The 42,645-nt window shown below is 43.6% G+C and carries 40 protein-coding genes, 9 tRNA genes and 1 pseudogene; 40 read left to right on the top strand and 10 right to left on the bottom strand.

What is annotated here, in order from left to right; translation table 11 throughout:
* Window positions 1-191 precede the first annotated feature (191 nt).
* The 3 genes from ED652_RS17005 to ED652_RS16995 form a co-directional block, all read right to left on the bottom strand.
* Window positions 192-509 (bottom strand): cytochrome c, encoded by a 318-nt coding sequence (locus ED652_RS17005; protein ID WP_122055569.1) that lies wholly within the window; start codon window positions 507-509, stop codon window positions 192-194.
* 89 nt (window positions 510-598) lie between these two features.
* On the bottom strand, window positions 599-1,603 hold the full coding sequence (ltaE, locus tag ED652_RS17000) for a low-specificity L-threonine aldolase (RefSeq protein ID WP_122055568.1): 1,005 nt from the start codon (window positions 1,601-1,603) through the stop codon (window positions 599-601).
* Between the two features lie 39 nt (window positions 1,604-1,642).
* Window positions 1,643-2,158: an NUDIX hydrolase gene (locus ED652_RS16995; RefSeq protein WP_122055567.1), complete on the bottom strand. Its 516-nt coding sequence runs from the start codon at window positions 2,156-2,158 to the stop codon at window positions 1,643-1,645.
* A gap of 287 nt (window positions 2,159-2,445) precedes the next feature.
* Here ED652_RS16995 and ED652_RS16990 point away from each other — a divergent pair, with 287 nt between their 5' ends.
* The 7 genes from ED652_RS16990 to ED652_RS16960 all read left to right on the top strand — a co-directional run bounded on the left by ED652_RS16990 (window position 2,446) and on the right by ED652_RS16960 (window position 8,576).
* Complete coding sequence (locus tag ED652_RS16990) at window positions 2,446-4,101, top strand: ATPase RavA domain-containing protein (protein WP_122055566.1); 1,656 nt, start codon at window positions 2,446-2,448, stop codon at window positions 4,099-4,101.
* Window positions 4,102-4,112: 11 nt separating this feature from the next.
* Window positions 4,113-5,558, top strand: a complete 1,446-nt coding sequence (gene viaA, locus ED652_RS16985) for an ATPase RavA stimulator ViaA (RefSeq protein WP_122055565.1) — start codon at window positions 4,113-4,115, stop codon at window positions 5,556-5,558.
* Window positions 5,559-5,754: 196 nt separating this feature from the next.
* Window positions 5,755-5,828 (top strand) — tRNA-Cys (locus ED652_RS16980).
* A gap of 44 nt (window positions 5,829-5,872) precedes the next feature.
* Window positions 5,873-5,948: transfer RNA gene (locus ED652_RS16975), tRNA-Gly, on the top strand.
* An 80-nt stretch (window positions 5,949-6,028) separates the two neighbouring features.
* Window positions 6,029-6,115 (top strand) — tRNA-Leu (locus ED652_RS16970).
* Between the two features lie 64 nt (window positions 6,116-6,179).
* A tRNA-Cys gene (locus tag ED652_RS16965) sits at window positions 6,180-6,253 on the top strand.
* A 457-nt stretch (window positions 6,254-6,710) separates the two neighbouring features.
* On the top strand, window positions 6,711-8,576 hold the full coding sequence (locus ED652_RS16960) for a methyl-accepting chemotaxis protein (protein WP_122055564.1): 1,866 nt from the start codon (window positions 6,711-6,713) through the stop codon (window positions 8,574-8,576).
* Window positions 8,577-8,660: 84 nt separating this feature from the next.
* On the opposite strand, the gene ED652_RS16955 is transcribed toward ED652_RS16960, so the two are convergent.
* The gene (locus ED652_RS16955; protein WP_122055563.1) at window positions 8,661-9,449 is read right to left on the bottom strand and encodes a lipase; all 789 of its coding nucleotides are present in this window, start codon (window positions 9,447-9,449) and stop codon (window positions 8,661-8,663) included.
* Window positions 9,450-9,797: 348 nt separating this feature from the next.
* Here ED652_RS16955 and ED652_RS16950 point away from each other — a divergent pair.
* From ED652_RS16950 to cobA, 9 genes are all read left to right on the top strand, one after another.
* Window positions 9,798-9,884: transfer RNA gene (locus ED652_RS16950), tRNA-Leu, on the top strand.
* Between the two features lie 83 nt (window positions 9,885-9,967).
* Window positions 9,968-10,041 (top strand) — tRNA-Cys (locus ED652_RS16945).
* A 50-nt stretch (window positions 10,042-10,091) separates the two neighbouring features.
* A tRNA-Gly gene (locus ED652_RS16940) sits at window positions 10,092-10,167 on the top strand.
* An 80-nt stretch (window positions 10,168-10,247) separates the two neighbouring features.
* Window positions 10,248-10,334, top strand: a tRNA-Leu gene (locus ED652_RS16935).
* A 64-nt stretch (window positions 10,335-10,398) separates the two neighbouring features.
* Window positions 10,399-10,472: transfer RNA gene (locus ED652_RS16930), tRNA-Cys, on the top strand.
* Between the two features lie 683 nt (window positions 10,473-11,155).
* Window positions 11,156-13,714 carry a nitrite reductase large subunit NirB gene (nirB, locus tag ED652_RS16925; RefSeq protein WP_122055562.1) on the top strand — a complete coding sequence of 853 codons (2,559 nt, stop codon included), beginning with the start codon at window positions 11,156-11,158 and terminating at the stop codon, window positions 13,712-13,714.
* Window positions 13,715-13,729: 15 nt separating this feature from the next.
* Window positions 13,730-14,053 (top strand): nitrite reductase small subunit NirD, encoded by a 324-nt coding sequence (nirD, locus tag ED652_RS16920; protein WP_122055561.1) that lies wholly within the window; start codon window positions 13,730-13,732, stop codon window positions 14,051-14,053.
* 136 nt (window positions 14,054-14,189) lie between these two features.
* Window positions 14,190-15,005: a formate/nitrite transporter family protein gene (locus tag ED652_RS16915; RefSeq protein WP_017109568.1), complete on the top strand. Its 816-nt coding sequence runs from the start codon at window positions 14,190-14,192 to the stop codon at window positions 15,003-15,005.
* Window positions 15,006-15,282: 277 nt separating this feature from the next.
* Window positions 15,283-16,059: a uroporphyrinogen-III C-methyltransferase gene (gene cobA, locus ED652_RS16910; RefSeq protein ID WP_102312041.1), complete on the top strand. Its 777-nt coding sequence runs from the start codon at window positions 15,283-15,285 to the stop codon at window positions 16,057-16,059.
* 68 nt (window positions 16,060-16,127) lie between these two features.
* Here the strand turns inward: cobA and ED652_RS16905 are convergent, their stop codons facing one another.
* A complete protein-coding gene (locus ED652_RS16905) occupies window positions 16,128-16,679 on the bottom strand; it encodes a DUF4174 domain-containing protein (RefSeq protein WP_122055560.1) in 552 nt (183 codons plus the stop codon).
* Between the two features lie 155 nt (window positions 16,680-16,834).
* On the opposite strand from ED652_RS16905, the gene ED652_RS16900 reads away from it, so the two are divergent.
* The 3 genes from ED652_RS16900 to ED652_RS16890 all read left to right on the top strand — a co-directional run bounded on the left by ED652_RS16900 (window position 16,835) and on the right by ED652_RS16890 (window position 19,436).
* A complete protein-coding gene (locus ED652_RS16900) occupies window positions 16,835-17,308 on the top strand; it encodes an NYN domain-containing protein (RefSeq protein WP_009845414.1) in 474 nt (157 codons plus the stop codon).
* An 80-nt stretch (window positions 17,309-17,388) separates the two neighbouring features.
* Complete coding sequence (locus tag ED652_RS16895; RefSeq protein ID WP_017104767.1) at window positions 17,389-18,054, top strand: response regulator transcription factor; 666 nt, start codon at window positions 17,389-17,391, stop codon at window positions 18,052-18,054.
* Window positions 18,051-19,436 (top strand): sensor histidine kinase, encoded by a 1,386-nt coding sequence (locus tag ED652_RS16890; RefSeq protein WP_122055559.1) that lies wholly within the window; start codon window positions 18,051-18,053, stop codon window positions 19,434-19,436. Before ED652_RS16895 ends, ED652_RS16890 begins: the two co-directional genes overlap by 4 nt.
* Window positions 19,437-19,624: 188 nt before the next feature.
* Here ED652_RS16890 and ED652_RS16885 read toward each other — a convergent pair whose 3' ends face one another.
* Entirely contained in the window at window positions 19,625-20,929 is a 1,305-nt protein-coding gene (locus tag ED652_RS16885) for a dicarboxylate/amino acid:cation symporter (protein WP_065105812.1), read from the bottom strand.
* 554 nt (window positions 20,930-21,483) lie between these two features.
* Between ED652_RS16885 and ED652_RS16880 the strand changes: the two genes are divergently transcribed.
* From ED652_RS16880 to ED652_RS16850, 7 genes are all read left to right on the top strand, one after another.
* Window positions 21,484-23,580: a TonB-dependent siderophore receptor gene (locus ED652_RS16880; RefSeq protein ID WP_122055558.1), complete on the top strand. Its 2,097-nt coding sequence runs from the start codon at window positions 21,484-21,486 to the stop codon at window positions 23,578-23,580.
* 177 nt (window positions 23,581-23,757) lie between these two features.
* Complete coding sequence (locus ED652_RS16875) at window positions 23,758-24,525, top strand: DUF3450 domain-containing protein (RefSeq protein ID WP_122055557.1); 768 nt, start codon at window positions 23,758-23,760, stop codon at window positions 24,523-24,525.
* Complete coding sequence (locus ED652_RS16870) at window positions 24,525-25,901, top strand: MotA/TolQ/ExbB proton channel family protein (RefSeq protein WP_122055556.1); 1,377 nt, start codon at window positions 24,525-24,527, stop codon at window positions 25,899-25,901. Before ED652_RS16875 ends, ED652_RS16870 begins: the two co-directional genes overlap by 1 nt.
* Window positions 25,901-26,461, top strand: a complete 561-nt coding sequence (locus ED652_RS16865; protein ID WP_010429842.1) for a MotA/TolQ/ExbB proton channel family protein — start codon at window positions 25,901-25,903, stop codon at window positions 26,459-26,461. Before ED652_RS16870 ends, ED652_RS16865 begins: the two co-directional genes overlap by 1 nt.
* The gene (locus ED652_RS16860) at window positions 26,458-26,862 is read left to right on the top strand and encodes a biopolymer transporter ExbD (RefSeq protein ID WP_004731145.1); all 405 of its coding nucleotides are present in this window, start codon (window positions 26,458-26,460) and stop codon (window positions 26,860-26,862) included. The genes ED652_RS16865 and ED652_RS16860 overlap by 4 nt, the downstream gene beginning before the upstream one ends.
* A 19-nt stretch (window positions 26,863-26,881) precedes the next feature.
* Window positions 26,882-27,502, top strand: a complete 621-nt coding sequence (locus ED652_RS16855; RefSeq protein WP_122055555.1) for an energy transducer TonB — start codon at window positions 26,882-26,884, stop codon at window positions 27,500-27,502.
* Window positions 27,499-28,677: a lipopolysaccharide assembly protein LapB gene (locus ED652_RS16850; RefSeq protein WP_076670796.1), complete on the top strand. Its 1,179-nt coding sequence runs from the start codon at window positions 27,499-27,501 to the stop codon at window positions 28,675-28,677. Before ED652_RS16855 ends, ED652_RS16850 begins: the two co-directional genes overlap by 4 nt.
* 151 nt (window positions 28,678-28,828) lie before the next feature.
* On the opposite strand, the gene ED652_RS16845 is transcribed toward ED652_RS16850, so the two are convergent.
* On the bottom strand, window positions 28,829-29,152 hold the full coding sequence (locus ED652_RS16845; protein ID WP_122055554.1) for a hypothetical protein: 324 nt from the start codon (window positions 29,150-29,152) through the stop codon (window positions 28,829-28,831).
* A gap of 416 nt (window positions 29,153-29,568) precedes the next feature.
* On the opposite strand from ED652_RS16845, the gene ED652_RS16840 reads away from it, so the two are divergent.
* The 9 genes from ED652_RS16840 to ED652_RS16800 all read left to right on the top strand — a co-directional run bounded on the left by ED652_RS16840 (window position 29,569) and on the right by ED652_RS16800 (window position 36,317).
* Window positions 29,569-30,198 carry a PepSY-associated TM helix domain-containing protein gene (locus ED652_RS16840; protein WP_122055553.1) on the top strand — a complete coding sequence of 210 codons (630 nt, stop codon included), beginning with the start codon at window positions 29,569-29,571 and terminating at the stop codon, window positions 30,196-30,198.
* A gap of 84 nt (window positions 30,199-30,282) precedes the next feature.
* A complete protein-coding gene (locus tag ED652_RS16835; RefSeq protein ID WP_102578774.1) occupies window positions 30,283-30,801 on the top strand; it encodes a DUF2271 domain-containing protein in 519 nt (172 codons plus the stop codon).
* 118 nt (window positions 30,802-30,919) lie between these two features.
* A complete protein-coding gene (locus tag ED652_RS16830) occupies window positions 30,920-31,756 on the top strand; it encodes a DUF4198 domain-containing protein (protein ID WP_017109579.1) in 837 nt (278 codons plus the stop codon).
* 115 nt (window positions 31,757-31,871) lie between these two features.
* Window positions 31,872-32,207 (top strand): hypothetical protein, encoded by a 336-nt coding sequence (locus ED652_RS16825; RefSeq protein WP_065677077.1) that lies wholly within the window; start codon window positions 31,872-31,874, stop codon window positions 32,205-32,207.
* Window positions 32,204-32,800, top strand: a complete 597-nt coding sequence (locus ED652_RS16820) for a hypothetical protein (RefSeq protein WP_122055552.1) — start codon at window positions 32,204-32,206, stop codon at window positions 32,798-32,800. Before ED652_RS16825 ends, ED652_RS16820 begins: the two co-directional genes overlap by 4 nt.
* 49 nt (window positions 32,801-32,849) lie before the next feature.
* Window positions 32,850-33,785 carry a metal ABC transporter solute-binding protein, Zn/Mn family gene (locus ED652_RS16815; RefSeq protein WP_122055551.1) on the top strand — a complete coding sequence of 312 codons (936 nt, stop codon included), beginning with the start codon at window positions 32,850-32,852 and terminating at the stop codon, window positions 33,783-33,785.
* Window positions 33,785-34,519 carry a metal ABC transporter ATP-binding protein gene (locus tag ED652_RS16810; protein WP_017104781.1) on the top strand — a complete coding sequence of 245 codons (735 nt, stop codon included), beginning with the start codon at window positions 33,785-33,787 and terminating at the stop codon, window positions 34,517-34,519. Before ED652_RS16815 ends, ED652_RS16810 begins: the two co-directional genes overlap by 1 nt.
* Window positions 34,519-35,394 (top strand): metal ABC transporter permease, encoded by an 876-nt coding sequence (locus ED652_RS16805; RefSeq protein ID WP_122055550.1) that lies wholly within the window; start codon window positions 34,519-34,521, stop codon window positions 35,392-35,394. The genes ED652_RS16810 and ED652_RS16805 overlap by 1 nt, the downstream gene beginning before the upstream one ends.
* Before the next feature lie 2 nt (window positions 35,395-35,396).
* Window positions 35,397-36,317, top strand: coding sequence for an ABC transporter substrate-binding protein (locus ED652_RS16800; protein ID WP_122055549.1), 921 nt, complete (start codon window positions 35,397-35,399; stop codon window positions 36,315-36,317).
* Between the two features lie 127 nt (window positions 36,318-36,444).
* Here ED652_RS16800 and ED652_RS16795 read toward each other — a convergent pair whose 3' ends face one another.
* Window positions 36,445-36,675 (bottom strand): DUF2986 domain-containing protein, encoded by a 231-nt coding sequence (locus ED652_RS16795; RefSeq protein WP_065105800.1) that lies wholly within the window; start codon window positions 36,673-36,675, stop codon window positions 36,445-36,447.
* Window positions 36,676-36,772: 97 nt separating this feature from the next.
* Here ED652_RS16795 and ED652_RS16790 point away from each other — a divergent pair, with 97 nt between their 5' ends.
* On the top strand, window positions 36,773-37,288 hold the full coding sequence (locus ED652_RS16790) for a GNAT family N-acetyltransferase (RefSeq protein WP_102383122.1): 516 nt from the start codon (window positions 36,773-36,775) through the stop codon (window positions 37,286-37,288).
* Window positions 37,289-37,290: 2 nt separating this feature from the next.
* Window positions 37,291-37,686 (top strand): nitrous oxide-stimulated promoter family protein, encoded by a 396-nt coding sequence (locus ED652_RS16785; protein WP_019822759.1) that lies wholly within the window; start codon window positions 37,291-37,293, stop codon window positions 37,684-37,686.
* A 118-nt stretch (window positions 37,687-37,804) separates the two neighbouring features.
* Here ED652_RS16785 and ED652_RS16780 read toward each other — a convergent pair whose 3' ends face one another.
* Complete coding sequence (locus ED652_RS16780) at window positions 37,805-39,202, bottom strand: MATE family efflux transporter (RefSeq protein ID WP_122055548.1); 1,398 nt, start codon at window positions 39,200-39,202, stop codon at window positions 37,805-37,807.
* A 50-nt stretch (window positions 39,203-39,252) separates the two neighbouring features.
* Between ED652_RS16780 and ED652_RS16775 the strand changes: the two genes are divergently transcribed.
* The 3 genes and pseudogenes from ED652_RS16775 (at window position 39,253) to ED652_RS16765 (ending at window position 41,136) form a co-directional block, all read left to right on the top strand.
* Window positions 39,253-40,146, top strand: a complete 894-nt coding sequence (locus ED652_RS16775) for an AraC family transcriptional regulator (protein WP_122055547.1) — start codon at window positions 39,253-39,255, stop codon at window positions 40,144-40,146.
* 120 nt (window positions 40,147-40,266) lie between these two features.
* Window positions 40,267-40,653: pseudogene (locus ED652_RS16770) on the top strand (transcriptional regulator).
* Window positions 40,654-40,800: 147 nt separating this feature from the next.
* The gene (locus ED652_RS16765) at window positions 40,801-41,136 is read left to right on the top strand and encodes a winged helix-turn-helix domain-containing protein (protein ID WP_017104789.1); all 336 of its coding nucleotides are present in this window, start codon (window positions 40,801-40,803) and stop codon (window positions 41,134-41,136) included.
* A 118-nt stretch (window positions 41,137-41,254) separates the two neighbouring features.
* Here ED652_RS16765 and ED652_RS16760 read toward each other — a convergent pair whose 3' ends face one another.
* Window positions 41,255-42,406, bottom strand: a complete 1,152-nt coding sequence (locus ED652_RS16760; RefSeq protein ID WP_017109590.1) for an MFS transporter — start codon at window positions 42,404-42,406, stop codon at window positions 41,255-41,257.
* Between the last annotated feature and the right edge of the window lie 239 nt (window positions 42,407-42,645).

The raw sequence follows: 42,645 nt of genomic DNA, 5'->3' as shown, positions 1-42,645 counted from the left end.
ATAGCTAAAGCTGACCGACTAAAGTCGGTGGTTTTAACCTTTTAGGAGACTAATAAATGATTGGTTGTATTGTAACGAGGTTTAGGCACAGAGCCCCGAGAGGGGGTGGGCGTAGCTGAACAGGTCGTAGGTTCTAGGTTTAGTTCGATTGAATTACACAACAAAGCCAACTCTCGATATGGAATAGAACGCTATCTAGATAATGAAGAATAATAAGCAGCAATATCTTTTAAATCTTGTTCATAAAGTCGACTTAATTGAGCCTTCATCATGTCAGCGTAGGCACCTTTACGTTGGTCGTTCTTATACATTTTCATAGTATTGAACAAATAGAGCTGGTCTTGCCCTTTAAGGTCTGGGTAGTTTTGATTCGTGTTGTCGCCAGCAACTGAATGGCAAAAAACACAACTCGGGGATTTCAGTTTACCGAGTTCTGGATCACCAAAGTCGTCTGCGTGAAGCGTGAAAGAGAGGGAAGCCGTTAGTAAGATTAGATACTTGTTGTACACATATATACTCCTGTGAAAACAAAAGTATAAAGCTTCCCCTTAGGGGAAGCTCAAGTATTAATAGCGATAGATGAGAACTTTGCTGAGAGTTACAGCGCTTTTTCTAATTCCGTTAGGAATCGAGCAATGTCTTCTGCACTAATATCACGGTGAGTAACAAAGCGAACAGGATTACCTGGTGACATCGTAATACCTTGTTCACCTAACTCTCGTGCGATGCGGTTTATATCTACGGACTCATCTAATTTAGCAAACACAATGTTAGTTTGGATGTAATCAGGGTTAACAGAAAAGCCTTCTAACTTGTCTAAACCAATCGCTAGATTTTTTGCATTGTCGTGGTCAGCTTTAAGTTGAGCCACGTTCTCCGTGAGCGCCATTTTCCCTGCTGCGGCAAGAATACCTGCCTGACGCATACCGCCACCCACCATTTTACGTAGGCGGCGTGCTTTGGCGATGTACTCTTTACTACCAAGAAGTAGAGAGCCAATCGGCGCGCCTAAGCCTTTTGATAAACAGATCGTCATTGAATCGAAGTGTTGTGCGATCTCTTTAATGTGAACATCCAGTGCCACTGCCGCATTGTATACGCGCGCGCCATCTAGGTGCATTTGCAGGCCGTGCTGGCTTACGAACTCGCGAGCTTCCGCCAAGTAAGACATCGGAAGTACTTTACCGTTAATGGTGTTCTCTAGGCTTAAAAGCTTAGTACGAGCGAAATGGCTGTCATCGGGTTTAATCGCAGCGGCCAGCTTTTTAAAATCTAACGTGCCGTCTGGGTTGTTCTCAATTGGCTGAGGTTGAATCGAGCCAAGTACTGCAGCGCCACCGGCTTCGTACTTATAGTTGTGTGCTTGTTGGCCACAAAGGTATTCGTCACCACGCTCACAGTGTGCCATTAAACCCAGTAGGTTGGCTTGTGTACCAGAAGAAATGAACATAGCCGCTTCAAAGCCGGTCTCATTCGCTGCCCATTGCTCTAGTTCGTTTACGGTTGGGTCATCTCCATAAACATCATCACCCACTTCTGCATTTGCCATTGCATCACGCATAGCTCGTGAGGGTTTAGTTACGGTATCAGAACGAAAGTCCATGTTTCTCTCCTAGAGTACTTTAGGTAGTCATATAATTGGCTATAGATAGCCGCATAGTTGGGCTTTGCTTAAACAAGCGATAGTTTTGGTATCGGTAATTTGATCGTGTCGTATTTTGTCGTGCAGTTCTTCTAGGCTTAGTTCGATCACCTCTATGACTTCATCTTCGTCGCATTTAAAGCGGGTAGTGAGGCTTAAGTCTTTGGCGACGAACAAATGCTGAATCTCATCACAGAATCCAGCTAAAGGGGTAACTTGTCCTAAGCTTTGAAAAGAAGTTGCACTGTAACCTGTTTCTTCTTCCAACTCTCGCTGGGCACATTCAAGAGGTGTCTCACCAATTTCCATGGTGCCAGCCGGTAATTCTAAAAGCCATTTTTTAAGAGAAGGGCGAAACTGGTTAATGAGGATGATGTTTCCAGACGAAGTGATAGGAAGAATAACGGCCGCGCCGGGGTGGTTTATTGTTGTATGTTTTACCACGACGTTCGTAGGGAGCGTCACGTTCTCTTCGATGAGAGAAATACTTTTCCATTGATGGATAACTTTACTCATGCAGTCTGGCCACATTCCTTGCCAATTTTTCGGATAACTGAAGACGTGCACCACCATAACGTCTATGGTGTCGAAAATAAAAGAAAAATTAGGCTTAGCAATAGATTTAATTTCACGCCATTCGTGATGCTACTCTCATAATTGGAATCTATGATTACGCAAAAATTGCAGCGTAACCATCTGATATAAAGGCAACTCAATAATAAAAGATGCTTGTAACAAAGTGCTAACAAATGTATAAAAACGTATCTACACTCTCAACTGTTCAAAGATTTTCGGAGTAACGCATGAACCCTTCTATTTCCTCACATGCTGACAAGGCGCTACTCTCTGAAAGAATCAATAAATTAGCGCATGCTCTCTCTGATGGCGTTTATGAAAGAGAAGACACCATCAAGCTTTGTTTACTGGCGGCTCTTGCCGGTGAAAGTGTGTTTCTATTAGGCCCTCCGGGCATCGCAAAAAGCCTTATCGCTAAACGCCTCATCCAGGCTTTTGACAACAGTAGCTATTTCGAATATTTGATGACACGTTTCTCTACACCAGAGGAAGTGTTTGGCCCGCTAAGTATCCAAGAATTAAAAGACAACGGTCGTTACGTAAGACTGACCGAGGGTTACCTACCAACCGCACAAGTCGTATTTCTTGATGAGATTTGGAAAGCAGGTCCTGCAATCCTAAATACGCTTCTTACTGTAGTGAATGAAAAAACATTTAAAAATGGCGCAGACATCGAGCGCGTGCCTATGCGTTTGTTGGTTTCAGCCTCTAACGAACTTCCAGACGAAGACAGCGGCTTAGAAGCTCTTTACGACCGAATGTTGGTTCGCGTGTTCGTAAACCGTATTCAAAACAAACAAAACTTCAAATCGATGCTGACGACTGGCACATCTCAAGAAGCTGTGATTCCAAAGGGTTTGGCAATTACGGATATTGAATACCATCAATGGCAGAAAGAACTCGATAAGCTTGAACTGACGGACAACTCGTTTAACAAGTTGTTTGAACTGAAAACTATGCTGGAAGAGACCGTTAAGAATCAGGGCTCATCATCAGAGTCTGAATTGTATGTCTCAGACAGACGTTGGAAGAAAGCGGTTAAACTATTGAAAGCGAGTGCATTCTTTAGTGGCCGTGATAGTGTGAATCCGCTGGACATTATGCTTCTACAGGATTGCTTGTGGCATAGCCCAGAATCACGCGATGTGGTTCGTAGCGTGGTAAAAGACTTTGCATTAAACCGAGCGTTTGATCAGCAGGAGTCGAAATCTCAAATCGAAATGTCACGTGAAGAGCTAGAAGAAATTCAAGATGATGTTGAATCAACGTTGTCGGTGTCTCTCTCTATGGAGTCAACCAGCGGCTTACTGCGTAAAGACGTTTACCAAAATGATATCAAGAACGCGAAAATGTACAGCGTCGGCAGCGCTTACAACCTAGTTAAACTGGTTATGCTGCAAAGCAACATGTCAGTTTCTGAATCTGAGAAAGGCGATAGCCGCTGGGTATACGTAGCCAAGGATGATTTTGATCGTGCGCTAAAAGAAGGCCACGGTGATATTTACGGTTACGTAAATGAAAATAAAAACCTATGCCGTTTAAAACTCGACTTGGATGCATCGAACCAATTAGTGATTAAAGACATTGCCAATCGCTCTGTATTGGTGAGCGTGGTTACCACCGATGGTTTGGACCAAGAACTGTATAACAAGTGGTTGAGTGGCGCTGATAAAGCCTTAGAACAGTTAACTGAAGCTGAATTCAAGTTAAAGAGAGTTCGAACTGAATTCCATGATGCGTTGCCTCATAACTATATTGATCCTGATTTACCGAAGGCAATGGAAGCAAGCTTGCAAGCGGTAACGCAAGATCTTGAAACCACAAAAGTGAAGAGCAGTAAGATCGCACAGCGTATTAAGTTCATGAGTCAGTACTTCGAGTAAGGGGAGAGCATATGTTAGGAGCAGACGGCTTAAACCTCGCTTTGATGGTGGCTGATTCAGGTATCATTGATACCGCGATGAATGATCTCATTGCTCGTTCTCAAGTCATGATGGCTGCTGAGAACAAAGGCGTTAAAACATCAGTGAAAAACCACTTAGTTAAATGGCGCGGTAAAGTGAAGAAACGTGTCACTAAGGTGTGTGAAACTGATCGTTTCCAAGAAGAAATTGCATTGTACCAAGAGGTTATCTACTGGGATGAACCCCAGTTTTTTGATGAGATTGACAGTGTCATCAAAAAATTGGAGTGGCACTCAGCGTTCTACCTTCAAGCAAGACGTTTAATGGAAAACAACAAAGGCGTTTATAACGCAATGTTTCCACACTACTTTTGCGACCAGTGGTATCAATCGCTTTCAGATGCGATTAAGCAAGCTCAAGTAACCGAACTTGAAACAAGCAAAGAAAAAGTCTTAGCTGACCTTTATCAACGCATGGAAACCATGAAAAACATGGATAAAGTGACGGAGTCTGGTGATGAAGGCAGTGTAGGGCGCTTGTGGGACATGGCTTCGGCTAAGTTGAGTAAAACCGACCTAACAGTAATGAAGCGTCATGCGGAGTTTCTAAATAAGCACAAAGGCCTTCAAGAAATTGCTGAAAAACTAGGTCGCATGGCTGGCTTAGAAGATGACCCTTCTTTGCACAAAGCCCCTGTAGAAGAACTACAGATGGTTGAAGAGAAGACCGATGAGGCAGTCGATGATATTGTTGGGATCCACGAAAGTGATGACCTCAACAAGATGCTGCCGAACGAAACCATGTTCTTAGCGTACCCAGAGTTAGAAGTCATTTTCTACAAACACTTGGCCGACAAGCGTTTGCTTAGCTATCGTTCGCAAGGTAAATCTCGAACCCTACGTAAAGTCAAAGCTCAAAAGCCAGACAGCAAATCGGTGGACATTGAAAAAGGTCCATTTATTGTTTGTGTTGATGCGTCCGGTTCAATGAGCGGTTTCCCTGAACAGTCGGCGAAAGCGGTGGCTTATGCCTTGATGCAAATAGCCTTAGCTGAAGAGCGCGATTGTTATGTGATTTTGTTCTCTTCAGAACACATAACTTATGAATTGACTCGACAAGACGGGCTACGTGAAGCCAGTGACTTCCTAAGTTACTCATTCCACGGCGGGACAGACCTTGAGCCAGTGCTAATGAAGTCGATAGATTTGATGATGGGCGACAAGTACAAGAATGCTGATTTAATCGTGCTTTCTGACTTTATCGCGCCAAAGCAGTCTGATGAAATGATTGCTCAAGTCGAGAAACTTAAAACGCACAAAAACCGTTTCCATGCAGTTAGTCTTTCTAAGTATGGTAACCCTCAACTTATGACCATGTTTGATCACTGTTGGTCGTATCATCCAAGCCTCGTTGGCCGCTTCATGAAAAAGTGGTAGTGCGCAAACACCTTAAATGAATCGACTTGCTGTATGCTTTTTGATTAAAAAGATCGAACATGCAGCAATTTGATTTAAATGTCAGCAAACAGAATTTAAATTCACATTTTTGTTTGACTATCTTCACTCAATCCGTAAAGTAGGCACCCGAACACAGCGGGGCTAACGTTTGGTCGGTTCTAACGTGTTGAAAAATGGCGCCTTGGCAGAGTGGCTATGCAGCGGATTGCAAATCCGTGGACCTCGGTTCGACTCCGGGAGGCGCCTCCATTCTCTTTCTTATTTAGTTAATTAGAGATTAGACGAATGAAATTGCGATACTAGCTCAGTTGGTAGAGCGCAACCTTGCCAAGGTTGAGGTCATCGGTTCGAACCCGATGTATCGCTCCAAATTTTGTAATGTTGATTCATTTTGACATTAAGATGGTGTTTTACTTTTCAGTAATCGGCATCGCAATAAAGAATTGCGTGCCCTGGTGGTGGAATTGGTAGACACAAGGGATTTAAAATCCCTCGGCGTTCGCGCTGTGCCGGTTCAAGTCCGGCCCGGGGCACCATCTATTTGATTGTTATCTTGTTTGGTAGTAATCAAAAGAGTTGTTCTCTTTAAACACTATTGAAGGCGCCTTGGCAGAGTGGCTATGCAGCGGATTGCAAATCCGTGGACCTCGGTTCGACTCCGGGAGGCGCCTCCATCATTTAGAAGAAACCAGTCCTTGTGGCTGGTTTTTCGTTTCTGGCTTCTTTGTTTCTTGTTTCTTCATCCTTACCTCTTCATTTCTCCCCTTTACCTTTCATAGACCCACTCTATTTTGATGAGATCCTAAGTTGAACCTTTGTTGATAGACAGGTAAATAAATCAAAGTCACAATTAACCATAATGCTCAATTTGTTTCATTGTTTTATGGGATAACCCAAATTAAAACATGTGTATGAGTGATAGTGTCCCTCTTTTATTCTGTGAATACAGAAAACCACGGGTTTACCCGTGGATGAATGCCAATTCCAAAATTACAGCGTAAGCTGTTTGTAATTTTGGTCAACGCTTTAGCGTTGTCACGGTAAGTACCCCGGGCATGCCCGGGGGAATCTTCATTTCTTTAATTGTTCTATAAGAGGTTCTTAAATATGCAATTTAGTCTAAAGAGGAAAATGGTTTTCTCTGTAGTTTTGGCGATTGCTGTTACATCTGCCATTCTTCTTTTCATGGGTTATAAGACGTTTCAAACAAACAGCTGGCAAGCAATAGAAAGTGAAAGTCGTAATACACTTCAAGCTCATGCAAAGGGCATCAGTGACTGGTTTTATGATAAGAAACAAGCAGTACACGGACTTAAGCAACAAGTGCAGCTTAACCCTTCAATAGATATCGTTCCTCATTTACGTCAAACCTTGGTATCTGGTGGGTTTGGATTGAGTTATTACGGTAACAAAGAAGGTGAGATGTTCCGTCATGATCCTTCATTGAATAAAGCGGGCTATGACCCAAGAGTCCGAGGTTGGTACAAACAAACCTTAGCTGAGAACCGCGCAGTGACAACCAAGCCGTATGTGAGTGTGACGATGCAAACCTTGGTGGTGACACTGACAGACCCTGTGACCGAGAATGGATCGATCATCGGTGTTGTTGCATCAAACTTGGCATTAGACAAATTGATTGAAGACGTATTAGCCATTCAGGTTCCGGGGAATGGGCGTGCGATTCTGATTGATAAACAAGGAACGGTCGTTGCTCATCAAAATAAAGATTTCATTCTGAAACAAGTCAATGATATTGCGCCAGAGCTGAGTGTGTCTGGCTTGAACAGTGCTGCGCAAAACTTGACGACGATCTTTACTCAAGTGGATGGTGCTGAGCGAGTCATCATGGCTGAGCCAATTAAAGGCACTGACTGGTTACTTGTGATTGAAATGGATAAAGAGGTACTAGAGCAGCCCCTGTTCGATATGTTGATTAGCCAAATCACCACAGGTTTGATTGTATTGATCGTTATGGCTGTAGCAACCTCATGGTTTGTGGCTCGTCAATTAGTTGAACTGGGGCGAGTGAGTGAAGCATTGGCTGATATTGCGGAAGGGGAAGGCGACCTTACCCAAAGACTACAAGTGTCGAGCCAAGATGAGGTGGGTCAACTTGCCGATAAATTTAATGTCTTCGTTGATCGGCTCCATCAAATGATGCAAAACGTCACTCAAGTTTCTACCGCGATGAATAGTGGTGCCGAGCATGCTAATACCAGTGCGATGAAGCGCAGTGATAGTGTAAGCAGGCAACAAGATGAGATCACGATGGTGGCAACGGCTGTGACAGAAATGGCGACAGCAACAGCCGAAATCGCCACGAATGCAGAGAGTACGGCGAAAAGTGCGACTCACTCGGTGGAGTTGAGCGAGCAAGGCTTCCAACAGATGGCTAAAAGCCAATCATCGATTAATGACCTCGCTACTGAGCTAACAAGTGCTGTGTCTATCATCAGTGAGCTTGAAGAGCATGGTCAGCAAATCGCGTCTATCTTGGCGACGATTCGTGAAATAGCGGAGCAAACGAACTTACTCGCGCTTAATGCGGCTATTGAAGCTGCAAGGGCAGGTGAACAAGGGAGAGGTTTTGCTGTGGTGGCTGATGAGGTCCGTGTGCTTTCTCAACGTACTCATGCTTCAACAGAAGAGATCGAAGACAAGATAAAACGCCTACAGCAAGCGACTAATGGTGCGGTTAAAGTGATGACACAAAGTCACGATATGGCGAAAACAAGCGTGCACGATGTGGATATGGCCGGAGAGAGCTTGGCTCAAATCCGTGAAGCGATTCAGATGATCAGTGATATGGCGACTCAGATTGCCTCAGCTGCTGAAGAACAGTCTTTAGTCACCGCGGAAATCAATGCGAATACGGAATCTGTCCGTGAAGTCAGTGATGTAATGGCACTTGATGCAACAGATGCAGTCTCGCAAGCCGATCAACTCAGCCATTTAGCTAACGACCTTAAACAAGAACTCTCAAGATTTAAACTTTAAGTTCAGTCAAAACCATACAGAGCACAAGTCACTCACAGGCTTGTGCTCTTTTTTATGCAGCCAGCGTCAACTTGATTTACTGTCTCAGTGCTTATCAAAGAAATCTTTGTTACGGATATACTTGCTCATTAAGTGGTAAGAGAAAGGCCTTATCAACCAGCTAAAGATAGAGCGACCAAGGCGGATTAATGTCGGTGTGTTTTCGTAGATCCTACCATTATAGAGCCAAAGCACTTTCCCTACATGCCAATACAATAGGGGCACGGGCGGCATGAAGGTGACAATATCGATGTCGCAACAGATACGGTAGGTTTTCTTACTCAAACGGTAGTTCTTTTTGAAACTCCAATCACCCACAGCGGGTTGGCCAAAAGTGACAATGCGTTTAATACAGCCTGGGTACTTTTGATCTAAGTAGTCAGCAAACACACAACCAATAGCGCCGCCAGAAGAGTGCCCGGTGATAGAAATCCTTTTTCCTTGTTCTAACAATGGTATGAGCGTGGCCTCTAAGCGTTCGATAACGGTTTGCCCAAGCTTGTCTTCGTTACGACTCGGTTGGCTTTCTTGAAACATGAGATGATAGAAACCAGCATGAACACGATAGTTGAGCCCAATTTTTTTACAGCTTCTTGTCCATAGAGCAAAGGTAAGCAACCAATCTGAGATACTATGCGATCCTTTGATAACCACAACCACTTCATCTTTATCGTTGCTCCACAACACTCGAATCATGGTTTTGCCAAACTTATTCTTGATGATGCGCTGTCCATTAGGGTCAAAACCGTAACGAGTTTGCTTAAAGACTCTAGGGTAGGCGAGGTTACAGAGCACGGCGTAGCGTTCATATTGGTATCGTTTAAGTGGTTTCACGTTTTTATTTCGTAATAGTCGTTACTTAAAACTTTAGTCTTTGAATGTGAAAAGCACATGAAAACGAGGGAGTGTTTTGTTCATTCAATGGAATCAACAGTATTTAGTGAATCTCCAAACTGGATTTCGGCTTATGAGTTCCTGTTAAAATTAAAACCTACGTATAAGAACCGTACAAGCTGCACTAAATTCATTCGTTTGAGTTCGATAATTAATCACTTGAATTGAAAGATAAAATTTACTGTTGACGAATTTTTTCTATCCGTTAAAGTACACCTCGTTCTCACGGCTTAGGTCGCAGAGAGATGGTGTTTTACTCTTCAGTAATCAGCATCGCATGATTGCGTTGCCCTGGTGGTGGAATTGGTAGACACAAGGGATTTAAAATCCCTCGGCGTTCGCGCTGTGCCGGTTCAAGTCCGGCCCGGGGCACCATCTATCTAGTTTCTACTTTAAGTAGAGTGTTGAACAAAGAGTGGTTCTCTTTAAACACTTCAATATATTTATATTTTGATTAAGGCGCCTTGGCAGAGTGGCTATGCAGCGGATTGCAAATCCGTGGACCTCGGTTCGACTCCGGGAGGCGCCTCCATTCTCTTTCTCTTACGTTTTGATAAGGTAAGAAATTAGAAGAATGAAATTGCGATACTAGCTCAGTTGGTAGAGCGCAACCTTGCCAAGGTTGAGGTCATCGGTTCGAACCCGATGTATCGCTCCAAATTTTGTAATGTTGATTCATTTTGACATTAAGATGGTGTTTTACTTTTCAGTAATCGGCATCGCAATAAAGAATTGCGTGCCCTGGTGGTGGAATTGGTAGACACAAGGGATTTAAAATCCCTCGACGTTCGCGTTGTGCCGGTTCAAGTCCGGCCCGGGGCACCATCTATTTGATTGTTACCTTGTTTGGTAGTAATCAACAGAGTTGTTCTCTTTAAACACTATTGAAGGCGCCTTGGCAGAGTGGCTATGCAGCGGATTGCAAATCCGTGGACCTCGGTTCGACTCCGGGAGGCGCCTCCACTATTCAACGTTGAAAGGCCAGCAGAAATGCTGGCCTTTTTGCTATCTGAAATTTCATATCCTCGCGATTCCTCGAAACTGCTGACGTTTACTATCTGTTATTGCATTTTAAGTTTCTTAATTTCTTAATTCTGAACTGGTCTAGTGGCTTCGTTACTCTATTAGCCGTTTAAATACTTTAGATATGTGGCCGGAGTAGGGGCTGGTGTTGAGATAAAACTTAAATCAAACTTTTCCATTTACGTGTTTGCCAAACTAACTGTTAATCGGGTGTGGTGTTTGTGAGTAAAATAGACAGTTCGACGAGTATGCCGTCTGAGGTTTTAGGCATTAAGTTCTTCACATTTATACATAGTTACTCATGAACCTGTAACGCTTTCATGAGTTCTTACACTTCTCAAGTCTTTAAATGAAAATGATTGTCATTTACTTACGTTATTGCTAACCTATTGTGAAAGTTTACAACCTACTTCTTAATGCGTTGAAGTGTATATAAAATCCCTCTAAACCCTACCAAACCTACGGTTATTCGTTTGCTTTGACTGATAATTAAGCAGATCTACCTCTTTTGTTCTACCCCTTTTGGGTAGTTCGATTTCGTAATTGATTTACATCATATTTTCATTTTCTTTCATAATTCATTATTCGTGTAGTTAAGAAATATATAACCTTCAGGAATTCTTATGAGCAAGATGAAGCTAGTCGTAATCGGTAACGGGATGGTAGGCCATCGCTATATCGAAGATTTAGTCGAGAAGACAGATGTCGCTAACATGGACATCACGGTGTTCTGTGAAGAGCCTCGCGTAGCCTATGATCGTGTACACCTTTCTTCTTATTTTTCACACCATACTGCGGACGAACTTTCTTTAGTTAAAGAAGGCTTCTACGAGAAACACGGCATCAATATGCTGATCGGCGAACGTGCTATCAACGTTAACCGTGAGAAAAAGACTGTTTACTCAAGCACAGGTCGTGAAATTCAATACGACAAGCTTGTTCTTGCAACCGGTTCTTTCCCATTCGTTCCGCCAATCAAAGGTCACGAAGGTAAAGACTGTTTCGTTTACCGCACAATCGAAGATTTGAAAGCGATTGAAGCAACCGCTAAGAACTCAAAATCTGGTGTTGTTGTTGGTGGTGGTCTACTTGGCCTTGAAGCGGCAGGTGCACTGAAAGCACTTGGCGTAACCACACATGTTGTTGAGTTCGCTCCTAAGCTAATGGCTGAGCAACTTGACCAAGCGGGCGGTAACCAACTTCGTCAAAAAATCGAACGTATGGGCGTAAACGTTCATACAAGCAAAAACACGCTAGAAATTGCTCCTGAAGGCACTGAAGCTCGTAACGTGATGCGTTTTGCAGACGGAACTGAGCTAGAAACTGATTTCATCGTATTCTCTGCTGGTATTCGCCCACAAGACAAACTTGCTCGTCAAATGGGCTTAGGTATTGCACCTCGTGGCGGCATTGAGATTAACGATCACTGTCAAACGACAGACAAAGATGTTTACGCAATCGGTGAGTGTGCGTCTTGGAACCAAACGTTCTACGGCCTTGTTGCTCCTGGTTACAAAATGGCGACCGTTGCTGTTGACCACGTTGTTGGTAACGAAAGTACATTTGAAGGTGCTGACATGTCAGCGAAGCTGAAGCTTCTTGGCGTGAAAGTGGGTTCTATCGGTGACGCAAACGGTCGTACTCCGGGTTGTAAGAGCTACGTTTACCAAAACGAAGAGTCTGAAGTTTACAAACGCATCATCGTTTCTGAAGATAACAAGAAGTTGCTTGGCGCCGTAATGGTCGGTGACACATCTGATTATGGCGATCTTCTACAGCTAATGCTGAATGAAATCGAGCTACCAGAACACCCAGATGCATTGATTCTTCCTGCTCACGCGGGTGCTGAGAAGCCAACACTTGGCGCGGATTCTTTACCGGAAACTGCTGTTATCTGTTCTTGTTTTGATGTAACGAAAGGCAAGATTGCTCAAGCGGTTGCTGAAGGTCACCACACCATTGGTGATATCAAAGCAGTCACTGGCGCAGGCACAGGTTGTGGAGGTTGTATTCCTCTTGTGACTTCAGTGCTAAATGCTGAACTTGCTAAAGCGGGTGTGGAAGTGAAGAACGACGTTTGTGAGCACTTTGCTTACTCTCGCCAAGAGCTTTTCCACCTAATCCGCATCGAAGAAATCAAAACATTCGATGAGCTACTAGAGAAGTACGGCAAAGGCTACGGTTGTGAAATCTGTAAGCCACTAGCGGGTTCTATTCTTGCTTCTTGCTGGGGTGAACACATCCTTAAGCCTGAACTAGTAAAACTGCACGATACCAACGATAACTTCCTAGGTAACATCCAAAAAGATGGCACTTACTCAGTTATCCCTCGTATGGCGGGTGGTGAAGTAACGCCTCAAGCACTTAGCGTTCTTGCGGATGTTGCGGCTGAATACAACCTGTACACCAAAATCACAGGTGCACAACGTATTGGTCTATTTGGTGCACAAAAAGATGACTTACCAGCAATCTGGAAGAAGTTAATCGCTGCAGGTTACGAAACGGGTCAAGCCTACGCAAAAGCACTTCGTATGGCTAAGACATGTGTTGGTTCAACTTGGTGTCGTTACGGCGTTCAAGATTCAGTTGGCCTAGGCGTGATGATCGAGAACCGTTACAAAGGCATTCGTACTCCTCATAAGATGAAGTTTGGTGTGTCGGGTTGTACTCGTGAGTGTGCTGAAGCTCAAGGTAAAGATTTAGGTATCATCGCAACAGACGCTGGTTGGAACATGTACGTGTGTGGTAACGGTGGTATGAAGCCTCGTCACGCAGACCTACTGGCAAGCGACCTAGACCAAGAAACACTGCTGAAATACATCGACCGTTTCATGATGTTCTACATTCGCACGGCTGCGCCACTACAACGTACTTCGGTATGGATGGACAACCTAGAAGGCGGCGTTGACTACCTTCGTGAAGTGATTGTTGATAACAAACTTGGCATCAACGACCAGCTTGAAGCTGACGTGGCTGGACTCGTGGGTAACTTCGCTTGTGAGTGGACTGACACTATCAACGACGAAGCTCAACTTAAGCGCTTCTCACACTTCATCAATGCTGATGACCGTGATGAAAACGTTGTGTTTGTTAACGACGGCCGTGAACAACACCGCCCAGCAACATTTACAGAAAAACACCCAGAAGCGAAGGGCGACATCCTTCACATTGAACTGGTTTAATTGGGAGACGACATCATGGCATTTACCAAAGTTTGTAAGATCGAAGATATTATTCCAGGTACCGGTGTTTGTGCATTGGTTGGTGGTGAGCAAGTTGCTATTTTCCGCCCAACTAAAGCCGAAGAAGTGTTCGCTATTAGTAATACTGACCCGTTTTTCCAATCAAACGTTTTATCTCGCGGTTTAACGGTTGAGCACAAAGGTGAGCTTTGGGTGGCGAGTCCACTTAAGAAGCAACGCTTTAACCTAGCAACAGGTGTGTGCATGGAAGACGAGAACTTCAGCGTGAAAGCGTATAAAGCTCGTATTACTAAAGGTGCTGTTGAAATCTCATCATAATCGAATACGCAACAAGATTTGATAGTTCAAGGGTTCTAGTTCCCAACATTGCCTTAGCTTGGCAGCTAGAGCCTTTTCCTATCCAATTTTAACTTTTAATTTTAACTTTTAATTTTAACTTTTTAAGGACAACCTTATGTCTCCTGATTTTAAACCAGCTGAATTCGTTCAAACGATGATCGATGTGGGTGAAGCGAAAACGAAAACAAGTACTCGCGATCTTCTGATTCGAAGCACAATGGCAGGCATCATTCTTTCTCTTGCTGTTGTTGTAGCAATTACGACTATTGTGCAAACAGGCATTGGTATTGTTGGCGCTCTTGTGTTCCCAGTGGGCTTCGTCATTCTAAGTGTTATGGGCTACGACTTAGTAACGGGTGTATTTGGCCTTGCTCCTTTAGCGAAATTCGATAACCGCCCAGGTGTGACTTGGGGTCGTGTTCTACGTTGTTGGGGTATTGTTGGCCTTGGTAACCTCATCGGTTCTCTAATCGTTGCGGTATTGGTTGCTATCTCATTAACGGGTAACTTTTCTTTAGATCCAAACGCAGTAGCACAAAAGTTCATTGCGGTTTCTACAGCTCGTAGCTTAGGTTTTGAAAACATGGGTATGGACGGATGGATCACGTGTTTCGTACGCGGTATCTTCTGTAACCTAATGGTATGTCTAGGCGTGATTGGTAACATGACAGCACGTACTGTGTCTGGTCGTGTAGCAATGATGTGGTTCCCAATCTTCATCTTCTTCGCACTAGTATTCGAGCATACAGTAGTAAACATGTTCCTATTCCCACTGGGTATGATTCTAGGCGCTGATTTCGGTATCGCGACATGGTTGAACTTCAACCTTATCCCAACAATCCTAGGTAACATCGTAGGTGGTTTGTTCTTAACATGTGTACCTTTGTTCCTAACACACGCAAGAACAGCTCCTTCTCTAGGTGCTAAGTAATTCTGAATACGGTGAAACGTAATTTAGTATGAGACTAAGAGCCCCAACAACATGTTTGGGGCTTTTTTAGTTCGAAAGCCCTTATATCATTGCGCAAATTACTCGCAATAGACTGTTTTGTTATAATTACTTCTATCTTCGTTAGTACTTAGACTGAATATTTAACTCAACACCTGATAGTCTAAGGGTTAAGGATTTGGATAAGTCATCATGAATACAGTGACTTATCACATAGATTGAAGCTTGAGATAAAACAAGCAAACCTTCGGAGCACAGCATGTCAGAAGTATCGTCATCGAATGTTAAAGAAGTAACCAAAGGATTGGTTTCATTAGTAGGCGCGGGCCCTGGAGACCCAGACTTACTTACCCTCAAAGCGGCACGTGTTATTCAACAGGCTGATGTGGTCGTTTATGACCGCTTGGTATCTAAAGATATCTTGGCAATGGCTAACGCCGAGGCAGAAATGCTGTATGTGGGGAAAAAGCTCGACCATCACTGTGTACCACAAGATCAGATCAACCAACTGCTCGTGACTAAAGCGCAAGAAAATAAGCATGTTGTTCGCCTTAAAGGCGGTGACTCGTTTATCTTTGGTCGTGGTGGCGAAGAGTGTGAAACTCTCGCTGAAAATGGTGTGAAGTTTGAAGTGGTACCCGGCATCACTGCAGCTGCGGGTGCGACGGCTTACGCGGGCATTCCGCTTACACATAGAGATCACGCACAAAGCGTTCAATTCATTACTGGTCATCTAAAGAAAGATGGTGAAGATATTGATTGGCGTTCGCTTGCTCAGCACAACCACACGATTGTGTTCTACATGGGTCTGAAAGAGAGCCCGAACATTCAGAAAAACTTGCTTGATAACGGTATGCGAGCAGACATGCCCGTTGCGATTATTGAAAATGGCACGCGCCAAGAACAAAAAGTGTTCCGTGGTGGTTTGAGTGACTTAGCCAACCTTGCGAGTGTCGCAAAAAGCCCAGCGCTTATCGTTGTTGGAAGTGTTGCTCAGCTCCATGAAAAACTGGCTTGGTTTAACAAGCAAGCTTAAGTGATTGATGATCAAGCTTAGCTTGTTAGCTTGTTAGATGGTTAACCAAAGGCTTAGCTGACTAAGAATCAAATACTGCAGCGGCTGCCTTGTCGCTGCATCTCTTGTTTACGCATCGGCATCTCGTCGATCAGGTTAGTGATCAAGTTCCAATCTGTTTTTCCGCTCCATCTGTGCTTCTCTTGTCCGTCTTTACCTATTAAAACAGCGGTATGCGACCCTTTTTGTATCTCATAGATGCTCGTTACTGCCTCTAGATTAAACTCCTCATCAAGCCATGTCGGTACGGTATAGCCACTTTCTGCTATTACCATCACGACCACATCACGTTCGTCCAATTGACAGTTGTTTATCAGTACTTCATTGAGAAACGCTTTAACGACAGAGTCTTCCGTTGGCGCGAAATAGATCACACTGCGATGAGGGAGTAATTTGGAATGGGAATAGGCTGGGTAGGCGTGTAACGAGTTAACTGACAGAATCATAAACATAACCGCGCTTGTTACTAGAGTTTTCAGTGATTTGGATAATGCTTTGGCTAACGCTGCGCAGCAAAGTGTCAACACTGAGCCGTTGTTGTCGCTGCGAAGACATGATCTAATTGTTTGTCGGTACTGCATGTTCCACCTTCCTTGATAAACTCAAACAAGCTCTGAATAAAGTTAATAACAATTACGTTAAGCATAGCTAATGAGTTCATTTTTATTAAAGAAAGCGGCTCGCATTTTAGAGTTGAATAGAATAGGGTATACGGAAAATCTAAAGGTATGAATTTATGGAAAACATAGCAATTTTGGTCGACGTTCAGAACGTTTACTATACAACGCGTGACAAATACCGTTCTAACTTCGACTATAACCAGTTTTGGTATGTTGCCACGGAAGGGCGTAACGTGGTTGAAGCCAATGCTTACGCGATCTCTAGCCAAGATCCAAAACAGCGTCAATTCCACCACATCCTTCGTGGTGTTGGCTTTAACGTGAAGTTAAAACCGTTTATTCAGCGTCGTGATGGGAGCGCAAAGGGGGATTGGGATGTCGGTATCGCGTTAGATGCGATAGAACTTGCTGAGACAGTTGATACCATTGTTTTAGTCTCTGGTGACGGTGATTTCGAAATCCTTGTTGAGCGAATCAAAGAACGATTTGGTAAGCCAGTTGAAGTGTATGGTGTACCGGGATTAACTGCTCAAAATCTTATCGATTCTGCCTCAAAATTTGTACCGATTGAAAAAGATTTCTTACTATAGGGTAAATCTCGCATTTTATAATTGAAATCAATAATAACGATAATTAAAATGCAAACTATTATTATTTATCGGTTTGTATGATGTCGCGCGTTTTAGTTGTTGATGATGATATTCAGTTATGTGAATTGTTGGGTGAAGTCTTAGAAAATGAAGGGTATCACGTTGATACCGTTCATTGTGGCGAGTCTGCGCTTGAGTTCATTCAGTCTCACCCTGTTGATTTAGTCTTACTTGATGTAATGCTACCTAACCTAAGCGGTATTCAAGTTGCTAGACGAATTTGTCAGCGCTTTGCTACCCCCATTCTTATGCTAACCGCTCTTAACGACGATGCCTCGATGCTCGACGGCTATCAAGCGGGAGCTGACCAATACATCGCCAAACCTTTCAATGTTCCTGAACTGCTGACCCGCATTAAGGTGATCTTGCGCCGAGTTGGCTTCGAACGTCAAAGACAGTCTTTAGCTTCATCTAACCATGGTTTGTGTGAACAACTTTCTCGTTTACCACTAACCGGCACTGAAAAAGATCTGCTTGATTACTTGGTCAAAAATGACGGTATCGTCGTATCGAAATCTGACCTTCAAATCCATGTGCTTAAGAAAGAGCTTTGTCCTTTCGATCGTAATTTAGATATGCATATCAGTAACATACGTCGGAAATTGGTGCAGGCTGGCTTGTCAAAGCAACATATAAAAACCGTTCGAGGTAAAGGCTACAGTTACCTAGAGTCGGTAGGGGTATGAGTAAAAAATTGCTGCGTTGCCCTGATTTTATTGGCAAGCGTAAGGATGGCTTAACGTTTCAATTATTCAGCTACCTGACGGTGATCCTAGTAAGCATCTTGATCCTTCAAGGTGTGGCGGAACGAGCACTGATGAAAGCCTTATTGAAGGTACCTGAGTCGGTAAAGTCTGAAATGCTCGACCTTGCCTATCAAGCCAACGTGCTGATTGAGGAAGGGGATATGGATGAGTTAGCCGACTGGGGTAATGCACAAGGTTATTATCTATTCGTTATCGATGAGAATAATCGACCCATTACTCATCGACATATGCACCCGCACTTTGAATTCAAACTCAAGTACTTGCGCACCTTAGATCATCAGTTGAGCGATCGTGTCAGTAAGCCTATCTTCGGTTTGCCACTGAATAATGGCAACACGTTAGTCATTCAACTACCGCACCAGTTTCATCCGGCCAAGTCCTTTGCTCCATATTCCTACATGCTGAAAGCCTTGATTGCATTGGTCGTATTGTCGCTGTTCTCCATTATTATGGCAAAAAGCCTGCAGCAACCTCTGGATCGTTTAAGGGAGGCGAGTCGAAGATTAGCGCAAGGGGATTTCTCGGTGAGTGTGGTGTCTGAGCTTGATTCAACCACGCGTGAATTCAACGAACTTGCCCATGATTTTGATCATATGACTCGTGAGATTAAGTCACTGGCAGAAAAGCAGCGCCGTTTGATTCGTGATGTGTCCCATGAGCTACGAACGCCATTGGCAAGGCAAAATCTCGCCTTACATCTTTTGCGCAGCAAGGTCGATGATAAGAGCATTAGCTTGCTTGAGCGAATGGAAAGCGAAACTGAAGAGATGAATAAGCTGGTGGGGGAAATCCTTGAATTCAGCCGCCTTGAAACGTCTCGTTATGACTCCAAGTTAAGCTTGATGCATCTTGAGCATTACTGTTCGATGCTCATCGCGCAGATGCAAAACGACTTGAAGCCGAATCAAACCTTAGTGGGCGATTTAGAGACGCCGACATCAATGGTTCATGTTGATGAGAGGTTGCTTCTCAGAGTGATTGGTAATTTGGTCGGTAACGCAATTAAATACGCCGGTGAGAATGCTCATGTTGTCGTGACTACTTACGAATTGTTAACCGACAAACGTTACAGTGTCATATCTGTAGAAGATGACGGTGATGGCATTCCTGATAATAAGATTGCAGGTATATTCGACCCGTTTACTCGCATAGAGTCAGCGCGCGATAAACAGTCTGGTGGTTACGGGTTAGGCCTCGCGATTGTTAAAGAAGCGATGGGTGTGATGAATGGGCATGTGACCGCTGAGAACAGAGAAGGTGGGGGACTGAGAGTAAACTTGATGTTCCCAATCAGTGATTAACTTTCCCTAATGCGAAGTACGTAAAATAGCTAATTATCTCAACTCAGTTGTACTGACTTAAGCGATACCCAATAAAAAACGCCACTGCAGATGCAGTGGCGTTTTTGTTTATACGCTTTTCATTATCAGCTAAGGCATAGCCATTAATTACGCCTTAGCTTGGAGATAAGAGCGACAGAGAAGCTAGATTATGCCTGTTGGCGTGCTAGCTTAACTTCTTCTTCTTTCTCACCAGCTGCTGGGTCATTGAAGCGAGACTCATCAAGAGAACCTTCAGACTTAGCAACGATGATAGTTACGGCACTATCACCTGTGATGTTTACTGCGGTACGAATCATATCAAGAAGGCGGTCAACACCCATGATTAGAGCAATACCTTCAAGCGGTAGACCAACTTGGTTCAATACCATCGCTAGCATAACAAGACCAACACCAGGAACACCTGCAGTACCAACAGACGCCAATGTCGCTGTTAGGATAACCATTAGGTAATCACCCATAGTCAGGTCGATGTTGTAAGCTTGTGCGATAAACGCAGTCGCAACACCTTGCATTATAGCTGTGCCATCCATGTTCACTGTTGCACCTAGTGGTACTGTGAATGAAGCGACTTTGTTGTCTACGCCCATGCGGTTTTTAGCCGTTTCCATTGTCACTGGAATCGTTGCGTTCGAAGAGGCAGTTGAAAACGCAAACATGATTGCATCTTCCATTTTGCGTAAGAACGTAATCGGGCTTAGGCCTGTGAATCCTTTAAGCATCGCACTGTAGGTAACCAAACCGTGTAGAAGTAGGGTACCTGCAAGCACTAAGAAGTATTCTGCTAGGTTCCAAATTGCGCCTAAACCAAGGCCAGAGAACAGCTTCGCCATCAAGAAGAACACACCGTAAGGTGCAAGGTTCATCAGAAGAGCGACAAGCTTCATGATCACTTCGTTCAAGTCAGAGAAAACCGCGGCGATACGCTCACCAGGTTTACCCGCTGCACTGATTGCAATACCAAACAACACAGCAAATACGATAACTTGCAGCGTTTTACCCTCAGCCATCGCCTGAATAGGGTTGGTTGGGAACATGTCGATGATTACTTGGCCCAAAGAAGGGGCATCAGCTGATTTGAAAGAGCTCGCAGCAGTAAGATCCGCACCAGCTCCAGGTTGGAACAGGTTACCGATAGTAAGTGCTAGAGTGATAGCAACGGCTGTAGTACCGATATAAAGTGCAAGCGTTTTGCCCCCCATACGGCCAAGAGTTGATAAATCTTTAAGAGAGCTTGTACCGCACACTAGTGAAACGAAGACTAGAGGCACAACAAGCATTTTTAAACTGGCGACAAAAATCTGTCCGCCTACTTCGAAGAGTCCGTTAACGATGTAGTTGTTAACAAATCCGCTGTCTGCAAAAAGGGATTGAATGGCAAATCCCGTTAATATGCCCACGACCATACCGAGGATAACTCGACCAGTTAGAGACATAGGTTTCTTGGTATTCATTTAGAACACTCCTTATTATTTATAACTTTGATACCTTTTCAAAGTGAGCAGGAGATTAGCAGTCGGTTGTTCAAATCGAAAAACAAAAAATGAGTTTGAAATTATAGATGTGATCACAATCACTGATAATTGTGTAAATTAAACAAATAAAAACAAAGTAATTCACTATCTATTTACATTTATCGAGGGTTTTATACATAAATCCGTCGTTTCAAAGGTAGTAAATAAGACAAGATAATTTTCTTATCGATCGTCATATCTTAAATAGACCAAGCAAATAATGGTGTTTCAGAAGATTCGAAGATAACTGCGAGGTTTTTATTCAAACGAGCTGTAAATATCTGTATCGAATTGGATTTGTATAACCTGTTAAAACCGCTAGGTAAGCGCCTTTACAAAGCTTTACGAATGCAAAGAATGTAAATTTAATGCAAATGGTAATAGTTATCACTTATATTCACTCCCGAAATGATTAGTGGTACCGGAAACGGTTCAACGAGTACATCGAATAAATAAAAAGTGCTCGAATAAAAGAATAAAGCGGAGTAAAGGACATGTTTTCAAAGAGCCCATTGGCTTTAGTGATCGGCGCAGTATTAGCTTCACCAGCAGTATTGGCAGAAACAGTAAAAACAGACGAGCACATGGTTGTTGAAGGTCGCGACTACGGTTACAAAGCCGACACGAACACAACAGCAATGCGCATGGAGGCCACTCAATTAGAGACTCCGGGACAAATTTCGATCATTGATGAACAGCTTATCGATGAGCAACGTGCTAGTACTCTGGGCGAAGTTTTACAAAACGATGCAAGTGTTAGTGCTGGTGGTACAAGCCGTAACCGAGAGCGTTTCTCTTTACGTGGATTCGATCTAGAAAGTTCTTCGGGTTTTCTTCGTGATGGCAAACAACATTGGTCTCACTACCGTCAACCTATTGAATTACTTGAGCGAGTTGAAGTAGTAAAAGGTCCTTCAGGTCTACTTTATGGTCAGTCAGCTCCGGGTGGTTTGATTAACATGGTAGCTAAGAAACCAACCTATGAAACTCAAGTAAGTGTAAGTCAAGATATTGGTTCAAATGATCACTCTCGTACAGTAGTGGACGTAAGTGGTAGTCTCAACGAAGCTCAGACATTACGAGCTCGTACTGTTATAGCTAAAGAAAGTTATAGCTCATGGCGCGAATATGGTGATGGTTCAAAGCCACAAACTGAAAGGTTAGTTGGTGGTCTTTTCGTTGATTATGATGTTACAGAAGACGTACTTGTGTCTCTTAACTACGACCGTACGAATGATGATGGAAGTGTTGATTCAGGTGCACTATTTGTTGATGGTAAACAAGTAGGTAGCGATAAGCATATTTGGGACGCTCAATGGTCTGAGATTGAAAATGATGTAGAGAATATTGGTATCGATGTCAATGCTAACCTTACTGATTCAATTCGACTGAGTACTGGATTTAATTATCAAGATTTTGAGCGTACTGATGTAGAAAGCTTTCCGGGCTTCGACAATTTAAACCCTGATGGAACTGGTACGGTTTCTCATGGTGGTAGCCATCGTCAAGATAATTGGCGTTTTCGCACTGCTTATTTAGACGTAGTTAGTGACTTTGAGTTGGTAGGTATGGAACACCAGTTCTTGGTTGGCTCAAACTGGTTAGGCTATAGCTACAAGCGCGACCAATTGGGTTATAACTCAGTAGATGTTGCTCCTGGTGAAAGTGTAGGAACACCAACGTTGAGTGGTAGTGACCGCCATACATTTAGCTCATACGATTCTTGGGGTTTCTATGCTCAAGACCTAATTTCAATAAATGAACAATGGCAAGTTTTAGCGGGCGTACGTTTTGACCGTAAAGTTGCAAATGGTGTTGCAGAAGAACATGTTTCTCCGAAGTTAGGTGCTATTTATCATCCAACTGAAAACGGTAGTGTTTATTTAACTTACTCTGAAAGTTTCGAGCCTCAAGGCATGGTTTCGAGTGGTCGTCGTACTTATACGAATGATGGCGAACTTCTTGACGCTAAAGTGGGTAAGTCATACGAAGCCGGCACGAAATGGGAGCTTATGGATAACAGCCTGTTCGTTTCCGGTGCGATTTTTGATATTACCCAAGATAGCATCGCACTTGATGTTAAAGAATCGAACGGTGATTACACTAAAACACAATCTGGTGAACAACATCACCGTGGTGCAGAAATTTCAGCTCAAGGCTTTATTACAGAACAGCTATCACTTAGTGGCTCTACTATGTACCTAGATGCTGAAATTGTTAATCATGAAACGTATGCTGGTAACCGTCCAGCAGATGTTCCTGAGTTCTCAGCGAGCCTTTGGTCTAAATACTCTGTAACTAATGCTACTGATGTAAACGTTGGCGTTATCTATGAAGGGTCACGTTATGGCGACGATGCTAATACATTCAAAAAAGACGGTTACACCCGTGTTGATATGGGTGTTGCATACACGCTTAAATATGATGCTGACTTAGATATGATCGTTAGGTTTAATGTTGAGAATCTATTTGATACGGATTACTTAGCTGGTGGTGGCTCAACTGATGTAATCAATGGTCAGGTATATGCTGACGGTGTAGTCATTGGCGAAGGTCGTAACTACATGGCAACTTTACAGGTAAAATACTAATTTGTTAGTAGGGTACTATTGCTAGCATAAATATAAGGGGAAAGTTTCGGCTTTCCCCTTTCGTGATTCTGCTATTTAGTAAAATATCCCTAGTAATGTGAGTGACTTTTAATGATAATGAGACTGCTTATCAATAAAATTCATTTGACCTTCTTCTTATAGTAAATGACTACAATTATGAATCTTTTAAAAACTAGCCTAGCACTTGCGATCAGTTTGGTTGCAACGTCTTCGATGGCAAACAGCTTGGATCAAGCTCAATCAATTCAAAACAAGACCAATAACGCGTCGGCTTCGAGCCAAAAGGTTATTGATAAAAGCTCACAAGCGACTTTAATGCTGCAAGCTGAGATTGAGCGTCTGCAAGAAGAAGTGAAAAACCTAGAAATCTATCATGACCATCTTGCCGCATTAGTAGAAAGCCAAGACAAAGAGTCTGAAAGCTACCTAGCGCAAATCGACGAAATTAAACTGACACGTCAAGGCGTTGTGCCTTTGATGTACAAGATGATCGACGGCCTTCAAGAAACCATTGAAAACGATCTTCCGTTCAAAAGACAGAGTCGCCTGAATCGCGTAGAAAAGTTAAGAGCGATGATGACGCGCGCTGATGTCAGTGACGCTGAAAAATATCGCCGAATTCTAGAGGCATATCAAATTGAAGTGGATTACGGTATCAAACTCAGTTCTTACGCTAGCCGTGTTGAGATAAGTAAAGACAAAGTACTTGAAGTTGATGTTTTACACCTTGGACGTATTTCACTGGTCGCACGTAACTTAAACGGCACTCAATATTGGTCTTGGGACCAAAATAGTTCGCAATGGCAAGAACTTGATTCTTCGATGAAATCTGAGCTTGATAAAGCCTTCGATATTGCTAACAAACAAGCGTCACCTAGTTTGATTACTTTACCTGTTTCTTTAACTGTTGCGGAGGTTAAGTAATGAACTTAAAGCCATTAGCAGCATTGCTTTGTATTACTTCAATTTCATTTTCTGCTTTCTCAGCTTCTGATACGACTGCTCAGCTAGTTAACAAGGCTAAATCAGAGAATCGTACTCAAGCTTCCCACAATGTTGTCCGTGAAGCGGATTTCAAAAAGACAGAACAAGAGCTGAAAGCGATCAAAGCACAGCTTGATGCGAAACGTACATCGGTTCAAAACGCGACAGATGTTCTTACTCAAACCTTTAGTGATAATGAAAATAAGCTGGCGCGTTTAGAAGAAAAACTGCGCTTAGAGACAGGCAGCTTAGGTGAGTTGTTTGGCGTTGTTAGACAAAATGCGAAAGATCTCGATCATGAAATATCTGACACCGTCACTAATGTCGATCGAGCTACTTACACTGAAACTGTTTATGACATCGTTGACGCTAAATCGTTGCCATCGATGCCTCAATTAACAGGCCTTTGGCTAAGCATGATGGAGCAAATCCAAGCAAGCTCAGAGATAAGCAAATCGACAGTTTCTCTTGTTAATGATGAGGGAGTAACTGAAAGTGCGGAGGTTTATCGCCTAGGCTCTATTGGTTTGGTTGCAGAGCCAGGTTACGTATGGTGGGATTCCAAGCACCAAGATGCGATTGTTTATTTGAAACAGCCATCTAATGGTCCAACACTGGCATCGCTTTCTTCAATTGCGAATGGCGAAGTATCTAATGTGGTTGTCGATCCCTCTCGTGGATTCATGCTGGAACAATTAGCTTTAGAACCAAGCTTAGCTGACCGCCTTCAAGCGGGTGGTGTGGTTGGTAAAGTGATTCTTGGATTATTGGCTATTGGCCTAATCATCGCGTTGGTTCGTGGTATTTCTCTTGCTATCGCTCGTCAGAAGATTCGCGCACAACTTAAGAATCCTGAACAACCGGGTAATAACCCGCTTGGTCGTGTTCTTGCAGTTTACAACAAAGAGCAAAACCAAACGGTTGAAGCACTGGAGCTCCGTCTTTTAGAAGCCGTCGTTGATGAACAGACTCATTTAGAGAAAGGTTTATCGATGCTAAAACTTCTAGCAGCACTCGCACCAATGCTTGGCTTGTTGGGCACCGTAACCGGCATGATCGAAACATTCCAAGTGATCACACAATTTGGTAATGGTGACCCTAAAGTGATGGCTGGTGGTATTTCGATGGCGCTTGTAACAACGGTACTTGGCCTAGTTGCTGCAATGCCATTGTTATTGGCACATAACATTCTTAGTACTCAGTCAGAGAACATTCGCAATATTCTTGAGAAGCAGGGTATTGGCCTTGTTGCTGAGCAGGCAGAAAAGACAGTTGAATCAAAAGTTGTTGTTTCACCAGTTGGGACTGCTGCGTAATGGATATTTTGTCGGGTTCTCTATTACCAGCGAGTTGGTTAACGAGTGACTGGCTGCTGTCTTTATCAAGCTTTATGGAGCAGGGTGGTTTCGTCCTGTGGTGGCTAGCGGCTGTTGTCCTAGTGTATTGGGTGCTTGTGGTAGAACGCGTGCTTTATCTTGCGTTCTATTTTCCAAAGCAACGCCAAGCTTGGATTGCAAAGTGGCATGAAAGAGAAGATCACTCTTCTTGGCATGCTAAAGCCATTCGTGAAGGTTGGTTAGGTCAAGCGAGTATCTTACTTAACCAAAACTTGAATTTTATTAAGCTGTTAGTCGCTATTTGTCCGATGTTGGGCTTGTTAGGCACCGTAACCGGTATGATCTCTGTTTTTGATGTCATGGCGACTCAAGGAAGCAGCGATCCTAAATTGATGGCTTCAGGTATCTCGTTGGCGACGCTGCCAACCATGGCGGGTATGGTTGCTGCACTAGCGGGCATGTTTGTTCATGCTCGCTTAGCGAAAGTGTGTAACCGCTTAGAATTGAAATTAGAAAAATCTTTAAGGAGTCAACGATGAGACTCGGTCGACGTCATTCTAAAAACGAAGAGGCTCAAATAGACCTTACTTCGATGCTTGATATTGTCTTTATCATGCTTATTTTCTTTATTGTGACCAGTTCATTTGTTCGTGAATCAGGGGTTGAAGTCAATCGCCCACAAGCTTCTAACGTAGTAAGCCAAAAGGATGCGGGCATCTTTGTTGCGATTACGTCTGCGAATGACATTTTCATTGATAAACGTGTCGTTGATGTTGAACGTGTTCAAGCGACGTTAGAACATTTATTGCTAGAACAACCTGATGCTTCTTTGGTTATTCAAGCGGATGAGCACGCTTACAACGGTACGGTTGTTAAAGTGATGGACGCCGCTAAAGGTGCGGGTGTTAAAAACATTGCGCTTGCTGCTGAAAAGCGATGATCTTGGAGGATCTTCATAAATGATTCGCCTATTTCTTGCTTTACCGCTAGCGGGAGCATTGGGTCTAGCGCTGTTTTCTTTCATGGCTTGGATGGTAGATAATGGCCACCAACGTTCACCAGACAACAGTGAGACGTTAAGTTTCAACATGGTGATGGTTGAAGCTGAACAAGAAGTCCAGAGAAGACAACGTGCAGTTCCTGAACAGCCAGAAATGCCAGAGCCACCGCCAGAAGCGCAAACGTCTCAGTCACAAGCTGAGGTCACGCCTCTGAATTCGATGTCTTCACTGCATTCATTGGATTTGAATACATCGGTTGATGGCCTCGCGATTAACGCGCCGACATTTTCGGACTTTGGGTCAAACCAACAGGCAATGCCTTTGTATCGAGTAGAACCTCGTTACCCAGCAAAAGCGCTTAAGCGTGGTGCTGAAGGGCATGTCATTATGTCTTTTACCATCGATGAAACGGGACGCCCGATTGACATTCAAGTCACTGACGCGAACCCACGTCGTATGTTTGAACGTGAAGCGATGAGAGCACTTAAAAAATGGAAATATCAACCGAAAGTCGTGGATGGAAAAGCGATAGCTCAGGTTGGTCAAACCGTGAAACTAGAGTTTAAGTTGGCAAAATGATGAAACAGATATGGATATTAGTGGGCTTGTTGTTAATGCCCCTTACAACACAAGCAAAAGAGCTAACTCAATATACTGCTATTCGTGTTCAAAAGGCGCATAAGCTTGCTCAAGATGAACAGGTTAAACAGGCGATTGATGTGCTTGCGGGCTTGGAGCTTTCTAAAGGCTACGATAAAGCGTACGTAGCGCGCATGCTTGGTGTGTTTTACTGGCAAGATGGTAAAACCGACACGGCAATTAAGCAGCTTACTTATGCGGTCGACAGTAATTTACTGGTGGATGAACAGGCTTGGGTAACGAAACGCATGCTTGCTGATCTATTACTAAACGATCAGCAGTTTAAAAAAGCGCTTCCGCACTATTACGAGTTAGTAAAAACTGCGCCAGAAAAGGAAAAGAAAGATACACTTTGGATGCGAATTGCACAAGCTGAATATCAAATTGAAAACTGGTCAAAAGTACTGGTGGCCATTGGTAATCGCGATAAGTTCAATTCAAAACAAGAGCTATCACCTTTATCGCTAAAATTGGGTGCTCAGCTACAGTTAAAGCAGTGGAAACCGTCTATTCCGACACTGGAAAGCCTCATTGAACTTCAACCAGAGAAAGATAACTGGTGGCGTCAACTTGTTGGTATTCAGCTAAGATTAGAACGTAATCGTGATGCATTGAACACGTTAGCACTGGCTGATCTACAAGGTGTTGAGCTGAAAAACTCAGATCGCCGCTTGTTAGCACAGCTTTACGCGAAACGCGGTATTCCAGAACGTGCAGCTCAAGAAATTAGCAAGCTAGATGATGCGAACAGCGACGTTCAACTTCTAGCGGAGCAAGCAACCTACTGGCAGCTAGCGAAAGAGTGGGACAATGCGATTGAAGTGTGGACGTTAGCGTCTAAAAAAGACACTCAATATCATTGGAATGTGGCTCAACTATTGGTTCAGCAAGGTTACTACGACCGAGCGCTTGTTGTTTTAGACAAAGTGAAAGACAAAAACAAACAGGCTGACGTTGCGTTAGCAAAAGTGCGTTCATGGTATAAGTTAAAGAACTTAGACAACGCCCTTGCTCAAGCTAAGCGTGCGAACAACATTGAACCCTCTTCTGAAGCAAAAGGTTGGATTAAGTATCTGACTCAGCTAAGAACTGTGAGTGATAACGGAAACGTCTAACTGCTAATAGCAAACAGAAGACAAGAAGTAGTACACAAGAAATAAGAAAAGCAAAAGGGTGTCATTTGATCGTTCAAATGACACCCTTTTTCAATTTGTCTCATAATTTAGTCGGCTAGAGTCCATCTAGTTTTGTTGTAGGATTAATCGATTACGGATCGCACATCACCCCAATAGACGTTGCACTTTTAATTATTCCATTGCTGTCAGCGATCCAGTTAATAGTGCAATCACGAGAAGGGTTTTTAAAAGCGTGCAGAGTACTACCATCCTCTAATGTTTTTTGAGTCTCTTTCCATGCAAACGTTCGTGATTCCCAAAAGCTGATAGGCCGTGATCGCTCGGTTAGGTAGCGCTCTTGTACTTCGGCTATGTCTGAACCTATGTACTTCTGGATATGTTCTTCCGTGCTGGCCACTTGGCTACTGCACGCTGTTGCTAGCGCAGCAACAGCCAAAACAACAATAATACGCATGTCAAAATCCCTTTAAGCTTATTTAGCTCTCTTTCGTCGGTTGCAGATCCTACTGGTTGGCAACGTACATCCACCGACGAATCCATTGTTTGTTGATCTTTAAAGTGATCCAATCGCTGAATAGTCCCAATTCTCAATCGTTAAAGCCACTATTGCTACCTTAAACTAATCTCAATCAAGCATGTTTAGATTGAGATTTTTTGAGGCTTGAGCTTGTTATCAGTTAGCTCAAATACAACTTATCAATTGCCTCTAATACAAGTTAGCAAGAATATGCAAACAGTTCGATTACTTCCCATGTAATGTTATGTAAATTTCCTTACGCTGCTCGGCAAACGTAAACAATGTAAATTGAATGCCAATACGAATGATTATCAACTAAATTGTCGCCATAAAATTTATAGGTATTGGTTTGTATGTCGTTAAAAAGTAGGGCGGTTCAATCATGGGCTCGTCGACTTCATGTTTATATTTCAATGGCGCTTCTGTTCGTTGTTCTTTTCTTCTCAGTGACAGGTATCACCCTTAATCGACCTGAGTTATTTGAATCAACACAACCCAATATCCAACGGTCTACGTTAACGCTTCCTACAAGTTTATTTTCAATCCAAGACGGTCGATTAAAAGCCGATGAAACGGCCTTTGAAACCTTTTTGTTTGAAGAAGCCAACCTATCTGGCGTTCCTTCAGGTTTAGACATCTACGCAGAGATTGAAGGCGGTGAGTTACTCATCGGTGAAGTGTCTATGGACTTCAAAGGACCAGGCTACAACGCTTCTGTGTTCGTTGACGTGATGTCTGAAATGGTGGAAGTCGAAACCACCAATTACGGCGTTATCGCACTGTTGAACGACCTACATAAAGGGCGTAATAGCGGTGAAGTTTGGAAATGGTTTATCGATATCACTGCGCTGCTGATGATCTTCTTTGTGCTTACTGGCGTGTGCTTACTGTTACCTAAGAAAAAAACGCTCAATACCTCCATTAAATGGACGGTGTTTGGGTCTGCAATCTCACTTGCTATCTATTTTGTCGCCGTACCTTAACCCTCTATTCGGTTGATGAGTCTGCTTGATGAATCAACTTGAAGATCGAATTAAAGGTTAAACGGATTTAAAAGGTTGTTAAACATGAAAAAAATGAACTGGAGCAAGGCGCTTCTTGCTTTATCTCTTTTGCCAAGCCTAGGTATGGCACAAGCGATCCCTGATACGGCAAAACTTGATGTGAACTTTAAGCTTCCAAAGATTGATACCTCTATGTACGCGCGTCCTTATGTGGCGGTGTGGGTAGAGAACAGCGAACGAAAGTCAGTGAAAACCATTGAGCTTTGGGTCGGTAAAGATGAATGGCTTAAAGATTTACGTAGTTGGTGGAGAAAAGTGGGGCGTTACGACCGTGAACTCGTTGACGCTGTGACATCCGCAACGCGTCCTGCTGGCCAGTACCGTTTCGTCTGGGATGGTAAGAGCGATGAAGGTCAAACTTTAGAACAGGGCGAGTATACGGTTCATATCGAAGTGGTTCGCGAACACGGTGGCCGTAATTACCTTCGTCAAAAAGTATCACTAACGGATACAAATGCTTCCTATGAGCTAAAGGCAACGGAAGAGACGGGTGAAATCACTCTGAACTACATCGCTAAATAGTAAGTGCGAATAGTAACTAGTAAGTACGAATTAAAACCAAGCTGAACAGAATAGACAGTCGTCATCGTAGGCTCAGATGGAGCGACACGGCTAACAATTATAAATAATGGAATTGAACATGATGAAACAGACAAAAATTAAGGCACTTGCACTAGCGGGTGTTATGGCATTCGGCCTAGCAGCAACGACTACAGCGCAAGCTCACCCGCGTTGGATCCTGCCGTCTCACTTTACAGTGTCTAAAGAAGGTGGTGACTGGTTAACGTTCGACGTGACTGCTTCTCATGGTACGTTCGTTTTTGATAAGCCAGCAGGCAGTGAAAACGCTCATGTCATCATGCCTGATGGTCGCAGCGAGCGTCCTAACTTTGTTATTCGTGGTAAACGTCGTTCAATCTTTGATTTCTACTTCGAAGAAGAAGGTACGCACAAAGTTGCGATTAACAATGAGCCTTCTTACTACACGCAATACAAAGCGGGTCGTCGTGACACAGTGAAATGGATCAAAGCAAACAAAGCGGAACGCGATTCAGTTCTTCCTGAAAAGTCGCGTGACGTGGTAACACAAATCAGTTTCACCCGTGCAGAAAGCTACATCACAGTGGGTAAGCCATCGGATTCAGTATTTAAGATTGAAGGCAAGTTACTTGAAATGAAGCCAGTCACGCACCCTTCAGACATCATTGAAGGCGAACCGGTGACTTTCCAATTCTTCTACAACGGTGAAATCCAGAAAGACGTGAAAGCGGAGATCACTCGTGAAGGCACGCTTTACCGTAACCACCAAGAGCAAATTGATGTTGTGAGTGACGAGAACGGTGAAATTACGTTTACTCCAGACGTAGCGGGTCGTTACGTAATGAAAGCGAACTACAAAGGTGAGTTGATTGACAACCCACTGGCAGACAAAGCAAGCGCGAACGTTCACCTAACGTTCGAAGCACTGCTTCAGTAATCTGTGATATCGGGGCTCGATTCCTGATTAAGCAACTAAAAACTTAAGGGCTCATTTGAGCCCTTTATCGCTCAGTTAACTTCTGAGAATTTGCACTGTGGCTAGGGTACGAACCATGACAATAAAAATAAAACTAAAATCGATAATCACTCCATGCTTGGCTTTGGGACTTGGTTTCGCTGCATTACCTGCGCAAGCACACTTTCCACTGATGAGTTGCTGGTTTGAAGGCAAAACTGTGGCTTGTGAAGCGGGTTATTCCGATGGCAGCAAAGCGATTGATTACGCGGTTGAGATGTACGATTACGAAGACAACTTGATTGCAAAAGAGATGACAGATAAACGCTCTATCGTTGAATTCCCAAACCCTGACACTGAGTTCTACCTTGTATTCGATTCAGGCCATGAGTTTCCTGTTGAAGTCGATGTTGTTGAGATCAGCGAAAAATGATGATTCAAGGCGTACGTGCTGATACGGGGGGCAGAGAAGGTAAATGGGTAGGGCTAATCATTGTATTCATCCTGAGCTTTGCTACGGTCGCGATCCCATTTCATCAAGCAGAATCCCATGTGAAAGCGGTACTTGAACATCAAACTCTGGTGACCGATGTTGAACAAGAAAACTTGGCAATGTTGTCAGATCTGCGTTTAGCGCATGAAGAGATTCGCGACCTGCGTATGGACTTAGATGGCGAATGGCCAAGTGTTGTGTCACTTAAAGATGAGTGGGTCGCGCCTTTTGTTGAAGACCAGAGTTGGAAGCGCAAAGGTTCTCATACTTGGTTATTGGACGAGCGTGGTTACTACTTTTCTACGCCAAGTGAACACGCTACATCAAGTGAATATGCTGCACAAAGCGAACATGGCTTTGCAGACTCGTTTATTTTAAACGCGAACAGCGTCTCTCCTGAAATCTGGATCTACTTCGGTGGAGTAGCAGAACAGCCTACTCGATTTGATGAAAATACACTGGAATCAGCAGGTTGGAAATTGGTGGTGAATGAGTCAGAAGTTGCTGATCAGCATGATGCTTCTTCACATTAATCCCGGACTCGAGAAAAACAAAATGATCACTAATAATAAGAGATTTACTATGCGAATTATGACTCTATTGATGTCGTTATTGGCGGTGTTAATGACACCCAATGCATTGGCAAAAGAATACAAGATAGATAGCAACAAGCTAACGATTGGCATAACCCTCCAGCCTTATTACAGCTACGTAAAAGCCGTGGTGGGTCACAAAGTTAACATTCTTCCATTGGTTGATGCTGGCTTTAATCCGCATAACTACTTGCCACAACCCAATGATTTGAAGCGATTGAGCCAGATGGATGCAATCGTGGTAAACGGTATTGGTCACGATGACTTCGCGCTTAAAGTGATTTCAGCCGCGCAACGTGATGACTTAGTGGTTATCGAAGCAAACAAAGAAGTGCCTTTGCTTCCTGCATTAGGCCAGTCTGTTGGTCAAGGTGCCGTTAATCCGCATACCTTTGTTGGGCTTTCGACAACGATTCAAAAGGTTTACACCATCGCGAGCGAAGTCTCTAAGCTTGACCCAGACAACGCTGCGTTTTATCGCAAGAACGCGCGTAAATACGCCAAGCAATTTCGCTTTATGAAGCGTGATGCAATGTTGTCACTGGGCGAACTCGATACATCAGGTATGAAAGTCGCGACTACACATAACGCTTATGGCTACATCCTTCAAGAGTTTGGTGTAGATGTGGCGGCGGTAATTGAGCCTGCACACGGTGTTGAACCAAGTGCTAGCCAACTGCAAGAGACGATCGAAAAGATCCGCGCATCGGGTATTGATGTTCTGTTCTATGAGCTCAACATGCCAAACCGTTTTGTTGACACCATTGAAGCGGAAACGGGCGTTCAGCTTTACCGTTTCTCTCACATGACGCACGGCGAATATGAAGACGACAAAGTAGAAGTTGAAATGAAGAAGAACCTAGAAACGTTAATCGAAGCAATGAAATTTGCAGCGGCTAACCAAGCTAAAAGCGGGAACGCATAATGCTAGGTCCATCAATTTCAATCAATCAACTTGGTCTGCAATACGATAACAACGTCATTCTTGATGATATTTCACTAGAACTTAAAGCGGGTGAGTGCCATGTGATCATGGGGCCAAACGGCGGAGGCAAAACCTCTTTGTTGCGCTCGGTTCTTGGTTTGACGCCTTTCTCTGGGCAAATCAATATTCATTGGCCAGAAAAGCCAAGTATTGGTTACGTTCCTCAAAAAGCGACCTTCGAATCGAGCTTACCCCTGACGGTCATGGATTTCGTATTGCTTAACCAAACTCGAATCCCGTTATTTTGGCGTCGTAAGTCTAAGCAATTGGATCTTGCATTGGCGCAATTGGATCGTGTGGGTATGGCGACTCGTAGCGACCGCCGTATGGGCCAGTTATCGGGCGGTGAACAACAACGAGTGTTGTTTGCTCAAGCCTTATTGGATAACCCAAGCCTATTGGTGTTGGATGAACCTACGACTGGAATGGATGAGCAGGGCGTTCGTTATCTTGAATCTCTAATTCGTGAATGTGTTGATGAAGGCCGCACGATTCTTGCCGTTCACCATGATGTAACCGCAGTACGTCGCCTTGAAGCGAATGTACATGTTGTGAATCGATTCTTGGTTGATAGTGGTCCACATGAGCAAGTGCTGCACCCAAGTAAGATCGAGAGTCTATTCCAGCACTACAGCAGTGGTGCAGCCATCGTTAAATCGAAGGAGGTTGCGTAATGGAATGGTTACGACAACTTGCCGTAAGTGGCATTGAAGCGGGTTGGTTATCAGACAGCTTCATGTATGCGTTCATGGTGAATGCATTGGTTGCTGCGTTGTTACTGGGCCCGTTACTAGGTGGCCTTGGTACTTTGGTGATTGCAAAGCGTCTGGCTTTCTTCTCTGAAGCGGTAGGTCACGCGGCGTTAACCGGTATCGCTATCGGTGTTCTGCTTGGTGAGCCACCAGAAAACCCAATTATTGGTTTGTTTAGCTTCTGTATGATCTTCGCTTTGCTTCTTCACTTTGTAAGAAACAGAACCAATGTGCCATACGACACCTTAGTCGGTGTGTTTCTAGCGCTAGCATTGGCAGTAGGTGCGGCATTGCTGATGTACGTGGCGCGTAAGATCAATATCCACATGCTTGAGAACGTGTTATTTGGATCGATTCTCACGGTAACAGACCAAGATTTAGCAATTCTCGCAGGCAGCTGCGCGATCATCATTTTGCTGTTGATACCGACGTTCAACCGTATTCTTCTGACCTGTATCAGCCCTGATATTGCCAAGGTTCGTGGTTATAACACCAGCTTCTACGACTACCTGTTTGTCATGATGATCACCTTAGTGACGATTGCAGCGGTGAAAATAGTGGGTGCGGTTCTGGTTGGTGCGTTATTACTGATCCCAGGTGCTACGGCTCGATTGCTAACTAAGCGCATGGGCAGCTTTGTTTTACTGTCCGCGTTACTGGCAACCATCGCGTGTTTGGTTGGGACTGTGTTGCCTATGGAGTTAAAACTTCCAGTGCCATCTGGCGCTTCAATCATCATCGTTTCTGCAACGTTTTTCCTAGCGGCAACGCTATACCGAATTGTAAGAAAGGCATAATCATGACTTCTTTAATGAATCGTATTTCAAGTTCACTAAAAGCAACGGCTCAAGTGAGTGCAGTCAGTATATTGTTAGGTGCCTCAATAGTGTCTTTCAACGTAAATGCAGAGGATATCCTCACCAGTACGCCCGTGACTTACGCACTAGCAACAGAATTGACCAAAGGCACCGACATTACGACCGAATACCTACCACCAAAACGTTACGGCATTGATCGCTTGCCTAACTGGTTTGGTACTAAGGGCGCAAGTAAGGTACTCAAGTCAGGTGAAAAGGCGACCGTTGCGTTAACGCTGTCATCTATTTGGCAAGCTGATCCTACATTTGTATATGCAAGGCAGGGAAACATCCGTTTGGTAGAGGTGGATGCGGCTCAAGCGATTACACCGCGCGCGCAAGGTGTCGCTGCGCTGACGTTATCGAGTAGTGAAGTGTCTAAATACGCGTGGTTAAACCCAACCAATCTAACGCGTATGGCGGCAATCGTGGCTGACGACTTTAAGGTATTGTGGCCAGCGCAAGCAGAAATGATTGATAGCAACCTACAACGCGTGATGTTGGATGTTCGTGAACTGATTAACAAGCAACAAGCGGTATTATTGGATAACGACGTAGATTCAGTATTGTTGCTTTCAGAAAGCTTGGAAGATTTCGCCTCTGGTAGTCAGCTGTTTGTTGAAGAACGTATGTTTAAAGCAGAACTGGAATGGACAGAGGAAGATAAAGCGAAGCTCAAAGCGATGTTTTCAGAAGACGATGCTCTATGGTTAGTCACAGCGAAAAAGCCGACGACTTTGATTAAGTCACTGGTGCCTAATGAGCGAATTCTTGTTGTTGACTCGGTAGACCGTTGGGGAAGAGCAGGGATAAATGCAAAAGCGCCGTTCGCACGCTGGGAAATTGAACCTTTCAAAGGTTAATTCAATAGCCAAGTCGCTAGATTAAAACGGTAGGATCAAAAAAGCAGCTCAAATAGAGGCTGCTTTTTTTGTTCTTGTCCAATGGCTCTGTTCGGAGAGGTGGACAAGAGTACTGCGAGTTTGCGATTTACTCTGCAGCTTTTGTCTCTTCAGTTTCGATACCAGCTTCTTCAGATTCAGTAGTTACTTCTACAGATCCTTCTGCTTGTTCTAGAGCGGCTTTCGCTTGCTCTTCAGCTTCCATTTTTGCGCGGTCAGCTTTAGAAATATAGCGAGGCTTGTTGCTACCATGCAGTTTAGAATTCGCCTGTTTCTGTCTTTTCTTTAGAATTTGATTGATTTTTTTCTTACGGTTCATTGCTGCATAGCCTTGTATTTAGTTTATGCGGTGGAGGATAATCATTTTAGATCTAGAACTCAATATTTACATGGTATTCAGCAAGGAAAATATCACTATGCAGGCAGTCGAGACCACTCGTTTACGATTAAGAATGATCACTCCTCAAGATGCGGCGTTTATCCAGCGATTATATAGCTCAGAAGATTTCTTGCGTTACATCGGAGACAAGGAGATCACTGATACTGACAAGGCTGTTGAATACATAGAAAACAACATTCTCAAAATGCATCAAGAGAAAGGTGTGTGCTTATTGGTGGTTGAAATTAAAGATTCCTCAACGCCAATTGGAGTATGCGGATTAATTAAAAGAGATACCTTAGAGTCTCATGATATTGGTTATGGTTTTGTCCCTGAAGTCTATGGGCAAGGTTTTGCATTAGAAGCGGCACAAGCGATAATTGAACAAGCTAAGCATAATGCTGATATCGATCATTTAGTTGCCATCACTACCTCTGATAACATTCGAAGTATCGCACTACTGACTAAGTTAGGTTTTGTGTTCGAACGAGTTGAAGAGGCGATTAATGAAAGCGTCAATCTCAACCTGTACGGTTTCTCATTAGGTAATTAATCATGTTCCAACATAACAACATTCTACAAGGCGAGCTCGAGACGGAGTACAAAACCGTTATTGCGATGGTGCACATTTACTGCAAAGATCACCATGGTGCGGTTCGTCAGAATAACGCGTTATGTGAAGAGTGTGAGCAACTGTTGCGTTATGCAGAGACACGACTTGATAGATGCCCTTATGGCGAAGCAAAGCCGACCTGTAACAAGTGTCCGATTCATTGCTATAAGCCTGACCCGAAAGAGCAGATGCGTTTAGTGATGCGCTATGCAGGACCAAGAATGCTACTTAAGCATCCGATTTTAGCGATCAGGCATTTGATTCATGAGAAACGGAAAGTGCCAGAGAAGCCACTGCCAAATGTGTCTAATCGACATATCCGAATGAACAAGAAGTAACTGGCGCTCTAAATCAATTACTAACGACACGAAAAAAGGTCTGATTTCTCAGACCCTTTTGTTTTAAATCCGCTCTCTAAACCTAGAACCTAGAACCTAGAACCTTGAACGTAAGAGATTACGCCGCTTGAGGCTCTTCGTAGGTAACCGTCAGGTTATTGATCCAGCGTCGGCTCAAGTATCGGTGTGAACAGATGGCCAGTTTCACTACTTCTTCTACCAACATCAGGCCATAGATGTATTTGAAATCCCATCCAGCGACAAATGCGCCGTAAACACACACTGGAATCCCAACCATCCACATCGCGATGAAATCCATGCGAAGGCAGAATGCATTGTCACCACCAGCACGAATAATGCCGTTGATGATCACCATGTTGAGCATGCGAATTACCACAGCAAAGCACATGATCATCATTGCTGGCGCGGCGAGTGGGTATAGCTTCTCGTTTGTTAAGTTCAGCCAATTCAATACGTGCTCTTTGCCTAGGAAGAGAAGAAGGCCGACAACGGCGCCAAATCCAATCACAGCTTTTATGAACGTCAGACCCATGCTCATTGCGTCATCAAATTCATCACGGCCGAGTGAGTGGCCAAGTAATACTGAACACGCTACAGAAATACCAAAGAATATTGAGTAACACAACGATTCGAATGGCGCGAGCATCGAGAAAACCGCAAGCTCTGTTGTGCCCATGTGACCGAAGATCATTTGGTATGCCATAGTACCCATTGCCCACAACACGGCGTTCATCGTTAGCGGCAATGCAATACGTCGGTAAGACAGCCATAGTGACGGACGATGTGGTGAGCTTGGAGTGGTTAACAGCCAGTGTTTACGCATACGCATGTAGCTATACATCAAGCCCACTTGAATCAATCGCGCTAAGGTTGTCGCTAATGCCGCACCCGCCACGCCCATTGCTGGAATACCAAAGGTACCTTTAATAAGAACAAAGTTAAGCGCAATGTTGAGTGCAATGGTAACACCGCCTAATAATAGTGGTGTTACGGTGTCACCCGATGAGCGCATGCTTGCTTCCACCACGACAACAATATGAGTCAGCAGCAGAACAGGGAAGCCGTACCAAAGGTAAGTGGCGCCAAGCTCAATCACGGTTTGATCGCTGGTTTGCAACATCATTAAAAACTGGGATCCAAGAGTGATGATTGCAGTGACAGGCAGCAGAACTTTTAAGCCAAATACCATTGCGATGGATGACACGGTACGCGCACTTTTTCGGTCATTCTTTCCCCAGTATTGAGCGACTAATGTACCGTTTGCTGAGGCCAACCCTGCCATAATCATAATAGCAACGAAGTGCCATTTTGATGCAATTCCCACAGCAGCCGCTGCTTCCATGCCAAAATCACTGACCATTAATACGTCAGCAAGGGCAAGAATAGCAACCAGCGCACTTTGCAAAGCAACAGGCAAACCAAGTTTAACGATACGAGGTAATATGCTCTCTGGCTTGTTATTCATAGATGAGTTAGGGTTGATATTAGTTGTCATAAGCTCTCCGATTTATGGCAGAACTATAGTGATTTGAGCGAAGTAACAACATGTTTAAAAAACAACAAAACCTGTGCAAACCTGTCATTGATACAATGAAGCCTAAATCTACGTGGCAAGATGATGTTTTTCTCGCGGAACATTGCAAAGAACGTTTTTTGACCGTTGAAGATATTCCAGAAATGAAAAGCTGCGGTGTTTACATGGGTGGCATGGCGAAGTTATATGACGCGTATTGGGTTGAACGTGAATCTGTGAATGTTCATACGTTGATTTTTACTCAAGAAGGGGGCGGAATCCTAACGACCGCAACCTCGGTACAAGCCATCACGCCATACACACTTGTGGTTCTGCCCGCGGAAACGCCATTTCGCTTTGAACTAGATCCTCAATACAACTATTGGAAAATGGCGTGGATGCTGACGCCCGATACCCCGCAATGGCAGCATATTGCGAGTTTAGGTCAGAGCATTGTGCCTTTCGGACAGTGCGAACAAATCTGGTCGCTGATGAACTTGGTTCACTTTGAAATTGGCGGCCGTGCAAGTTACAGAAAACTGCTCATGAGCGAGATCATTCGAACCTTAACGGGCTTTGAGCCCAAATCGACCAGCACCACGGCACGTGTTCAGGCGTTATACAACGAAATCGAGAGCAGTCTACATTTAGCGTGGACCGTAGCGGGGATGGCAGAACGTGTTTTCATCAGTGAAGAACAGTTAAACCGAGTCACTAAGTCGTTGTTTAACGTGTCTCCACGTAGCAAGTTGATACAACTGAGAATGGACAAAGCGACCAGTTTGTTGAAGCAGCAAGATTGGTCAGTGTCGATGATTGCCAACCGCTTAGGCTACAAAGATCCTTATAATTTCTCACATCGCTTTAAAAAGCATTTTGGTTTATCGCCAAGTCAATATCGAAAGAGTCATCGGGTTGCCGGTTAGCGTTGTTTATTTCCTCGATCAATTACGCAAGATCAATCTTTGCAGTAATAATACCGTATTGAGATATCTATCAATTTAGTATTTTTACTCTATTCGGTACTATTGGAAATATCCAAGAGGGTGACTGCATATGCAATGCGAGGAATTAATGCAACAAGCTATCAAAAGTGTGAATGATTTTGAATTCCCGTCAAAGGTTATTCTAGATAATAAAGAGTTTCAATCAGGTACAAAAATTGTTCGAAAGCAGGGTTGTGGTTCAATAATAGGAACGCTTTCTGAGCCTCATCGTAAAGTACTTTTCTATCTTTACCTCAATAGAGGCCAAGTTGTAAGTAAGCAAATTCTCAAGAGTGTAGGTTGGGCTGGTAAAGCGGTGACAACTGCATCTGTGTTGGTTGCTATTTACGAGATACGAAGGATTCTCGACTGCCGTTGTATACAAACCGTTTCCAACGAAGGGTATGTTATGGAGTGATAAATAATCTCCTATTGATATCCTATTAATATATTAATAATAAAAATTTAATCTCTTTACCGTACGAGTTCCATTGATTATCGTCAATTCTAAAACGTCCACTTATAAGCGACGTTATATAAATATGAATGAATCTGACATTGTCGCTGGCTATATAGTAAGGGAATGATATAAAAATGGACTCTTATCCTGCAATAGAAACGAACCACTCTGAAAACAACCTAGTACTTGAATTAAACGGTAAAATTGTTGAACTCAACACCAAACTCATCCGCAATGTTGAAAATGGTTACGTACTGGCTACTATGCCTTTGGCGTACCGAAAGATCATTTTATTTATGAATCGACATCGGGGCGAACTGTTCAGTGTTAGTCAATTAAAGAAGATTGGCTGGGAAAGTGAGAAAGTCACCAATTCTTCTGTGATCGTCGCCATATCGGAAATTCGATCTTTGTTTGGTGATGGGCTGATCATGACGATAACGGGTGAAGGTTACGTGTTCCAACCTTAAACACTGTTCGCTGGTTTTATATTTCTCCGCATTATTACAGTTAAAGAAAAGGGCGCTTCATTTAGACGATTAGTCACACGAAGAGCCCCACTATTCTCTATCTAATGAACTTGCTATATCACTCGCCAGCAATCTGTAGAGGAGAGCGCTTTAGGCTTGCGATTAACATGTAAATCGTTGTCGCTAACAGAGACGCAAACAGGTAAGTAAATAGTCCCGCTTGAGAGTCCATAAAGCTATCTGCTACTAATGGTCCTGCGACTGAACCGATGCTGTAACACAGCAGCATAACCTGAGTCACTGACACCAGATAGCTTGGGTCTAAGTTACGACAACCTAAGTTAATCGCAATTGGGTAAAGTGCGAATGTTGCCATGCCCAGTACGAATAGGCTCATGCCTAGTACGTAGAAATCATGGTTTATCGTTAGTACACCAATGCTTGCAACCCCTAGTAGGCTGAACAGAGCCATTAATAACACTTGTCCTATGTGGTGAGATAACCATGTCACCATCGGCTGAACAGCCATACCACCCATAATTACTAACGCCATCAAACCACCAATATCTTGGTGTGCGATGTTGCGCTGAGCGAGCTCTACAGGCATCAAGCCATAAATAGAACCAAGTGTTAGCCCCGATACAATACAACCAATTAGTGCGCTGTGGCTCAGTTTGCTGATTTGCTTAAGTGATAAAGACTTAGCATCGTGAATTTGTGGTGCTGTCGCTTGTCCGTACATCAACACAATGATCGCACCAAACAACAAGGTGAACATTGCAATGAAAGGCACGCCGCCTGTAATACCAAGGTATCCAATGCCAAGTTGACCAACAGCAGATCCGCCGTATAGCGAACACATGTAAACCCCTAAACGTTTCGCACGCTGAGATTCATCACCGCTCATTAGCCAAGATTCTACAATCACGAAGATACCTGCAACAGCCACACCAGCCACAAAGCGAGCTAATAGCCATACCGCTTGGTGTGGGATCAATGGCAATACAAGGATCGTTGCGATGAACACACTCAATGCGATGACGAACGCGTCTTTGTGACCAACGCGCGCGATCGCACGCTCAATCAATAATGTACCCGCTAAAAGACCTGCATAAAAGGCACTCGCTAACCAACTCGATAGATTACTGTCTAAGCCATACTCAGACAGCATTAATGGTAATGAACTCATTAAGTAGCCTGAAGCGATCGCGTAAAAAGACAATGCAATAACAGGAACAGTTATGCGAGTTGTTGGTTGGATGTTGTCCAATGCAGGAGCCTCTAAATAGTGAAAGAAACGATGAATTTTCCGAGACTATGGGGGAGAAACTGGATTGGGTAAAACGAATAAAAATGGTCGTGAAGATAAAATAAATTTATCGTGTTTGTTGGCTAAAATACCGTTGTGATATTTCATGTTTTCGCGATATTTTCTGCGGTTAAATAGCCGATATACCCGTGATCATTGAAGGTGCTTGATTTTAGCCAAAATGAGGATCATGCTAGGTG

The sequence above is a fragment of the Vibrio sp. Evd11 genome, from assembly GCF_900382755.1.
Taxonomy (GTDB): Bacteria; Pseudomonadota; Gammaproteobacteria; order Enterobacterales; family Vibrionaceae; genus Vibrio; species Vibrio lentus.
Note: the sequence above shows the minus strand (reverse complement) of the source record. Positions and strands in the feature narration are given on the sequence as shown.

Excerpts from the sequence above, each read along its gene's own strand:
- ltaE (WP_122055568.1), bottom strand. The coding sequence starts at position 1,603 with ATGGACTTTCGTTCTGATACCGTAACTAAACCCTCACGAGCTATGCGT.
- ED652_RS16995 (WP_122055567.1), bottom strand. The coding sequence starts at position 2,158 with ATGAGTAAAGTTATCCATCAATGGAAAAGTATTTCTCTCATCGAAGAG.
- ED652_RS16990 (WP_122055566.1), top strand. The coding sequence starts at position 2,446 with ATGAACCCTTCTATTTCCTCACATGCTGACAAGGCGCTACTCTCTGAA.
- viaA (WP_122055565.1), top strand. The coding sequence starts at position 4,113 with ATGTTAGGAGCAGACGGCTTAAACCTCGCTTTGATGGTGGCTGATTCA.
- ED652_RS16960 (WP_122055564.1), top strand. The coding sequence starts at position 6,711 with ATGGTTTTCTCTGTAGTTTTGGCGATTGCTGTTACATCTGCCATTCTT.
- nirB (WP_122055562.1), top strand. The coding sequence starts at position 11,156 with ATGAGCAAGATGAAGCTAGTCGTAATCGGTAACGGGATGGTAGGCCAT.
- nirD (WP_122055561.1), top strand. The coding sequence starts at position 13,730 with ATGGCATTTACCAAAGTTTGTAAGATCGAAGATATTATTCCAGGTACC.
- ED652_RS16915 (WP_017109568.1), top strand. The coding sequence starts at position 14,190 with ATGTCTCCTGATTTTAAACCAGCTGAATTCGTTCAAACGATGATCGAT.
- cobA (WP_102312041.1), top strand. The coding sequence starts at position 15,283 with ATGTCAGAAGTATCGTCATCGAATGTTAAAGAAGTAACCAAAGGATTG.
- ED652_RS16905 (WP_122055560.1), bottom strand. The coding sequence starts at position 16,679 with ATGCAGTACCGACAAACAATTAGATCATGTCTTCGCAGCGACAACAAC.
- ED652_RS16900 (WP_009845414.1), top strand. The coding sequence starts at position 16,835 with ATGGAAAACATAGCAATTTTGGTCGACGTTCAGAACGTTTACTATACA.
- ED652_RS16895 (WP_017104767.1), top strand. The coding sequence starts at position 17,389 with ATGTCGCGCGTTTTAGTTGTTGATGATGATATTCAGTTATGTGAATTG.
- ED652_RS16890 (WP_122055559.1), top strand. The coding sequence starts at position 18,051 with ATGAGTAAAAAATTGCTGCGTTGCCCTGATTTTATTGGCAAGCGTAAG.
- ED652_RS16885 (WP_065105812.1), bottom strand. The coding sequence starts at position 20,929 with ATGAATACCAAGAAACCTATGTCTCTAACTGGTCGAGTTATCCTCGGT.
- ED652_RS16880 (WP_122055558.1), top strand. The coding sequence starts at position 21,484 with ATGTTTTCAAAGAGCCCATTGGCTTTAGTGATCGGCGCAGTATTAGCT.
- ED652_RS16875 (WP_122055557.1), top strand. The coding sequence starts at position 23,758 with ATGAATCTTTTAAAAACTAGCCTAGCACTTGCGATCAGTTTGGTTGCA.
- ED652_RS16870 (WP_122055556.1), top strand. The coding sequence starts at position 24,525 with ATGAACTTAAAGCCATTAGCAGCATTGCTTTGTATTACTTCAATTTCA.
- ED652_RS16865 (WP_010429842.1), top strand. The coding sequence starts at position 25,901 with ATGGATATTTTGTCGGGTTCTCTATTACCAGCGAGTTGGTTAACGAGT.
- ED652_RS16860 (WP_004731145.1), top strand. The coding sequence starts at position 26,458 with ATGAGACTCGGTCGACGTCATTCTAAAAACGAAGAGGCTCAAATAGAC.
- ED652_RS16855 (WP_122055555.1), top strand. The coding sequence starts at position 26,882 with ATGATTCGCCTATTTCTTGCTTTACCGCTAGCGGGAGCATTGGGTCTA.
- ED652_RS16850 (WP_076670796.1), top strand. The coding sequence starts at position 27,499 with ATGATGAAACAGATATGGATATTAGTGGGCTTGTTGTTAATGCCCCTT.
- ED652_RS16845 (WP_122055554.1), bottom strand. The coding sequence starts at position 29,152 with ATGCGTATTATTGTTGTTTTGGCTGTTGCTGCGCTAGCAACAGCGTGC.
- ED652_RS16840 (WP_122055553.1), top strand. The coding sequence starts at position 29,569 with ATGTCGTTAAAAAGTAGGGCGGTTCAATCATGGGCTCGTCGACTTCAT.
- ED652_RS16835 (WP_102578774.1), top strand. The coding sequence starts at position 30,283 with ATGAAAAAAATGAACTGGAGCAAGGCGCTTCTTGCTTTATCTCTTTTG.
- ED652_RS16830 (WP_017109579.1), top strand. The coding sequence starts at position 30,920 with ATGATGAAACAGACAAAAATTAAGGCACTTGCACTAGCGGGTGTTATG.
- ED652_RS16825 (WP_065677077.1), top strand. The coding sequence starts at position 31,872 with ATGACAATAAAAATAAAACTAAAATCGATAATCACTCCATGCTTGGCT.
- ED652_RS16820 (WP_122055552.1), top strand. The coding sequence starts at position 32,204 with ATGATGATTCAAGGCGTACGTGCTGATACGGGGGGCAGAGAAGGTAAA.
- ED652_RS16815 (WP_122055551.1), top strand. The coding sequence starts at position 32,850 with ATGCGAATTATGACTCTATTGATGTCGTTATTGGCGGTGTTAATGACA.
- ED652_RS16810 (WP_017104781.1), top strand. The coding sequence starts at position 33,785 with ATGCTAGGTCCATCAATTTCAATCAATCAACTTGGTCTGCAATACGAT.
- ED652_RS16805 (WP_122055550.1), top strand. The coding sequence starts at position 34,519 with ATGGAATGGTTACGACAACTTGCCGTAAGTGGCATTGAAGCGGGTTGG.
- ED652_RS16800 (WP_122055549.1), top strand. The coding sequence starts at position 35,397 with ATGACTTCTTTAATGAATCGTATTTCAAGTTCACTAAAAGCAACGGCT.
- ED652_RS16795 (WP_065105800.1), bottom strand. The coding sequence starts at position 36,675 with ATGAACCGTAAGAAAAAAATCAATCAAATTCTAAAGAAAAGACAGAAA.
- ED652_RS16790 (WP_102383122.1), top strand. The coding sequence starts at position 36,773 with ATGCAGGCAGTCGAGACCACTCGTTTACGATTAAGAATGATCACTCCT.
- ED652_RS16785 (WP_019822759.1), top strand. The coding sequence starts at position 37,291 with ATGTTCCAACATAACAACATTCTACAAGGCGAGCTCGAGACGGAGTAC.
- ED652_RS16780 (WP_122055548.1), bottom strand. The coding sequence starts at position 39,202 with ATGACAACTAATATCAACCCTAACTCATCTATGAATAACAAGCCAGAG.
- ED652_RS16775 (WP_122055547.1), top strand. The coding sequence starts at position 39,253 with ATGTTTAAAAAACAACAAAACCTGTGCAAACCTGTCATTGATACAATG.
- ED652_RS16765 (WP_017104789.1), top strand. The coding sequence starts at position 40,801 with ATGGACTCTTATCCTGCAATAGAAACGAACCACTCTGAAAACAACCTA.